Annotated in this window: 41 protein-coding genes (1 of these 41 running past the window's edge); 22 read left to right on the top strand and 19 right to left on the bottom strand. The window is 65.9% G+C overall.

What is annotated here, in order from left to right; all coding sequences use genetic code 11:
* Positions 1-1,870, bottom strand: the 5' portion of a protein-coding gene (locus V7066_RS14310; RefSeq protein WP_334183710.1) for a GH92 family glycosyl hydrolase. Its footprint begins 467 nt before the window's first position; 1,870 of the gene's 2,337 nt are visible here — the first part of the coding sequence; its start codon is at positions 1,868-1,870; its stop codon lies off the left edge, out of view.
* 224 nt (positions 1,871-2,094) lie between these two features.
* A complete protein-coding gene (locus V7066_RS14305) occupies positions 2,095-2,340 on the bottom strand; it encodes a hypothetical protein (RefSeq protein WP_334183709.1) in 246 nt (81 codons plus the stop codon).
* Positions 2,341-2,428: 88 nt separating this feature from the next.
* Between V7066_RS14305 and V7066_RS14300 the strand changes: the two genes are divergently transcribed.
* The 5 genes from V7066_RS14300 (at position 2,429) to nagE (ending at position 9,933) form a co-directional block, all read left to right on the top strand.
* Positions 2,429-3,175 carry a copper homeostasis protein CutC gene (locus tag V7066_RS14300; protein WP_334183708.1) on the top strand — a complete coding sequence of 249 codons (747 nt, stop codon included), beginning with the start codon at positions 2,429-2,431 and terminating at the stop codon, positions 3,173-3,175.
* Positions 3,176-3,382: 207 nt separating this feature from the next.
* Entirely contained in the window at positions 3,383-4,429 is a 1,047-nt protein-coding gene (locus V7066_RS14295) for an SIS domain-containing protein (RefSeq protein WP_334183707.1), read from the top strand.
* A complete protein-coding gene (gene nagA, locus V7066_RS14290; RefSeq protein WP_442947334.1) occupies positions 4,426-5,571 on the top strand; it encodes an N-acetylglucosamine-6-phosphate deacetylase in 1,146 nt (381 codons plus the stop codon). The genes V7066_RS14295 and nagA overlap by 4 nt, the downstream gene beginning before the upstream one ends.
* 28 nt (positions 5,572-5,599) lie before the next feature.
* Complete coding sequence (gene ptsP, locus V7066_RS14285) at positions 5,600-8,197, top strand: phosphoenolpyruvate--protein phosphotransferase (protein ID WP_334183705.1); 2,598 nt, start codon at positions 5,600-5,602, stop codon at positions 8,195-8,197.
* A complete protein-coding gene (gene nagE, locus V7066_RS14280) occupies positions 8,194-9,933 on the top strand; it encodes an N-acetylglucosamine-specific PTS transporter subunit IIBC (protein ID WP_334183704.1) in 1,740 nt (579 codons plus the stop codon). The genes ptsP and nagE overlap by 4 nt, the downstream gene beginning before the upstream one ends.
* 230 nt (positions 9,934-10,163) lie before the next feature.
* Here the strand turns inward: nagE and galA are convergent, their stop codons facing one another.
* Entirely contained in the window at positions 10,164-13,079 is a 2,916-nt protein-coding gene (galA, locus tag V7066_RS14275; protein WP_334183703.1) for a beta-galactosidase GalA, read from the bottom strand.
* Positions 13,076-13,816, bottom strand: coding sequence for a GntR family transcriptional regulator (locus V7066_RS14270; RefSeq protein WP_334183702.1), 741 nt, complete (start codon positions 13,814-13,816; stop codon positions 13,076-13,078). The genes galA and V7066_RS14270 overlap by 4 nt, the downstream gene beginning before the upstream one ends.
* Before the next feature lie 178 nt (positions 13,817-13,994).
* On the opposite strand from V7066_RS14270, the gene V7066_RS14265 reads away from it, so the two are divergent.
* Genes V7066_RS14265 through V7066_RS14245 form a run of 5 tightly spaced genes read left to right on the top strand, consistent with a single transcriptional unit; the run spans position 13,995 to position 24,995 of the window.
* A complete protein-coding gene (locus tag V7066_RS14265; RefSeq protein ID WP_334183701.1) occupies positions 13,995-16,394 on the top strand; it encodes a beta-N-acetylhexosaminidase in 2,400 nt (799 codons plus the stop codon).
* Between the two features lie 53 nt (positions 16,395-16,447).
* Positions 16,448-18,991 carry a beta-mannosidase gene (locus V7066_RS14260; RefSeq protein ID WP_442947333.1) on the top strand — a complete coding sequence of 848 codons (2,544 nt, stop codon included), beginning with the start codon at positions 16,448-16,450 and terminating at the stop codon, positions 18,989-18,991.
* Positions 18,991-21,585: a glycoside hydrolase family 3 C-terminal domain-containing protein gene (locus V7066_RS14255; protein WP_334183699.1), complete on the top strand. Its 2,595-nt coding sequence runs from the start codon at positions 18,991-18,993 to the stop codon at positions 21,583-21,585. The genes V7066_RS14260 and V7066_RS14255 overlap by 1 nt, the downstream gene beginning before the upstream one ends.
* Positions 21,585-23,039 (top strand): glycoside hydrolase family 125 protein, encoded by a 1,455-nt coding sequence (locus V7066_RS14250; RefSeq protein ID WP_334183698.1) that lies wholly within the window; start codon positions 21,585-21,587, stop codon positions 23,037-23,039. Before V7066_RS14255 ends, V7066_RS14250 begins: the two co-directional genes overlap by 1 nt.
* Positions 23,040-23,063: 24 nt before the next feature.
* Positions 23,064-24,995 (top strand): alpha-L-fucosidase, encoded by a 1,932-nt coding sequence (locus V7066_RS14245; protein ID WP_334183697.1) that lies wholly within the window; start codon positions 23,064-23,066, stop codon positions 24,993-24,995.
* A gap of 26 nt (positions 24,996-25,021) precedes the next feature.
* Here the strand turns inward: V7066_RS14245 and V7066_RS14240 are convergent, their stop codons facing one another.
* From V7066_RS14240 to V7066_RS14230, 3 genes are all read right to left on the bottom strand, one after another.
* Positions 25,022-25,765 carry a class I SAM-dependent methyltransferase gene (locus tag V7066_RS14240; protein ID WP_334183696.1) on the bottom strand — a complete coding sequence of 248 codons (744 nt, stop codon included), beginning with the start codon at positions 25,763-25,765 and terminating at the stop codon, positions 25,022-25,024.
* Positions 25,765-26,598, bottom strand: coding sequence for a hypothetical protein (locus V7066_RS14235; RefSeq protein WP_334183695.1), 834 nt, complete (start codon positions 26,596-26,598; stop codon positions 25,765-25,767). The genes V7066_RS14240 and V7066_RS14235 overlap by 1 nt, the downstream gene beginning before the upstream one ends.
* Positions 26,599-26,717: 119 nt before the next feature.
* Positions 26,718-27,644: a LysR family transcriptional regulator gene (locus V7066_RS14230; RefSeq protein WP_334183694.1), complete on the bottom strand. Its 927-nt coding sequence runs from the start codon at positions 27,642-27,644 to the stop codon at positions 26,718-26,720.
* A gap of 145 nt (positions 27,645-27,789) precedes the next feature.
* Here V7066_RS14230 and bdcA point away from each other — a divergent pair, with 145 nt between their 5' ends.
* The 4 genes from bdcA to V7066_RS14210 all read left to right on the top strand — a co-directional run bounded on the left by bdcA (position 27,790) and on the right by V7066_RS14210 (position 33,083).
* Entirely contained in the window at positions 27,790-28,503 is a 714-nt protein-coding gene (gene bdcA / locus V7066_RS14225; RefSeq protein WP_334183693.1) for an SDR family oxidoreductase, read from the top strand.
* A gap of 147 nt (positions 28,504-28,650) precedes the next feature.
* Positions 28,651-30,684, top strand: a complete 2,034-nt coding sequence (locus V7066_RS14220) for a TonB-dependent receptor (RefSeq protein WP_334183692.1) — start codon at positions 28,651-28,653, stop codon at positions 30,682-30,684.
* A gap of 191 nt (positions 30,685-30,875) precedes the next feature.
* On the top strand, positions 30,876-31,679 hold the full coding sequence (locus tag V7066_RS14215; protein WP_442947332.1) for a DUF1134 domain-containing protein: 804 nt from the start codon (positions 30,876-30,878) through the stop codon (positions 31,677-31,679).
* Between the two features lie 225 nt (positions 31,680-31,904).
* Positions 31,905-33,083 (top strand): amino acid aminotransferase, encoded by a 1,179-nt coding sequence (locus V7066_RS14210; protein WP_334183691.1) that lies wholly within the window; start codon positions 31,905-31,907, stop codon positions 33,081-33,083.
* A gap of 211 nt (positions 33,084-33,294) precedes the next feature.
* On the opposite strand, the gene V7066_RS14205 is transcribed toward V7066_RS14210, so the two are convergent.
* From V7066_RS14205 to V7066_RS14180, 6 genes are all read right to left on the bottom strand, one after another.
* Positions 33,295-33,912, bottom strand: a complete 618-nt coding sequence (locus V7066_RS14205) for a riboflavin synthase (RefSeq protein WP_334183690.1) — start codon at positions 33,910-33,912, stop codon at positions 33,295-33,297.
* A gap of 2 nt (positions 33,913-33,914) precedes the next feature.
* The gene (gene ribD, locus V7066_RS14200) at positions 33,915-34,901 is read right to left on the bottom strand and encodes a bifunctional diaminohydroxyphosphoribosylaminopyrimidine deaminase/5-amino-6-(5-phosphoribosylamino)uracil reductase RibD (protein ID WP_334183746.1); all 987 of its coding nucleotides are present in this window, start codon (positions 34,899-34,901) and stop codon (positions 33,915-33,917) included.
* An 11-nt stretch (positions 34,902-34,912) separates the two neighbouring features.
* Positions 34,913-35,425 (bottom strand): hypothetical protein, encoded by a 513-nt coding sequence (locus tag V7066_RS14195; protein ID WP_334183689.1) that lies wholly within the window; start codon positions 35,423-35,425, stop codon positions 34,913-34,915.
* Positions 35,426-35,524: 99 nt separating this feature from the next.
* A complete protein-coding gene (locus V7066_RS14190) occupies positions 35,525-36,250 on the bottom strand; it encodes a M48 family metallopeptidase (RefSeq protein WP_334183688.1) in 726 nt (241 codons plus the stop codon).
* Between the two features lie 3 nt (positions 36,251-36,253).
* Entirely contained in the window at positions 36,254-36,787 is a 534-nt protein-coding gene (locus V7066_RS14185; protein WP_334183687.1) for a YcgN family cysteine cluster protein, read from the bottom strand.
* Complete coding sequence (locus tag V7066_RS14180; protein ID WP_334183686.1) at positions 36,784-37,398, bottom strand: SCO family protein; 615 nt, start codon at positions 37,396-37,398, stop codon at positions 36,784-36,786. Before V7066_RS14180 ends, V7066_RS14185 begins: the two co-directional genes overlap by 4 nt.
* Positions 37,399-37,486: 88 nt before the next feature.
* Here V7066_RS14180 and V7066_RS14175 point away from each other — a divergent pair, with 88 nt between their 5' ends.
* The 5 genes from V7066_RS14175 to ssb all read left to right on the top strand — a co-directional run bounded on the left by V7066_RS14175 (position 37,487) and on the right by ssb (position 41,640).
* Positions 37,487-38,131 carry an ankyrin repeat domain-containing protein gene (locus tag V7066_RS14175; RefSeq protein ID WP_334183685.1) on the top strand — a complete coding sequence of 215 codons (645 nt, stop codon included), beginning with the start codon at positions 37,487-37,489 and terminating at the stop codon, positions 38,129-38,131.
* Positions 38,132-38,139: 8 nt separating this feature from the next.
* Positions 38,140-38,793, top strand: coding sequence for a COQ9 family protein (locus tag V7066_RS14170; protein ID WP_442947331.1), 654 nt, complete (start codon positions 38,140-38,142; stop codon positions 38,791-38,793).
* An 84-nt stretch (positions 38,794-38,877) separates the two neighbouring features.
* Positions 38,878-39,117 carry a FeoA family protein gene (locus V7066_RS14165; RefSeq protein ID WP_334183683.1) on the top strand — a complete coding sequence of 80 codons (240 nt, stop codon included), beginning with the start codon at positions 38,878-38,880 and terminating at the stop codon, positions 39,115-39,117.
* The gene (feoB, locus tag V7066_RS14160; protein ID WP_334183682.1) at positions 39,114-40,958 is read left to right on the top strand and encodes a ferrous iron transporter B; all 1,845 of its coding nucleotides are present in this window, start codon (positions 39,114-39,116) and stop codon (positions 40,956-40,958) included. Before V7066_RS14165 ends, feoB begins: the two co-directional genes overlap by 4 nt.
* An 82-nt stretch (positions 40,959-41,040) precedes the next feature.
* Positions 41,041-41,640, top strand: a complete 600-nt coding sequence (ssb, locus tag V7066_RS14155) for a single-stranded DNA-binding protein (RefSeq protein WP_334183681.1) — start codon at positions 41,041-41,043, stop codon at positions 41,638-41,640.
* Between the two features lie 421 nt (positions 41,641-42,061).
* On the opposite strand, the gene V7066_RS14150 is transcribed toward ssb, so the two are convergent.
* The gene (locus V7066_RS14150; RefSeq protein WP_334183680.1) at positions 42,062-44,122 is read right to left on the bottom strand and encodes a phosphocholine-specific phospholipase C; all 2,061 of its coding nucleotides are present in this window, start codon (positions 44,120-44,122) and stop codon (positions 42,062-42,064) included.
* Positions 44,123-44,203: 81 nt separating this feature from the next.
* Positions 44,204-46,579 carry a TonB-dependent receptor domain-containing protein gene (locus tag V7066_RS14145; RefSeq protein WP_334183679.1) on the bottom strand — a complete coding sequence of 792 codons (2,376 nt, stop codon included), beginning with the start codon at positions 46,577-46,579 and terminating at the stop codon, positions 44,204-44,206.
* Between the two features lie 217 nt (positions 46,580-46,796).
* On the opposite strand from V7066_RS14145, the gene V7066_RS14140 reads away from it, so the two are divergent.
* On the top strand, positions 46,797-47,567 hold the full coding sequence (locus tag V7066_RS14140; protein WP_334183678.1) for a DeoR/GlpR family DNA-binding transcription regulator: 771 nt from the start codon (positions 46,797-46,799) through the stop codon (positions 47,565-47,567).
* On the opposite strand, the gene V7066_RS14135 is transcribed toward V7066_RS14140, so the two are convergent.
* Positions 47,482-48,726 (bottom strand): DUF5690 family protein, encoded by a 1,245-nt coding sequence (locus V7066_RS14135; RefSeq protein WP_334183745.1) that lies wholly within the window; start codon positions 48,724-48,726, stop codon positions 47,482-47,484. The genes V7066_RS14140 and V7066_RS14135 overlap by 86 nt on opposite strands.
* Before the next feature lie 501 nt (positions 48,727-49,227).
* On the opposite strand from V7066_RS14135, the gene rsgA reads away from it, so the two are divergent.
* Positions 49,228-50,274 carry a ribosome small subunit-dependent GTPase A gene (gene rsgA / locus V7066_RS14130; protein WP_334183677.1) on the top strand — a complete coding sequence of 349 codons (1,047 nt, stop codon included), beginning with the start codon at positions 49,228-49,230 and terminating at the stop codon, positions 50,272-50,274.
* Positions 50,267-50,422, top strand: coding sequence for a hypothetical protein (locus tag V7066_RS14125; protein WP_334183676.1), 156 nt, complete (start codon positions 50,267-50,269; stop codon positions 50,420-50,422). The genes rsgA and V7066_RS14125 overlap by 8 nt, the downstream gene beginning before the upstream one ends.
* Before the next feature lie 623 nt (positions 50,423-51,045).
* Here V7066_RS14125 and V7066_RS14120 read toward each other — a convergent pair.
* The 3 genes from V7066_RS14120 to V7066_RS14110 all read right to left on the bottom strand — a co-directional run.
* Positions 51,046-52,611, bottom strand: coding sequence for a sulfatase family protein (locus V7066_RS14120; protein ID WP_334183675.1), 1,566 nt, complete (start codon positions 52,609-52,611; stop codon positions 51,046-51,048).
* A 59-nt stretch (positions 52,612-52,670) separates the two neighbouring features.
* Positions 52,671-55,406, bottom strand: coding sequence for a TonB-dependent receptor (locus V7066_RS14115; RefSeq protein ID WP_334183674.1), 2,736 nt, complete (start codon positions 55,404-55,406; stop codon positions 52,671-52,673).
* A 488-nt stretch (positions 55,407-55,894) separates the two neighbouring features.
* Positions 55,895-57,671: TonB-dependent receptor (locus V7066_RS14110; protein WP_334183673.1), on the bottom strand; the 1,777-nt coding region annotated here is incomplete at its 5' end.

Here is a 57,671-nt window from a genome sequence, read left to right as displayed (position 1 = left end):
GGGCATATTGCCCGACCATGCCGCTGATGTCCGGCGGGGCGTTCTTGGGCAGGGTCGAGGGCGCGTTGAAGAAAGCGTCGAGCTTGGCTTCCAGGCCCGCCGGGCCGCCCATCGCCTCGGCCAGACCGTGGACGTCGTGCTGGTTGAGGAACGTCGCCTGCCAGCCGTTGCTTTCGGTAAAGTCGCGCCACTTGTCCCAATGGCCGAGTTCGACCGGATCGTAAGGTTCGGTCCAGGACCCGTCATCCAGGCGCGGGCGGGCGAAGCCGGTTTGCGTGTCGAACACGTTCTTCCAGTTGCCCGAGCGTGCCTTCAGTCGCGCCGCGTCGTCCGCAGCACCGGCTGCCTTGGCGATATGCGAGGCGGCATAGTCGTCATAGGCATATTCAAGCGTGCGGCTGACGCTTTCGAACACCTTGTCGGCGGGAACATAGCCCTTGGCGTCATATTCCGGGATGCCGCGGGAATTGTCGAGCACGGGCATCGTGAAGTCGAACGAGCGACGGCGGATATTGGGCCAGGCGGCGGCATAGTCGCCGGGAATGCCCTTGGCCATGGCCTCTGCCAGCACCGGCACCGAGTGCCAGCCCATCATGCAGCCGGTCTCCACGCCCTGGAGTGGCCAGACCGGCGGGCCATAGGGGCTTTGCTGGGTCTGGCGGATGAGATCGGCGACGAATTCCCCGACCCGCGCGGTCCTGATCAGCGTCTGCAAGGGGTGGAAGGCGCGGTAGGTGTCCCAGAGCGAATAGGCGCTGTAGGCTTTCTCTCCGGGGGCGAGCTGGTGCACCTTGCGGTCGAGACCCATGGTGCGCCCGTCCACGTCCGAGAACAGCGTCGGCCCGATGGCGGCGTGATAGAGCGAAGTCGCCATGATCGTGCGCTGCTCGGCACTGCCGCCGGTCACCGCGATATGGGAGAGTTCTTCGCTCCAGGCATCGGCGGCGGCCTGGCGATAGGCGGCGAAGTCGAAGTGCCTCGCCTCTGCCGCCAGGTTTGCGCGGGCGCCGGCCACGTCCACGGCCGAGACGGCGGTGCGCACGACGATCGGCGCACTCGCGGCATCGTCGAAGTGGACGGCGGCCTTCAGGCGGCGGCCCTTGACCTGCTTGCTGCCCTGCGGTTGCGGGACGTCCTTGTCGCCGAAGAATTCCACCCGGCTCGGCGGGCGTGAGAACTGCATCGCGAAATAGATGTGGCGGCCCTTGGCCCAGCGGAACACCCGCCGCTGGCCGCTGAGCGTGCCGTCGGCGTCCAGCGCCATTTCCGCGTCGTCGATCAGCGGATATTTGTCGGAAGAGTCCTGGACGAGGTGCGAGAGATCGATCAGCAGGTGGGCCGAACTGTCGGCTCCGCCCGCCGGGAAGGCGTGCCGCTGGATGCCGGTGCGCAGCGTTGCGGTGAGTTCGCTGGTGACGCCGTTTTCAAGCTGAACCCGGTAATAGCCCGGTTCCGCCTCCTCGTCGCTGTAGCGCAGGCGATAGCCTTCGTCCGGGCGATCGAGCGGTCCGGGCTGGAGGCGCACTTCGCCCCGGCAGGGCACGACGAGCACGTCCAGCATGTCGCCGATGCCGGTGCCAGACAAATGCGTGTGGGAGAACCCCAGCAACGAGGCGTCGCCGTGGTGATAGCCCGAGCAGGTGTCCCAGCGCGCGGTGTCGGTATCGGGGCTGAGCTGCACCATGCCGAAGGGCAGGGTAGCGCCGGGGAAAGTATGGCCATCGCCGCCGGTGCCGATGAAGGGATCGACTCTTGCGGAAGGTGCGGCTTCTGCGGCAATCGCCCGTGTTGCTCCGGCAGGCACGGTGGCGGCCAGCAGGGCGAGGCGGCAGGAGCCTGACATCAGGCGGCGGCGGCTCAAGGCGGTCATTTCGGGCATCCCAGTTTAAATCGGGCCTGTTTTACAAGGCCCTGTTTTATAAAAGGACGGCGCCTGTCCGCCGGGTCAAGAACCCTGGGACAGGCGCCGGCCCGTGTGCATGCAGATCTTAGTGAGGAGGAGAGGGACCTGCACGCCTTTGCACGGGACTTAGAAGCTGAATTGGGTCGCTGCGGCCAAAGGCAACGCGCGTGCGGACTTCATCGTCGTTCTCCTCATGCTCCGAAACCCGTGCGCTTCAGCAATGCATCCTGCGCATGTATGCTGCTTTGTCCTGTTGCAAGGCCAATATCATACCAATAACACAACTTAATGTCACCAAAATAGGTTTTCTTGTCCAATGGAATTTTTTTCCGGTAGCTGAAAGCGGCGTTCTGGTGCTTGGAACTCCGGAAGGGCGTTGCGGCCGGCTCGCGCTGGGCTATCGACCGGAAACGGCGTGGGGTGGTGTAGCAGGCCAAAATATGTCCAATTCGCGTTCTCGCGAATCGCTCCGGCACGAACCGGACAACTGAGCCGGACAAGGCGAAATCATAGGAGATCGGCGAAGTGCTTGAAGTCTGTGTCGAGGATTCGGCAGGCATTGCCGCAGCGGTTGCTGGCGGCGGCGATCGCATCGAGCTTTGCAGCGCACTGGCGCTGGGCGGTCTGACCCCGCCGCGGTCGCTGGTTCGCCTCGCTGCGGCGGCCCCGATTCCGGTGCATATGCTCTGCCGTCCGCGCGAAGGCGACTTCGTCTATGATGCCCACGAAGTCGCGCAGGTGCGGGACGATATCGATCTCGCTGCTGAGGCCGGTCTTGCGGGAATCGTGATCGGCGCGGGATCGTCGCATGGGTTGGACCTTGGAATTCTGGGTGAATGGCTGGACCATGCCCAAAGTGCCGGGGTCGCACGGGGCGCGCGTCTGTCGCTGACCCTGCACCGCGTGTTCGATTTGCTGGACGATATGGAAAACGGCCTGGAGCAGGCGGTCGCGATGGGTTTCGATCGCATCCTGACGTCCGGCGGGGCGGTGCGGGCGCCAGAGGGTGCGCGCATGTTGGCGCACCTTCACGAGTTGGCGGCGGGCAGAATCGTGATTCTTGCAGGCGCCGGCGTCTCTGCTGAGGCGGTTCCCGTACTTCGCGAGGCCGGGATCGTCGAATTCCATGGCTCCTGCCGGAAAGTGGGCGGCGTGGCCGAAAATGCCGCTGCGATGGCGCGACTGGAAGAGCTGGGTTTCCAGAAAGGCGCGAGGGCGGTCGCGGATTCGGCGGAAGTGGCCCGTCTCAAGGCTGCAATCGAACGGCTGTGAGGCTGGGGCGAGCGCAGTCTTCTTTCCAGCGAATTCCTCGGAAGGTGCGGGGCGGGCAAGAAAATCGCCGAACCTGCGCGAAACCAATTGCGCATCGCGTGGAGTTCGGGAATACCAATATAGAACTTATCCGAGATTGGTAAGCAGTCGTTCCGGTTTGGCGCACCCTTCGCCGACCGGCCGCGACGTGCAGGAGAGTCCCAAGACATGCAGTCCGACGCCGCAAATCCTTCGCTTTCCCTGATGGCCCGCGAGGCCGCCGAGGCTCCGCAGGCCGTGCGCAGCTTCCTGCAGAACAACCGCACCGTTCTGATGAAGCTGGCCCAGGAACTGCGCGACGATCCGCCCTCGGTGGTGGTGACCTGCGCCCGCGGCTCTTCCGACAATGCGGCGACTTATGCCAAATACCTGATCGAGACCCTGGCAGGCGTGCCGGTCTCCTCGTCGGCGCTCAGCGTGTCCTCGGTGTTCGGCGCCGAGATGCAGCCCGGCCGGGTGCTGGTGATCGCGATCTCGCAGAGCGGCCGCAGCCCGGACCTGCTCGCCGCCGTCGAAGCGCATCGCCGGGCGGGTGCCCGCGTCGTCGCGCTCGTCAACGACGAGACCGCGCCGCTCGCCGATCTGGCGCACTGGGTGCTGCCGCTCCATGCCGGTCCCGAAAAGTCGGTGGCGGCGACCAAGTCCTACATCGCCTCGCTCGCCGGGGTGGCCGCGCTGGTGGCGCACTGGACCGGCGATGCCCCGCTCGGTCTAGCGCTGGAGCGCCTGCCGGAAGGTCTGGAAGTGGCCGCCAACACCGCGCCTTTCGATCTCGTCGGCGAGTTGTCGCAGGCGAACAATCTCTTCGTGATCGCGCGCGGATACGGTTTCGGTATCGCCCAGGAAGGCGCGCTCAAGCTCAAGGAGACCTGCGCGCTCCATGCCGAGGCCTATAGCGCAGCCGAAGTGCGCCACGGCCCGATGACGATCATCAACGAAGGCTTCCCCATCGTCGCCTTCGCCACGTCCGACGCCAGCGGCGAGAGCGTGCGCGGGGCGGCGGCGGAATTCGCCGGTCGCGGCGCGCAAGTCGCGCTGATCGATGCCGAGCAGCCGTTCGGGGGCAGCACGCTGGCCGCGCTTGCGGGCCATGCCGCGCTGGAGCCGTTGCTGATGATCCAGACCTTCTATCCGCAAGTGAATGCGCTTTCGCTTGCACGCGGGCTCGACCCGGACAATCCCGCCCACTTGCGCAAGGTAACCGAGACTCTCTGATGAAAATCGCCTTCGTCAACGGCAACGTCTATCTGGATCGCGCCTGGGCGCGAGACGCCGTGGTGAGCGTGGAGCAGGGCCGCATCGTTTCGGCGCAGCGTGGGCCCGAGGCCGACCATGAGGCCGATGAGGTCGTCGACCTCGACGGCGGCTGGCTGGTGCCGGGCTTCATCGACGTGCAGGTCAACGGCGGCGGGGGCGTGTTGCTCAACGATGCGCCGACGCGCGAAGGAATCGCCACCATTGCCGCCGCGCATGCGCGCTTCGGCACGACCGCGCTGCTGCCCACGCTCATCAGCGCGACGCCGGATGTGATCGCGCGCGGTCTCGACGCCACCGACGAGGCGATCGCGGCGGGCGTGCCCGGCTGCATCGGCATCCACGTCGAAGGCCCGGTGCTCAACGTCAAGCGGCGCGGCATCCACTCCGAGGGCAACCTGCGCAAGCTGGACGACGAGATGGTCGACCTGCTGACGCGGCCCCGCGCCGGTAAAGTGCTGTTCACGATCGCGCCCGAGTACCTCCATGCCGATCAGGCCCGGGCTTTGATCGAGGCCGGGGTCGTGCTGGCGATGGGCCACTCCGACGCCGACTACGAGACCGCCCGCGCCGCCTTCGACATGGGCGTGACCGGCGTGACGCACTTGTTCAACGCGATGTCGGCGCTGCATCACCGCAACCCCGGCATGGTCGGCGCGGCGCTGGAGAACCGCTCGGCCTGGTGCGGACTGATCGCCGACGGCTACCACGTCCATCCCGCCGCCATGCGCGTGGCGCTGGCCAGCCGCCCGCTAGACCGTTTCGTGCTGGTGACGGATGCGATGTCCTGCGTCGGCTCCGACCTCACCAGCTTCGAACTGGACGGCCGCGAGATCACCGTCGCGGAAGGGCGCTGCGTCGGTGCCGACGGCACGCTGGCGGGCGCTTCGCTGGACATGGCGGCCGCCGTGCGCAATGCCGTGGACATGGCGGGGCTTTCAGTGGGGCAGGCGGTCGATATGGCCAGCGTGCAACCCGCCGAATTCCTCGGTCTCGCTTCGGAACGAGGCGTGATCGCTGCCGGTCGCACTGCCGATTTCGTCCAACTCGACCGCGCCATGGCGCCGCAGGCGACGTGGATCGCCGGCGAACGGGCATTCTGACATTGAATTCTGGAGACAAGCCACAATCATGACTGCCTCCGTTTCTTCTACCATGACTGCCGACCGGACCATGACTCCCGCCGGGCACACCATCGTCGTCAAGGCTCCGCTGGAGGGCTGGCTGGCGCCGCTGACCGAAATTCCCGACCCGGTCTTTGCCGGAGGGATGCTCGGTGACGGCGTCGCCATCGATCCTACCGGCTCGGTGCTGTACGCGCCTTGCGCCGGCACCGTGGCCTCGCTCGCCGCGACCGGCCATGCCGTGACCCTGCGTCTCGAAGGCGGCGCGGAACTGCTGGTCCATCTCGGCGTCGATACCGTGGCGATGGGTGGACGCGGTTTCACGCCGCTCGTTCGGCAGGACCAGAGCGTGGCGGCGGGCGATCCGCTGGTGCGCTTCGATATCGATGCCGTGGTGACGGGCGCGGCCAGCGCGATGACGCCGGTGCTCCTGCTCGCAAGCGAGGAATGGACGCTGGATTCGAAGCGCGAGCCCGGTCCGGTCAAGGTCGGCGACGCGGTGATGACGCTGCGCCGGGTGGCGGCGGAAGGTGCTGCTCCGGCGGATGCTTCCGCATCGGCGGACGAGGAACTGGTGCGCGAACTGTCGGTGCCGCTGCGCCACGGTATTCACGCCCGTCCGGCCGCGCGTTTGCGGCAGGTCGCGACCTCGTTCGATGCCGTCGTGCGCATGGAGATCGCGGGCAAGTCCGCCAGCTTGCGCAGCCCGGTCGGCGTATTGGCGCTGGGGATCAAGCTGGGCGACACTATCTCGCTCCACGCGCGGGGAACGCAGGCCGGTGAAGTGCTCGATGCGCTGGAGGCCCTGATCGCCAGCGGCATGGGCGAACTCGCTCGCGACGACGAACAGCCCGCACCGCAGCCGGTGCGCGCTGCCGTTCCCGCACCCGTCCAGCGCCGCGCCACGGCAATTGCGGCGGACGGTACGCTGGCAGGCGTCGTCGCCGCGCCGGGCGTGGCCGTAGGGCAGGCGGTTCATTATAAACTCGGTGAAATCGAGATTGCCGAAGGTTCGGGCAATCCCGCGACCGAGCGCGCTCTGCTTGGCGCCACGCTGGCGGAACTGCGCGCGAAGATTGCGCAGGAGAGCGAAGGCGCGCCGGATCATGCGGCCTCGATCCTGGCGGCCCATGCGGTCATGCTGGAGGACGAAGACCTCATCGCCGTTGCACATGAAGCCATGGCGAAAGGCGAAAGCGCCGGAGCGGCCTGGCGGTTGGCGATCGGCTCGCAGGTCGATCTCCTGCTGCGTTCGGGCGACGCCCGTCTGGCCGAGCGCGTGAACGACATGCGCGATCTCGAGCGGCAGGTGCTCTCTGCGCTGGTCGGCGGCGATGCCATGGGCTTCGCGCTTCCCGAGAATGCCGTGGTGATTGCCGAAGACCTGCTGCCTTCGCAGCTCATGGCGCTCGATCCCGAGCGGCTGGCGGCGATCTGTCTCGTCAACGGCGGGCCGACTTCGCACGTCGCCATTCTCGCCGCCGGACTCGGCGTGCCGATGCTGGTGGCTATGGGGACCGCGCTTGACGGAATTGCCGAGGGAACGGTTCTGGTCGTCGATGCCGCCGCCGCGCGGCTCGAAACCGGTGCTTCGTCGGAGCGGATCGACGGCGTTCGCGAGCAGCTTGCCACGCAGGCCGCCCGACGTGCCGCCGCGCTCGAAGCCAGGGGGCCGTGCCATACGGCGGACGGCAGCCGGATCGAGGTCTTCGCCAATCTCGGCTCGCTGGCCGATGCCCGTCAGGCCATGGCCAACGGCGCGGAAGGCAGCGGGCTATTGCGCAGCGAGTTCCTCTTCGTGGAGCGCGCCCAGGCGCCGAGCGCGGCGCAGCAGCTGGAGACCTATCAGGCGATCGCCGATGTGCTGGAGGGTCGACCGCTGATCGTGCGCCTGCTCGACATCGGCGGCGACAAGCCCGCGCCGTTCCTGCCGATGGCGCCCGAGGAAAACCCGGCGCTGGGCCTGCGCGGCATTCGCGTCGGCCTCGCCTATCCTGAACTTCTGGAAGCGCAGGTCGAGGCGATCCTCAGCGTGCGGCCTGCCGGGCAGTGCCGGATCATGGTGCCGATGGTTGCCAGCCTGTCCGAACTGCGCGCGGTGCGGGCGGTGGTGGACAGTGTGGCGGCGCGGCTGGGTCTGGCCGAGCCGGTGTCGCTGGGCATCATGGTCGAGACGCCCGCTGCCGCCGCGACTGCCGATATCCTTGCGCGCGAGGCCGATTTCCTTTCGGTGGGGACCAACGATCTCACCCAGTATGCGCTGGCCATGGACCGGGGCAATTCGGCGGTGGCCTCGGCCATCGACGGGCTCCATCCGGCGGTCCTGCGCCTAATCGCGTTGACCTGCGAGGGCGGGGCGCGGCATGGACGCTGGACCGGCGTCTGCGGTTCGCTGGCATCCGATCCGCTGGCGGTGCCCTTGCTGCTGGGCCTCGGCGTGGCGGAGCTTTCCGCGACGCCTGCCCAGGTGCCGGACATCAAGGCGCTGGTGACGGGCCTCGACCTTGAACGCTGCCGAGCGGTGGCCGCGCGGGCGCTGGAATGCGGTTCCGCAGGCGAAGTGCGCGAACTTGTACGGGAAATTCTGAAGGAGCAGGGGGCATGAGGCGCGTTCTCGAAACACTGCAGCCGTTGGGCCGTGCGCTCATGCTGCCGATCGCGGTGCTGCCGGTGGCGGGGCTGCTGTTGCGCCTCGGCCAGCCGGACCTGCTCGACATCGCGCTGCTGAGCGCGGCGGGCGATGCGCTGTTCTCGCACCTCGGCCTGCTGTTCTCGATCGGCGTCGCCACCGGCTATGCGCGTGACGGCAACGGCGCCGCCTGCCTTGCGGGCATCGTCTGCTTCCTCGTCGCCACCGAAGGCGCCAAAGTGATCATGCCGGTGCCGCCGGGCATCGATCCGGCGCTCGCGAAAGACGCTTTCGCAGCGGCGGTGGCCGCAGCCAAGAGCCAGGCCATCGGACGGCTCGACGTACCGATCGGGATCATCTCGGGACTTGTCGGCGGGCTGTTCTACAACCGCTTCTCGGCCATGAAGCTGCCGGAATACCTGGCCTTCTTCGGCGGGCGCCGGTTCGTGCCGATCGTATCGGGTGTAGCCGGTCTGGTCATTGCCAGCGTGGTCGGCTTCGGGTTCCAGCCGATCGTCGTCGGCATCGACGGGGTCAGCCACGGCATCACCGGGCTGGGCGGCTTCGGCCTGTTCCTGTTCGGCCTCATCAACCGGCTGCTGCTGGTGACCGGCCTGCACCACGTCTTCAACAACCTGTTCTGGTTCGTCTTCGGCGATTACAACGGCGCCCACGGGGACATCCGCCGCTTCTTCGCCGGCGATCCTACCGCCGGACCGTTCATGACCGGCTTCTTCCCGGTCATGATGTTCGGCCTGCCCGCCGCCTGCCTCGCCATGTACCGCGCGGCCCGGCCGGAGCGGCGCAAGGCGGTCGGCGGCATGTTCTTCAGCCTCGCGCTGACCTCGCTGCTGACCGGCGTGACCGAGCCGATCGAGTTCAGCTTCATGTTCCTCGCCCCGGTGCTCTACGCGATCCACGCGGTACTGACCGGCGCGGCGATGTGGCTGACCGATGCCTTGGGCATGCACCTCGGCTTCGGGTTCTCGGCAGGCCTGTTCGACTACGTGCTGAATTTCGGCAAGGCGACGCGCCCGCTGCTGCTCGTGCCGGTCGGCCTCGTCTACTTCGCGGTCTACTACGGCGTGTTCTCCTTCGCGATCCGCAAGCTCGACCTCAAGACCCCCGGCCGCGAGGACGAGGATCTTGCAGCACCGGCGGAGGCCGAGGCATCGGCGGAAGCCACGCGCGGTCAGGCCTATCTCGCGGCACTGGGCGGCAGGGACAATCTCGTGGAGGTTTCTGCCTGCACCACGCGCCTGCGCCTTATCATCGCCGATCACGGCGCGGTGGACGAGGCACGGCTGAAGGCGCTAGGCGCGCGCGGCATCGTGCGTCCTTCGGACAAGGCGCTTCAGGTGATCCTCGGCCCGGTGGCGGACATCGTCTCGGTCGAAATCCGCGAGGCCATCGCGGCAGGACCTGCGGCGAGCACGCCAGTCGCGAATCTGGGTGCGGCTCCGGTATCGGCCGCTGCCGAAAGCCCGGCGCCGACGCAGCTTCCGGCGAACCTCGTGCAGGCGCTCGGCGGTGAAGGCAACGTGCGCGGCGCGGCACGCTACGGCAATCGCCTGCGGGTCGAACTGGCAGATGCCTCGGTGATTGGGGAAGCGGCGCTCACCGCCGCCGGGGTGCGGGCCATCGGTGCGACTGAAGGCGGGGCGGTACATCTGCTGTTCGCCGCCGCCGACCTCGACCGCATCGCCGCCTGATCGAGCACTGACTTAGCCAGTCAAACACTCGTCATTGCGAGCATAGCGAAGCAATCCAGAGTCGGTCTCATGCCGCTCTGGATTGCTTCGCTATGCTCGCAATGACGAAGGTTGTTGTGCGGCCCGAAAGCGTGAGCGCGGGCGAGATAGGGCCGGACGGCCAGTGATCGGATGCGAAGGCCGGTAGCCGCCCGCGCTTCGTCATTTGCACGAAGCGCGGGCGGCTTGAATCAGGCCGAAACGTAGACCCTGCCGGTCAGCCCGCTGGAGCTGCCGTCCGCCGCCTGGATCAGGACGACGAGGGTTCGCGCGCCATTGCCTGCGGGGATGGCCGCCGTCAGGTCTCCCGGAGCTGCACTGGCCTTGCGTGCGACGAGCTTGCCGTCGAGCCAGATTTCCGCCGCGCCGGTGACTTCGCCGAAGTGCAGCGTACCGCCTTGGGCACCCACCTTCCTCCACGGCGTGAACCGGGTGCGATAGCTGCGCCATCCGGCATTTCCGGCAGGCGCGGCTGCGCCGGATCGCACGAAGTCCCACGAATTGTTGTCGCCGTCCACGGGGGCCAGAGCCGGATCGGGCTTCTGCGCGAACAGGGCGGAACGGCGCCAGTCGGTGATCGGCATTTCCGCCGGGACGACCGGGACTTGCGCTCGCGGCTGCCGGGGCGCGCGGGCGAGGCTAAGACGCGCTGAACGCAGGCCGCTCGTGCTTGCCTCCAGCGTCAGCCGCTGGCCGCTGGCATCGCCTTCGACGATGACTTGCGCGAGGCCGTTGAACAGCGCGCGTTTGCTGCCCTTCTCGCTCGCGTGGTCGTTCGGATTGCCGTTGCCGAGGCCGATGATCCGCCCCCCGGAGATCCGGAATTCGACCGGTAGGTTCGCCGTCGGTACATGGCGTCCGCGCGCATCCACGCAGTCCACGGTGATCGCCTGCACGTCCTCGCCGTCGCTGGCGAGGGCCTGCCGCGCAGGCGTCAGGCGCAGCGCGACCGGCGCGCCCACGGTCTCATGCACCGCGCTGGCGACGACCTTGCCGTCCCGCAGCGCGAGGGCTTCGATCCGGCCGGGGCGATAGGGCACCTGGAAGGTGTGGCCCATGATCCGGTCGGCGGCGGGTACGCGCTCGATCACTTCGCCGTTGAGGCGCAGTTCGATGGCCTCGGCATTGGTGATCGCGAAGATTTCCAGCGTCTGGCCCTCTCGTCCGGGCCAGGTCCAGTGGGGCGCCAGCCAGATCACCGGGGCATCCTCGCGCCAGTGGGCGGAATGGATGCCGAAAGCGGTCTTGGGGAAGCCGCAGAGGTCCATCACGCCGAAGAAGCTGCTGGTCGAGGGCCAGGCATAGGGCGTCGGTTCGCCGTGGTAGTCGAAGCCGGTCCAGACGAAGCCACCCGCCACGAAAGGCCGCTCGGCGATCATCTTCCAGGTCTCGCGGTGGGTCGCGCCCCAGGAGGCGGCTTCCTTGTCGAACGAGGTGATCACCTGCTGCCCCGGGATGGACTCAAAAGCCCCCCGCGTTTCGTAGGCGCTGGTGTCCTCCGAACTGGTGATCGGCTTGTCTGGGTGCAGGGCGTGGAACTTGTCGTAGTCGGCCTGGTAGTAGTTGAAGCCCATGACATCGACGACGGTGGAGACATTCTCCGGGTTATAGAACGATCCGTTCATCGCCGCCGTCACCGGGCGCTGGGTGTCGAGTTCGCGGACGGCCTTGCGCATTCGGCGGACCATCTCGACGCCCGCATGGGTGCCTTGCATCGGCTCCTCGTTGAACACCGACCAGAGCACGATCGAGGGGTGGTTGCGGTCTCGTCGGACCATCCATTCGAGCTGCGCCAGATAGTCCGGCGCGGGGTTGAACAGGCGGTTCTCGCCCATGACCACGAAGCCCAGTCGGTCGCACCAGTCCAGCACTTCCTTGGCGGGGGCATTGTGCGACATGCGGATGGCGTTGCAGCCCGTCGCCTTCAGGCGTTGCAGCCGCCAGAGCGCCAGCGCGTCGGGGATCGCGGTGCCGACGCCGGTGTGGTCCTGGTGGATGCACACGCCCTTGAGCTTGGTCTCGACCCCGTTGAGGATCATGCCGCGCGCCGGATCGAAGCGAACGGTGCGGAAGCCGATGAACTGGCGCCGCGTATCGACGACTTTGCCTTCGTGCAGCAGGTCGACCTCGACGCTGTAGAGCACCGGGCTGTCGGGCGACCAGAGCTTGACCGCGCCGGGGTTCAATTCGGCGGAGACCTTCGCCTGTTCGAGCGGGGCGATCGATGTGCTGCCCGTCGTGCGGTGGATTTCACGGCCGTCGGGATCGAGCAGGCGTGCGGCAATCTCGGCCTGTCCCGCGTCTTCGCCGACGTTCGACAGGCCGACTTCCACCGGCACGCGCCAGCTGCCGTCTCCCTGATGGACCGGATCGCAGTAGACCCCGTCCGTCTCGATCGACAGGGCAGGGCGGCTGACCAGCCAGACGTGGCGATAGAGCCCGGCACCTTCGTACCACCAGCCCTCGCGCGCGGTGGCGTCGACGCGCACGGCGATCCAGTTCACCTCGTCGCCGAAGCGGGCGAAGGGGGTAAGATCGACGATGACGCTGCTGTAGCCCGACCACGAATGGGCCACTTCGCTGCCGTTCACCCAGATCGTGGCGAGCGTGGCGATACCGTCGAAATGCAGTTCGAGGCGGCGGCCCTTCTGGCTCTCGTCCAGTCGCAACAGGCGGCGATACCAGCCGATCCCGCGCGGGCGGTAGCCCTGCGAGACATTGGCGCTTTCGCTCACATCCTGCGCGATGGCCCAGTCATGCGGGAGATCGACGGCTTGCCAGTCGGAATCGTCGAAGGCGAGCGCCGCCGCACCGCGCGCGTTGCCCGCCTTGACCGAGAGGTAGGTGGCATTGTGGTCGGCCGGTTCGGCAACCGTGACATCGCCTTCGTGGAAGCGCCAGCCGCGTTCGAGCAGGGCGCGCGAAGGGTCGGTTTCGGGCAGGCGCGGCGAGGGGCCGGCAAGCGGAGCGGGCATCGGCAGCCCGTCCGGCATGCCCGGTCCGAATTGCGGGGCAGGGGCCGCGAGGGTGGAAGTCGAAAGGGCAGGCAGCAGGGTGGCGACGGCGCCGGTAGAGGCGCCGCGCAGCAGCAATTCGCGTCTTTTCATGAACCCTCGATCAGCTCGGCAACGAAGTCGTAGGAGTCGCCGCGGTAGTAGGAGCGGGTGAATTCGACGATGCGCCCGTCTCGCAGGAAGCCGTGGCGCTCGATCAACAGTCCGGCATGACCGGACTCGACGCCCAGCATCTTGGCATGCTCGGTGCCGAAGGGCACGGCGCGTAGCCGCTGGAGCGCGCGAACCGGACGATTGCCGCTCTTTTCCAGCGCGCTGTAAAGCGAATCTCCAACCACATCGAGGCTGGCGAGACAGTACCCGGCGATCGTCGAGATTTCGAGCGCGAGCGGTTCGTCGTCGGCATAGCGGATGCGGGTGAAGCGCAGCACGGTGCTGCCGGGCGCGAGGCCCAGCGCCATCGATTCCTCGGGATTGACCGCGCCGGTCATGCGCGAGACCCAGGCGCTGGAAGCCCGCTTGCCGCGCGCGGCCATGTCCTCACTGAACGAGGTCAGCTTGGAGAAGCTCTTTTCCACGCGGGAGGCAACGAAAGTGCCCGCGCCGCGCCGCCGCGTCAGCAGGCCTTCCTCCACCAGTCCCGCGATCGCCTTGCGCACGGTGATGCGCGAGACGTCGTATTCGATGGCAAGGTTGCGCTCCGGCGGAATCGCCTCATTCTGGTCGAGCACGCCTTCGGATATCGCATCGCGGATCAGCTGCTGGAGCTGGATGTAAAGCGGCGCAGCATTGTCTTCGCGCAGACGACCAATCCGGTCGGAAAATGACATTCGATCCCCCTTCGGCCCATTCTCTGGGAATGGCTTTACATTGGTCCTGTCAGGCTGACAATCGCAGCAAATGGTCGCAATTCAACCTCAATTTGCAGGAAAGGAATAAGACCTATTGCGGGAAAGGATATATTTTGGTTACCTATCTGCTCAAGGTACAAGACAATGAGGGGCAGCGATGGGCACCAGAACCAAGGGACAGCAGGCGTTTCGGGCGAGCGCCATGGCGACCGCGTCGATCCTTGCGGCGCTGGCTTTGTCGGCGCCTGCGCAGGCGCAGTCCTCTTCCCTTCCGCTGACGCCCTGGCCCGCTTCGGTGGAGCAGGGTAGCGGCAAACTGGTCGTCGCTTCGGGATCGGCGGTCGCGGTTCCCCCCGGCGACGCGGATGCGGCCGAGGCGGCAAAGCTCCTTGTCGATCATGCCAGGCGCGCGAACGGCCTTGTGCTCACGGCCGGTTCCATGGCGGCGGCGCCGATCCGCTTCGAGCGCGATCCCGCAATCTCCGGCGCCGAGGCCTACCAGCTGACGGTTACGCCGAGCGGCGCGGTCATTGCCGCTTCGGGCAAGTCCGGCTTCGTCTACGGCGCGATGACGCTGATGCAGTTGCTGACGGCCGATGCGGGTGCAGCGGGCAAGAGCGCCGCGATTCCCGTGCTCACCATCCAGGATTCGCCGCGCTTCGCCTGGCGCGGGGTGATGGTCGATCCCTGCCGCAACTTCCAGCCGATCGAATCCGTCTATGCCATCGTCGACCGCATGGTCGAGGTGAAGCTCAACACCCTGCACTTCCACCTTTCCGACGATCAGGGCTGGCGCTTCGAGGTCAAGCGCTACCCCGAACTCACCCGCACCGGCGCCTGGCGCAATGGGCCCGACACCGGCCACGGTCCCGGCGCGCGGAGTGGCGGGTTCTACACGCAGGAGCAGCTCAAGGCGCTTGTCGCCTATGCTGCCGCGCGCGGCATTACCGTCGTGCCCGAGATCGACCTTCCCGGACATGCGCAGGCGCTCGTGGCGGCTTATCCTGAACTCGGTGTGCCGGGTTCCCGGCCCGAAGTGTCGAACGGCTGGGGCATCTTCCCCTGGCTGTTCAACCCGAACGATGCGGGCATGACGTTCGTGCGCAATGTGCTGGACGAGCTGATGGAGGTGTTCCCCTCGGAGTACATCCACCTCGGCGGCGACGAGGCGGTCAAGGACCAGTGGGAACGCTCCCCCGAAGTCCAGTCGCAGATGCGCAAGCTCGGCATCAAGAGCGAGAACGCGATGCAGAGCTGGATGATCGACCAGTTCGGCGCCTATCTCGCGCAGCACGGCCGCCGCCTGATCGGCTGGGACGAGATTCTCGAAGGCGGCCTCCCCGCTTCCGCTTCGGTGATGAGCTGGCGCGGCGAGAAGGGCGCGGTCGATGCCGCCAATGCCGGGCATGACGTGGTGCTCTCGCCCGCGCCGACGCTCTATCTGGACAATCTGGAATCCACCCTGCCGGACGAGGCGCCGGGGCGCATCTCGATCCAGTCGATGGAAACCGTCTATCGTTACGATCCGATGCCCAAGGGGATCGATGCGGCCAAGGCGAAGCACGTCATGGGCGTGCAGGGCAATGCCTGGAGCGAGTACATCGTCACGCCGTGGCAGTTGCAGCACAAGCTGTTCCCGCGCGTGGGCGCCATCGCCGAAACCGCGTGGTCGCCGCCGGTCACGGGCGCGAAGGACTATGCGGGCTTCCTCGCGCGCCTGACGCCGCAGATCCGGCGCTGGAAGCAGGAAGGCTTCGAAGTGTCCGACAGCGCCTTCGGCGTGGCCTTCACGCCGACGCAGGCGCGCGGCGCGGCACTCGATGCCAAGAGCATCGGCGTGGCGCTGGCGACGCAGGCGCCTTACGGCACGATCCGCTACACGCTGGACGGCAAGGCGCCCGGCGCGAAGTCTCCCGCTTACGCCAAGGCGCTTGCCGTGAAGCCGGGCACGGTCGTCACTGCGGCCAGCTTCGCGCCGGACGGCTCGCCGCTCTCCGCGCCGCGCCGCTACGATACCGCGCGCGAGACGCTGCTGACCTCGACCTCCTCGTCGCTCACCGCCTGCCCGCGCGGCTCGCAGGGACTGCGCATTCCGCTGAACGCCGATGCGACGAGCAACGGCCCGGCCTATAACGTCAATATCTTCGACACCTGCCAGGCCGACGATCATGCGCCGCTGGCCCATGCGAAGTCGATCACGGTCTCGGTCGCGCGCCCGCCGCGCAACTGGGGGCTGGTGCACGAGGAATCGGCAGTGATCCGGCACTATGCCGTGACCACGCACGGCGAACTCGTCATCAGCGCAAATTGCCGTGCGGCGGAAAAGAAGGCCGACAGCAAGCAGAAGGAGCATGCGCCGATGCCGGGCGCGACGGTGCTCGCCACGTTCCCGCTGCCGGACCCGAAGACCGCGCCGCAGCAGTTCACCTTTACCGCAGCACTGCCCGATCGTCCCGAACTTGGGGACGAGACGGACGTCTGCTTCCAATTCACATCGCCGCTGTCCGATCCATTCTACGCGGTTGAAAAAGTCGTTTACGGGGAGAAGGCGAAGTGAAGTTCGCAAGTAAGGCATTGGCGCTCTGGCTCGCAGGCGTTTCGGGCGCGGTCATGGCGGAGCCGCCGGCGGTTACCTCGCTGGATGGCGACTGGCAGGTCCGCGTCGCGCCGAGCGATGCCGATGCCGTGAAGGCCCATCCCAAGGCGGCGCGCTGGTTCCGCGCGCAAGTGCCCGGCACCGTCCAGCAGGACCTGATCGCCACGCGCCAGGTGCCGGATCCTTTCCTTGGCACCAACGAGGCGGCGATTCAGTGGGCGGGCCTGACCGATTGGGAACTGCGCCGCACGCTGGACGTGAGCGCCGAGGCCATGGGCCGCGACAATCTCGACCTCGTGTTCGACGGGCTGGATACCTTCGCCACCGTGTTCATCAACGGCAAGCAGGTGCTCAAGGCCGACAACGGACACCGGCAGTGGCGCGTCGCCGCCAAGGCGTTCCTGAAGCAGGGCCGCAACGAGATCCTCGTGCGCTTCGCCTCGCCGATCCGCACCTTGCAGCCGATGGTCCTGGCCGAAGCGCACCCGCTGCCGGGCGAATACGATTCCGCCTTCGGGGATGAGCCGAAGGGCAAGCAGACTTCCGCCTATATCCGCAAGGCCAAGTACCATTACGGGTGGGACTGGGGCCCGCGCATCGTCAACCAGGGCATTTCCGGGCCGGTGCGTCTGGAAGCCTGGGACGAAGCGCGGCTCGGCGCCTTCGAGGTCGTGCAGGAAGCGCTCGGCAAGGACGAGGCGCGACTGGTCGCGAAGTTCCGTGTCGTCGCCGACAGGCCGGGCAAGGCGCGCTTCTCCGCGCGCGTGACCGGACCGGACGGGCAGGCGCTCGCGCCGGTCGAGCGCGAAGCCTCGTTCGGCGCAGGCGAAAGCTTTGTCACCGTGCCGCTCACCGTTGCTGCGCCGAAGCGCTGGTGGCCGGTCGGCTATGGCGATCAGCCGCTCTACAAGGTTGCGGGCGAGATCGTCTCGGGCGCGGGCGCAGGAGCCAAGGCCGCGCGCAGCGTGGGTCTGCGTGAGGTCGAACTCGTGCGCGGGGACGGCGCTTTCGGCTTCCGCGTCAACGGCGTGACGGTCTTCGCCAAGGGCGCGAACCTCATTCCCTTCGACATGTTCCCCTCGCGCGTCACCGACGCGAAGATGCAGTCGCTGCTGGAGGATTCTCGCGCGGCGAACATGAACATGATCCGCGTCTGGGGCGGCGGCTACTATCTGCCGGACAGCTTCTACGACATGGCGGACCGCATGGGCCTGATGGTCTGGCAGGACTTCATGTTCGGCGGTGCGGTGCCTCCCGCCGACGTGGCCTACCGCGAGAACGTGCGGATCGAGGCGGAGCAGCAGGTCGAGCGGCTCGGCTCGCACCCCTCCATCGTGATCTGGGCGGGCGGTAACGAAGTGCTCTCCGGCTGGGAGACCTGGAGCGACCGCAAGGCGTGGAAGAAGGCTGTCGGCCCCGACGAACACGAGCGCATGGCCACATCCATGACGGTGCTGTTCGACCGCGTGCTGCGCAAGGCGGTGACCGACCATTCGCCGACGACGCCTTACTGGCCCGGCTCGCCTTCGACCGACTACGAAGGCCCGGTCGATACCGATGCGGCGGGCGACCGCCATTTCTGGGATGTCTGGTCCGGCTCCAAGCCGGTCGAGAACTACACGCTGTCGTGCCCCCGTTTCATGTCGGAATACGGCTTCCAGGCGATGCCGGTCATGGCGACGATCCGCGGCTTCGCCGGTGATGCGGCGCAGGCACCGGACAGCCCGGTGATGAAGGCGCACCAGAAGTTCCTCGCAGGCGAGGGCAACGAGCGCCTGAAGTTCTATCTCGACGCAAGGCTGCGTCCGGCGAAGGATCTGGCGGACTTCGTCTACCTGACGCAGGTCAATCAGGCGCAGGCGATCGACATGGCTGCCCGCCATCACCGCGCCTGTGCGCCGGTGACGCTGGGTTCGCTCTACTGGCAGCTCAACGATGTCTGGCCCTCGATCTCGTGGGCGAGCGTGGACTATGACGGCCGCTGGAAGCTGCTGCACTACGCCGCGCGGCGCTTCTTCGCACCGCAGGCGGTGGTGGCCGAGCACAAGAGCGGCGCGACCAAGGTAAGCTTCGCGTCGGACGCGACCAGCCCGGTCGCGGCGGAGTGGCGCCTGACCGGCTATGCCATGGACGGCACGAAGCTGGGCGAAGCGGGCGGGGCGGTGACGCTGGCGCCGACGACCGCCACGTCCGTTCCCGATGTGCCGGACGCGCAAGTCTTCGCGAGCGCTCCGGCAGAGGCGAGCTATGCGGTGGCGGAACTGGTGATCGGCGGGAAGACCGTCTCACGCCAGATCGTCGAGCGCGCCTTGCCCAAGGCCATGGCCTATCCCGCGCCGGGCCTCTCCATGAACTGGGATGGCAAGGCGGTGACGATCACCGCGAAGGCGCTGGCCCGCGCGGTCATGCTCGATTTCGGCGCTGTGGACGCACAAGCCTCTGACAACGGTTTCGACCTGCTGCCGGGTGAGAGCGTGCGGATCGAGATCACCTCCAAGGCCGATGCGGCGGCCCTGCGCAAGGCGCTGGTGCTGCGTACCCTGGCGGGAGACAAGTGATGAAGCCGCTGTTCCCGATCACCCTCGCCATGGTTCTGGCCGCGCCCTCGGTGGCCGCTCAGGACCTGTCGGGCGAAGCCGATCCCGCCGTATTGGCCGCCATCGCCAAGGCCGATCTGGCCGAGAAGGCCGACCAGCTCCAGAGCACCGCCCCCGCCGCCAAGGCCATGGGGCTTCCCGCCTACGACTGGTGGAACGAGGGGCTGCACGGTCTTGCCCGCAACGGCGTCGCCACGGTGTTCCCGCAGGCGGTCGGCCTTGCCGCGACGTTCGATCCGGCGCTGATGGAGAAAGTCGGCACCGTCGTCTCGACCGAGGCGCGCGCCAAGTTCAACGCCAAGCCCGTGGGCGCCGACCGGCGCATCTACGAAGGCCTGACGATCTGGTCGCCGAACATCAATATCTTCCGCGACCCGCGCTGGGGGCGGGGGCAGGAGACTTACGGCGAGGACCCGTTCCTCACCGGGTCGCTGGCGGTCGGCTTCATCAAGGGCCTGCAAGGCCCCGATCCGTTGCACCCCCGCGTGATCGCGACGCCCAAGCACCTCGCCGTCCATTCCGGTCCGGAGGCCGGGCGTGACAGTTTCGATGTGGACGTCAGCCCGCAGGACCGCGAGGCGACGTATCTGCCCGCCTTCCGCAAGGCCGTGACCGAGGCGAAGCCGCTCTCGCTGATGTGCGCCTACAACTCGACGCATGGCGTGCCGGTCTGCGCCGATAGCGCGCTGCTGAACGATACGTTGCGCGGCGACTGGGGCTTCAAGGGCTTCGTCGTGTCGGACTGCGATGCGGTGGCGAACATCTGGATGTTCCACAATTACCGCTACGATGCCGCCGAGGCTTCGGCTGCGGCGATCAAGGCGGGGACCGACTTCGACTGCGGCACGACCTATGCCGCGCTTACCCAGTCGGTCGCGCGCGGCCTGCTGACCGAAGCCGAAGTCGACCGCGCGCTCGCCCGCTCGCTGGAAGCCCGCTACAAGCTGGGCATCGCGTTCGGGGCAAGCAATCCGTGGGCGAAGATCAAGCCCTCCGAGGTCAACACCCCCGCGCACCGCGCTCTCGCGCTTGAAGCCGCGCGCAAGTCGGTGGTCCTGCTCCAGAACGAGAACGGCCGCCTGCCGCTGAAGGCCGGAACCCGCCTCGCCGTGATCGGCACCAATGCCGATGACCTGTCGGTGATCGAGGCCAACTACCACGGCACCGCAGCCGATCCGGTGACGCCGCTGGAAGGCATCCGCCGCCAGTTCGGCGCGGCGAACGTCGCTTATGCGCAAGGCTCCGTGCTGGCCGAGGGCGCGCCGGTCGTGGTGCCGGAAACCGCGTTTTCGGCGGACGGCAAGCCCGGTCTGCGCGCCGAATATCTCGACATGTCGGGCAAGCGCGTGTTCGTGCGGCAGGATCGCCGCGTGGACTTCAACCTGACCCGCACCGCGCCCAAGGGGCTGGATGCAAAGGGCTTCAAGGTCCGCTGGAGCGGCTCGCTGGTGCCGCCGGGAGCGGGCACCTATCGCCTCGCGCTCGACATTCCGGCCTGCTGGAAGGACTGCACGCGTCATGACGACGTGCGCCTGAGCGTGGGCGGCAAGCAGCTCCACGCCGGCGTGCTCGGCAAGCAGCGGGTCGAATTCGACGTCACCCTCGATGGCACGTCGCAGCCGATCAGCCTCGAACTCGACCACTACGGCGAGGACGAGGGGCTGCGCCTCATGTGGCTTCCTCCCGCAGAGGTTCAGCAGGCGGAGGCCGTGAAGGCGGCTTCGCAGGCGGACGTGGTGGTCGCCGTGCTCGGCCTCTCGCCCGATCTCGAAGGCGAGGCGCTTCAGGTACAGGTGCCGGGCTTCGTCGGCGGCGACCGCAGCGACATTGCCTTGCCCGAGCCGCAGGCGGAACTGCTGGCGGCTCTCCATGCCACCGGCAAGCCGGTTATCGTCGTGCTCACCAACGGCAGCGCGGTCTCGGTCGATCCGGCCATGGCCGATGCCGTGATGACCGCGTGGTATCCGGGCGAGGCGGGCGGCACTGCCATTGCCGAAACGCTCGCCGGGACCAACAATCCCTCGGGCCGCCTGCCGGTGACGTTCTACAAGTCCACCAGCGACCTGCCTGCCTTCGTCGACTATTCGATGAAGGAGCGCACGTATCGCTACTTCACCGGCAAGCCGCTCTGGGGCTTCGGCCATGGCCTGAGCTATACGACTTACGGCTACGAAGGCGCCAAGGTCTCCGCACCCGCACTCGGCCAGCCCGTCACGGTCACGGCTACCCTGCGCAACCTCGGGACCATGGCGGGCGAAGAAGTGGTGCAGGCCTATGTCGTACCGCCGGTGATCGAGCCGCGCCCGATCATGACGCAGGGCGTATTGCAGCGCCAGCTTGCCGCTTTCACGCGCGTTCCGCTGGCGGCGGGCAAGTCGCGGGAAGTCTCGCTGACGATCGATCCGCGCAGCCTCTCGGTCGTGGACCGCCGGGGCACGCGCAAGGTCGTGCCGGGCGACTACAAGGTGTGGATCGGCGGCGGCCAGCCGGGTGACGGCGCGGGCGCATGGGTCTCGTTCACCCTGACCGGACAGGCACAGGAGCTGCCGAAGTGATGACTAAGACGAACCTCGACCGCCGCAGTACGCTGGCCGGTGCCATGACGGGCGCTGCCGCGCTTGCCCTTCCGGCCACCGCCCGCGCGGCGACCATTCCCATGCCGCAGGGCGGGGGGCGTCCGCCGGTCTCGGAGCGCCGCTACGTCAGCCGCGCGGTGGAGGCCGAGATCGACCGCGTATCGCGCAAGATCGCCGATCCCAAGCTGCGCGCGATGTTCGTGGGCTGCTATCCGAACACGCTCGACACCACGGTCTACATGGACACGGTCGACGGCCGTCCGGATGCGTTCGTCATCACCGGCGACATTCCCTGCCTCTGGCTGCGGGACAGCACCGCGCAAGTGCTGCCCTACCTTCATCTGGTGAACAAGGACCCGGCGCTGACTGCGCTGTTCCGGGGCCTGATCGCCCGCCAATCGCGCTCGATCCTGATCGACCCTTACGCCAACGCCTTCATGCGCGATCCTTCGGCCAAGACCGACCTGTCGTGGGCGCTGAAGGACCAGACCGAGATGAAGCCCGGCGTCGCCGAACGCAAATGGGAGATCGACTCGCTCTGCTATGCGATGCGGCTCGGCTTCCGCTACTGGCGCCAGACGCGGGACAAGCTGCCCTTCGACCAGACCTGGGCCGAGGCTTCGCGCGCCTGCGTCCGCACCTTGCGCGAACAGCAGCGCAAGGGCTCGCCCGGACCCTATCGCTTCCTGCGCACCAGCAACCGGCCGACCGAGACCATGCAGCTCGACGGCTGGGGCGCGCCGAGCCGTTCAGTCGGGCTGATCCACTGCGGTTTCCGGCCTTCGGACGATTCCTGCACCTATCCGTTCCTGATCCCGGCCAACCTCTTCGCGGTGACATCGCTGCGCGAGATGGCCACCGTTGCCGAGCAGGCGCGCGGCGACACGGCGCTCGCCGCCGACGCCCGCGCCCTGGCGGACGAGGTGGAAGCGGCGCTGCGCCAGTGGGGCACGATGCTGCTGCCGGACGGCCGCCGGGTCTGGGCCTATGAGGTCGACGGCTTCGGCAACGCGATGTTCATGGATGACGCCAACGTCCCCTCGCTGCTGGGTCTCGCCTTCCTCGAATGTGTGCCGGAAACCGATCCGCTCTGGAAAGCCACGGCGGATGCCTGCTGGTCGGATGCGAATCCCTACTTCTTCCGGGGATCGAAGATCGAGGGCATCGGCGGGCCGCATGTCGGGCTTGGGCAAGTCTGGCCGATGAGCCTGATCGTGCGCGCACTGTCGAGCAGCGACCCGCAGGTGATCCGCGCGATGCTGCGCATGCTGCGCGATACCGACGGCGGCACCGGCTTCATCCACGAGGCGGTGGACAGCAACGACCCGTCTAAATTCACGCGTGACTGGTTCGCCTGGGCCAACGGCCTCTTCGGCGAACTTCTGGTCAAGCTGGCCGATACCCGGCCCGATCTGCTTTCCGCGCCGCTCTGACGCGCGCGTTTAAAGGACTTAACGATGGACTTCTCCCGCCGCCGTTTCCTCGCCGCTTCCGCCGTTGCCTCGGCTGCGCTGGGCGCCGATGCCGCGCAGGCCGCGCGCCGCGCCGCCGGTGAAGTGGCCGCGCCGCAGCCTTCCGGCGCCGTCCCCTCGGCTCGGCAGTGGAACTGGCATGCCCACGAGATGTACGCTTTCGTGCATTTCGCCATGAACACCTTCACCGACAAGGAATGGGGCTACGGCGACGAGGACCCCAAGTGGTTCAACCCGACCGACTTCAACGCCGACCAGATCGTCGCGGCGGCCAAAGTGGCAGGGATGCGCGGCGTCATCCTGACCGCCAAGCACCATGATGGCTTCTGCCTCTGGCAGACCCAGCTTACTGAGCATTCGATCCGCAACAGCCCCTACAAGCAGGGCAAGGGCGATATCGTCGCGGAAATGTCGGAAGCCTGCCGAAAGGCGGACATGCTGTTTGGCCTCTACCTCTCGCCCTGGGATCGCAACCACGCGGAGTACGGCCGCCCGGCCTATATCGACTACTATCGCAAGCAGCTCACCGAACTCTGCACCCGCTATGGCAAGCTGTTCGAAGTCTGGTTCGACGGGGCCAACGGCGGCGACGGCTACTACGGCGGCGCGCGCGAGGCGCGCAAGATCGACGCGCCGAAGTATTACAACTGGCCCTCGATCGTGAAGCTGGTCCACGAACTCCAGCCCGACGCCTGCACGTTCGACCCGCTCGGCGCCGATGTGCGCTGGGTCGGCAACGAGGACGGTGTGGCGGGCGATCCCTGCTGGCCGACGATGCCGAACGTGCCTTACGAACAGGACGTGGGCAATTCGGGCCTGCGCGGCGGTGAGATCTGGTGGCCGGCGGAAACCGACGTCTCGATCCGTCCCGGCTGGTTCTACCACGCGGACGAGGACTCCAAGGTCAAGAGCCCGGCGCGGCTGATCCGTCTCTACGACGAATCCGTGGGGCGCGGCACCAATCTCAACCTGAACCTGCCGCCCGACCGCCGGGGCCGGATCGCCGATCAGGACGTGAAGATCCTGAAGTCGTTCGGCGATGCGATCCGCGCGACGTTCGCGAAGGACCTCGCGCAGGGTAGCGTGGCGCATGCCAGCGCCTCGCGCGGCAGCCGGTTTGCGCCCGCCAATGTCACGGACGGTCAGCGCGAGACTTATTGGTCCACGCCGGATGCCGTGCTCACCCCCACGCTGACGCTGGACCTTGCGCCGGGCACGCGCTTCGATGTGGTGCGTCTGCGCGAATTCCTGCCGCTCGGCGTTCGCGTCACCCGCTTCGCAGTCGAGGCGGAGATCGACGGGCAGTGGCAGCGCCTTGCCGAGAAGGAATGCATCGGTGCCCAGCGCATCATCCGCCTGCCGCAGCCGATCGCGCCGCGCCGGGTGCGGCTGGTCGTTCTCGAAGGCAGTGCGGCTCCGGCGATCTCGGAATTCGCGCTGTTCGCCAGCGTCGCGCCGGTGGACGTCCCGGCGATTGTCTCGACCGATCCGACCGTGCTCGACACCACGAAATGGACGATCGTCGCGGCCAGCGCGCCGGGCGCCGAACGCCTGCTCGACAACGACGCGGCGACGATCTGGAAGCAGCCCGCGCCCCAATCCGGCAAGCCTGCAAGCGTGACCGTCGATCTTGGCACGCGCACCCCGCTGGCCGGTTTTACGCTCACGCCGTCGCGGCAGGTCATGGCCGATTCCGCGCCGCCCAAGGGCTACGTTGCGGAGACCAGCCTCGACGGCAAGACCTGGAAGCGCGCCGTCGCGGGCGAGTTCGGCAATATCGCCTATGCCCTCGCCACCCAGCGGATCGCTTTTTCCAAGCCGGTGGAATCGCGTTACCTGCGCCTTACGTTCGCCGAAACCGCGCTTCCGGCCGGGAATCTCGCCGTGGCGGGGATCGGCGGCTTCGTGGCGCGATGAGGCAAAGGGACATGTCCTGACGACAGTCAGGGCATGTCCTTGATCAGCCGATAGAAGTAGTAGTCCGTCCCGTCGCGCCCGTGTTCGACGAGGATCCTGACATCGATGCGAAGTCCGAGCTTTCGGAAGATGCGCAGAACGACATCCCGGTCGTGCTGGATGGTATGGGGCGCAGGCGCCTGTTGCAGCAATCGCCTTGCCGTTCGCCGGAAGCCGAGCAGGTATCGCGTCGCGAAACGGCGCAGGCCGTTCGGTCCCTTTAACAGCAGGTCCGACGTGGGGACCTTGTGGCGGATACCCACGATAAGGTAGCGGTTTGAGACCCGGCGCAGTTCCCCGAGTACGTCCTCGAGCCCGCGCGCATCCACCCAGTTGAGGAAGCGGCTGCTGAGCGCGCAGTCATAGGTATCGTCGCCGTCCGGGATGGCGCGGATGTCGCCGGGTTGCAGGGAACAGTCGGTCCAGCCCGTTGCACCGTTTCCGCGCAGTTCTTCCAGTTCGTCGACTTCGTCCAGCTTCTCGCGCGCGGCTTTCAGCATGTCGGGCGAAATGTCGCGGCCCACGACCTTGATGCCGCGCTTGTGATAGAACTTGAGAAACCGCCCGGTTCCCACCGGCATGTCCAGCACGGTGGCGCCGGGAGGAATGACCCGCAGGAGTTCGCCCACGGCGCTGTCTTCGCCCAGCCATTTCGTGGTGGGTGCGCGCCGGGCATCGTAACCTGTCGCGGCCGCGCCGGTATAGGCGGTGCTCAAAGCCTGGAAATCCATCAATTGCCCTCCTGCTGAAGAACCCTGTTCCGCAAAAACTCCGCAACTTGCTCGGCCGCTTCCGGCAGATCGGCTTCGCCATCGACTTCAAGCACGGGCACTCCGCGGGCGCGCAGCAGTTCGGCGCCAAGCTGGAAGGCTTCGGCGGCGCTTGTCGTGGCGGCATGAAGTTCGCTCGGCGAAAGATCGGTGTGGGCATTGATCCTGCGCTCCCGACCGCGCAGTCGCTCCACGACCACTTCGGGGCGCGCCGTCACCACGACGACGGCGCCGGGCTTTGGAACGGAAGAGAAATAGGCTTCCCGCAACTGGCGCGCACAAGTCCATCCTTTCTGGACGAGAGCGTCCTGCTGGAGAATCTGCACGGCGCCGGGAAGGCGGTTCCAGAGGTGCAGGTCGCGCAAGTGTTCCAGCATGATCGGCAGGCGCGCGAACCGGGCGAATGCATCGCCGACGCCCGTTCGCGCCAGTTCGATGCAGCATTCCAGAAAGTCTGCCTGGCTGCGCAGGGTATGGCGGAACGAGTCTTCCATGGAGGTCACGGCCAGTCGCCGGGCATAGACTTCACCGATCCGCGGCAACCGGAAGGCCGAGCGATAGGAGATCCGGCGCAGCGGACTTACCCGGTCCAGGTTCGCCATGGCCGCGAGCAGCCTGCCCTCCTGTACGGTGCGATAGCTGTGCCGGCGTTCCAGCCGCGTCTGGACGGCGTGGTAGATGGCGGATTTCCCGACGCCGGGAGGCCCCACGAATTCGATCTGCCGCTCGGATCCGGGAAATGCCGGAGCCTTCGCCGGTGGCGTTTCCGCACGGGGAATGGACGAGTGTTTCACTCTCGCATCCTTGAATCTGGAGGGATGCCCATGGCTTCGCCGGGGCATCGGGACAGGCGCGCTTCCGCAAGCACCGCCTTTTCAACCAAAAAGGTAGAGAATAAAAAATCGCGGTCAATCTACCCGGAAGGGGTAGAGCGGCGCGTGCTTTCGCGCTCCCAGTAAGGCGGATCTCCGAAGCTTCTGCGCAGGCTTTCGGCCAGGGCGCGGATCTTGGCAGCGGCGCCGTGATCCCGCGGATAGGCCAGGAAAAGTTCGGCCCCTTCCGCCTGCAGCCCGATGTCGATTTCGACCAGCGATCCCTCGGCGAGGGCTTCGTGGACGAAGAAGCTGGGCAGCAGGGCGATACCCAGGCCCGCCGCCGCGGCATCGCGCATCACCAGGCCGTTGTTGACCCTGAGTCCCGCCTGGGGACGAATCACCGACCAGCCGGTCGACGTGGCGAAGCGCCAGTCGCCGGTGCGGTTGGAGTAGAGGATGCCCTTGTGTCCTTCCAACTGCGCGAGCGAAGCAGGCGTGCCAGCGCGAGCCAGATAGCCCGGCGCGGCAACGAGGACCCGGCGGCTCGTGGCAAGGCGTCGCGCGATCAGGCGGCCGTCGCCGACCGCCCCGTGGCGCAGCACGGCGTCGAATCCTCCGGTTGCGGCATCGACGAAGCTGTCGTCCAGTTCGAGCGAGACCTCGATCTCCGGATAGTCTTGCAGGAACGTCGCCAGGGCAGGGCCGAAGTGCAGGATGCCGAACCCGACCGGGGCGGAAAGGCGCAGCGGCCCCGCCAGTTTGCCGCTCCGCGCCGCGAGTTCGGCTGCGGCTTCTTCCGTCTCGCGCAGGATGCGCTGCGCGCGCGGCAGGAACGTCTGCCCGCTGTTCGTCAGCGACAGCTTGCGGGTCGAGCGCTGGATCAGGGTGGCGCCCAGGGTGCGCTCGAGTTCGGCCAACCGCTCGCTCACCACCGATTTGGCCAGGCCGAGCCGACGCGAGGCCGCACTGATCGATCCGGCTTCCGTAGTCGCGAGAAAGGCGGCGACACCGTCGAGTTTGATCATCGTTCGGATATCCCGTCATCAAGGTTCAGAATAAGACGGCTAGTCCGAACGATGCCTGCACGGCATCTTCAAGTCCAGAGGGTGCGGCGGCCTGCCGCGCCGAAAAGCCGGTCGAGACCATCGCGCCGGAACGTGGAGACAGATCATGAGCGATTTCTCTGACAAGAACGTCCTGGTGCTTGGCGGCAGCCGCGGCATCGGCGCGGCCCTGGTGCGCCGCTTCACCAGCGGCGGCGGCAATGTTGCTTTCACTTATGCCGGATCGCGCGAGACGGCGGAGGCCCTGGCGCAGGCGAGCGGGGCCGATGCGATCCAGACCGACAGCGCCGACCGTGACGCCCTGACCGCGACCGTCGCCGGCCGGGGAAAGCTTGACGTCCTCGTCATCAATGCCGGGACACTGGTCCTCGGCGATCCCCTGGCTCTGGATGCGGATGCGGTCGATCGCATGATCGACGTCAATGTCCGGGCGCCTTATCACGCCGCGGTCGAGGCTGCGCGGCAGATGAACGACAACGGCCGGATCGTCGTGATCGGCTCGGTCAACGGCGACCGTATGCCCTTCGCGGGCGGCGCGGCTTATGCCCTTACCAAGGCGGCCATGCAGGGCATGGTTCGCGGGCTGGCCCGTGACTTCGGGGACCGGGGCATCACCGTCAACAGCATCCAGCCGGGACCGACCGACAGCGACATGAACCCTGCGGAAGGCCCGATGGCCGCCACCATGCACGGGTTCATGGCGATCAAGCGCCACGCAAGGCCGGAAGAGATTGCCGAATATGCGGCCTATATCGCCGGGCCGCACGGCGCGATGATCACCGGGTCGATGCAGACCATCGACGGCGGCTTCGGAGCATAAGAACAACCTGAGCTTCTATGACAGGCGCGAACCGCAGGCCGCAAGGCGTTGCGGTTCGTCGCCCGAAATCGCGCGTCTTCAGCCTCAAGTCATTGACAATGCGCGAACAATGGGAGCAGCTGGATCCACTGCCGATGTGGAGATGACATGCCCGTTGCCGACCTGCCGAGTGCTGCCGCGGCCGTGTCTGCCGAAGATACGACCGATGTGATCGAGGTCGTCGGAACGCGGACGGACGAGACGCTGAAGATCGATCGGCGGACCTATCAGGTACGGGAAACGCCGCATTCGGCGCAGAAGAGCGCGGTTCAGTTGCTGCGGGGGCTTCCGGCGGTAACCGTCGCGCCCGACGACCGTATCCTCGTGCTGGGAGCCGGAGTGACCCGGATATATGTGGATGGCCGCCCTTACCTCGGCGATGCGGTCCAGTATCTGCGCACCCTTCACGGCAGCGATATCGAGCGGATCGAGGTGATCTCCAACCCTTCCGCACAGTTTTCCTCGGAAGGGGCGGGCGGGGTCATCAATCTGGTGCTGCGCAGGACCCGTGTCGAAGGGCTGACCGGCAATGCGAGCCTTCAGGAATCCAGCTATGGGCACGGTCTTGTCGATACGACCCTGAATTACCAGCGGGGCGACTGGACCTATCAGCTCAAGGCGGGGGGCAATATCGGCACGATGGTGCGTCGAACCTATCGTAAGCGGCGCGGTGTCGAAGGCCGTGTGGGGCCTGTCGTCAACCGTGAAACCGGCCTCAACACGTACGACGGCACGGACGGGCGCCTGAGCGGCAAGGCGACATACAAGCTGGACTCCAAAACCAGTATCTCCATGCAATTGGGCGGTGGCGGCGGCCGGGACATCGTGACCGACAAGGTCGATTATCGGGCGGTTACGGCGAATTTCACGTCTTTTTCCGAGCATCGCCGTCTGAACAGTCTTGCCGGGGCCGTCACCGGCGAGCTAAACCTCGACCACACTGGCGCGCGAGAGGGCGAAGCACTCACTGCCGGCATCCAGTTCTACACGAACCCCGATGTGCACGATGTCACCGATGCCCGTCTCAGCGACGGTCGCAGTTATCGGATCGACTTGCGCAAACCATCCACGTCGATCGACACGCAGGTGGACTGGAAGCATCCCATGGCTGCGGGGCAGATCCTTTCGCTCGGCAGTGCCTGGCATCTCGACCGCACCTCGCAGCGCTATCGTTTCACGAGCAATGACAGTGCCGGTTCGTTTGGTCCCGATACGAACGATGCTTACGAGGCGAGCAGCAGCACCCTGTCGGCCTATGCCTCGTTCCAGCAGGCGCTGGGAGCCTTGACGCTGGCTCCGGGGCTGCGCGGCGAAGCCAACCGGCGGCGGATTTCAAGCCTTGGCGCCGAAGAGGTTCGCATCGACCGGGCCAACCTTTTTCCCAGCTTTCACGCCGGGTACAAGCTCGCGAAGACGCTTCAGCTCGGGGCCAGCTACAGCCGGCGGATAGACAGGGTTCCGCTGGAAAACCTGCGGCCTTACGGAACGGTGGAGGATGCCTATACCGTCTTCGAAGGGAACCCGCGGCTGAAGGACCAGAGTACCGACGCCTACGAGGCAAGCGTCCAGTTTCGCCCCGGCAAGTTCGAGGCGGGCGCCACGATCTACGCACGCGAAACCCGCAGGCTGTGGAGCAAGAGCTATTCGGTCAACGCTGCAGGCACCAGCGTCTACAGCTTTGTGAATGCGGGAAACAGCTGGAACAGCGGCGCTCAGTTCGACTTGGGCTTTCCCGTGCTTCCGCGGCTCAAGGCCCATGCAAGCGCGAACCTGTTCGACGAACGGACCCCCGTCGACGGCTCCGGAGGGCGCGGTACGCAGCGCACCTTTCGCTATTCGACGAACGGCACGCTCGAATGGACCGGCAGGGACCGGGCAGGCGAAGACGAAAGCGTGCCGGGCGACGTCGCGCAAGTGCAATGGTCCTACAACGGTCCCTCGCGCACCTATCAGATCCGCGAGGCGTCCTGGTTCGATCTCAGCTTGTTGTATACGCACAGTCTCGATCGGACGCTTTCGCTGTCAGGGACGTTCCGTTATTCCGGCCGCACGCGCCAGCGCCTGATCGCGCCGTCCGTCGAGGAAACGTCCTGGCGGCGGAGAACGCCGGAATTTCAGCTGAAGTTGCAGAAGACCCTGTGATGGGTGCGGCAGACTGCCTGTTTGCGTCGGGCACGGTTTGCGGGCGATTCAATCTGCCGCAAAACGGAGTCGATCTGCCGCCCGTTCATTGCGGGGACATGCGCTATGGATTCTCTAGTGACATGCGGTACTGCGCGTGACGAAGCGCGCCTGCCGCGCGAATTACGGGATCGCCATTGGAGGGCCACCAAATGTCATTCACCACGCAAATCGCCGCCAGGGGAGCGACGGTTAGCTTGTACCGGAGAATTGGCGGGGCCGTCGCAGCCATGCTGGTTCTCGCCGCGCCGCTCGCGCCTGCCATGGCGCAAGTGACGACCGTAGACCCGGATGCCGCGATCGACAGCGACCTGGGCAACAACGGTGCGGGCACGACCTATTCGCCTCCGGCCGAATCGCAACCGCCCGTCGATTCGCCGTCGCCTTATCCGGGCAACGGAACGCCGGTCGATTCATCCGGAGCCGGGGCGACTTATGCGCCTCCCGCCAGGCAGGCCCCGGCGGACAATTCGGAAACCTATCATCAGGACGATCTCATCGGCGCAGCCGAAGGCGTATTCGGCAAGGGTGCCAAGGGGCTGGCAGGCGTGATCGAGGACCTGCTCAAGAAGCAGGGTGAGCCGAACGGCTACATCATCGGCCGCGAAGGCGGCGGTGCGATCGCCGTCGGTCTGCGCTACGGTTCGGGCACACTCTACCACAAGGTGGAAGGTGAGCAGCCGGTCTACTGGACCGGACCGTCGATCGGTTTCGATGCCGGTGCCAATGCAGGCAACGCCTTCGTACTGGTCTACAATCTCTACGACACCGAGGATCTCTATCACCGCTTCGGCGCTGGCGAGGGGCAGGCCTATCTCGTTGGCGGCTTCACCGTCAGCTACCTGCGGCGCGGCAATATCGTGCTGATTCCGGTGCGGGCGGGTGCGGGGCTGCGTCTCGGCGCCAATATCGGCTACATGAAGTTCACGCACAAGCAGAGCTGGATGCCGTTCTGAGGCGGTAAACTGCCCCCTGCGGCGCTATGCGGCATCTGCTTCGGCCGGTGCCGCATCGCCGTGTTCAAGGCGATAGCGGTGTTTGCAATCTTTCACGGGTTCCAAACAAAATTTCCTCGTTCCTGATATCCACGGTTGCCCCGCGCGATAAATTTGCGGTTCTCGGCAATTCCCGGTCGATCCGGCATTGCGCGGTCCGGCGGCTCGGTCTAAGGCCCGCCCGCCATGCTTACGAACCTCCAGCAACAGCCCGCCGACGCGCTTCTTGCGCTGATCAAGCTCCACAACGACGATCCGCGCGCGGACAAGATCGACCTTGGTGTCGGCGTGTACCGCACCGGTGAGGGCGACACTCCGGTGTTCCGCTCGATCAAGGCCGCAGAGGCCAAACTCGTCGCCGAGCAGGATTCGAAAGCCTACCTCGGCCCGGAAGGCGACATGGGCTTCGTCGAAGCGCTGATGCCTTACGTCTTCGGCAAGGCGGACCCCTCGATGGGCGGCCGCATCGAAGGCATGCAGACCCCCGGCGGCACTGGCTCGCTGCGCCTCGCGCTCGCCATGGTGAAGCGCGCGGGTTACAACCGCATAATCGTCGGCGTCCCCAGCTGGCCCAACCACGCCCAGATCTGTGCCGACCTCGGCCTTGAAGTCGTTGAATTCAACCACGCGCTCGCTTCGGGCACCACCGACATGGACGCGCTGCGCGGCGCCATCGCCAACGCTCAGGAAGGCGACGCCATCCTGCTGCACGGCTGCTGCCACAACCCCACCGGCATCGATTACAGCAACGAGCAGTGGGACGAGATCGCCGGCCTGATCGCCGCATCGAAGATCCTCCCCATCCTCGACCTCGCCTACCAGGGCCTGGGCAAGGGCATGGAAGAAGACGCCTACGGCCTGCGCCGCGTCCTCGCCGCCGTGCCGGAAGCGCTGATCTGCTATTCGTGCGACAAGAACTTCGGTCTCTACCGTGACCGCGTCGGCGCGCTCTACGCGATGGTTGCCGATCCGGCCGACCTCACCAAGGTCATGTCGAACGGCCACAACCTGGCCCGCGCCAACTGGTCGCAGCCGCCAGACCATGGCGGCGCCGCTGTCCGCCTCGTTCTCGAAGACGAGAAGCTGACCGCCGACTGGCTCGCCGAGCTGGACGAGATGCGCGACCGCATGCGCGAAGTCCGCGCCAAGCTGGCCGAGGCCGGTACTGCCGGTTCGGCGGACCTGACGCCGATGGGCAGCCAGAACGGCCTGTTCTCGATCGTGCCGCTGAACAAGGACCAGGTCCTTGCCATGCGCACCAAGCACGGCGTCTACATGGCCGGCTCGGGCCGCATCAACGTGGCGGGTCTGACGATGGGCAACATCGACAAGTTCATCGCCGCCGTTGCGGACGTGACGGCCTGACGATTTGAAGAACAAGGGTAGGGCAGGGGGTCAACACCCCCTGCGCCCCCGATACCGTCTGCGTCGCGCGCGCAGATTCGGTGTGCGCTCCTTGCGGCGCAGCCAATAAGTCCTCCGACGCCACCATGAGCGCACGACGTTGTCGGCCCGCGTGACCTCGACAGTCCTGGGGGTGCAGGGGGGCTATGCTCCCCTGCCTTATTCCTTCACTTCACCCGCGAAGCGACTGCATCCGCTGCAAATACCGCGCGAGCACGTCGATTTCGAGGTTCACCCCGTCACCCGCCTTGAGCGCGCCGATGGTCGTCACTTCGGCGGTGTGCGGGATGATGTTGAGCATGAAGTGGCAGGTGCCGTCGCTCTGGTCCGCCACGTCGTTCACGGTCAGCGAGACGCCGTCCACCGTGATCGAGCCCTTGGGCGCGAGGTAGGGGGCGAGTTCCGCCGGGGCAGCGATCACGAAGCGCAGCGAATCGCCCTCGGGGGTTACGCTGACCACGGTGCCCACGCCGTCGACATGGCCGGTAACGATGTGACCGCCGAGTTCGTCGCCCAGTTTGAGCGCCTGTTCGAGATTGAGCGGGGTGCCCTCGGCCCAGCGGCCGGTGACGGTGCGGGAGACGGATTCGGCGGAGATGTCCACCGCGAACCAGGCGTCGCCTGCCGCGCCGCCCTTGTCCACCACGGTCAGGCACACGCCCGAGCAGGCGATCGAGGCGCCCATGGCGATCCCGGCGGGGTCGAAGGGGCAAGTGATGACGGCGCGCAAGTCGCCGGTCTGGCGGGCTTCGCGGATCTGGCCGACGGCGGTGACGATTCCGGTGAACATGGCTACCTTTCGAGCGGCTGCTCTGATGAATGGGCGGTCTCGTAGACTTCCAGCGTGTCGCTGCCAAGCTGCCGCCGTTCGGCAAGGCGCCATTGGCCGTGGGCATCGCGAAGACCGGCAAGGCCGAAGTCGGCGAGGGCGGGGCGCCCGCCGATGAGGATGGGCGCGCGGTAGATCAGCAGACGATCGACGAGACCGGCGCGCAGGAAGGCCGAGGCAGCCCCGGCGCCGCCTTCGACGAAGAGGTAATGGACGCCTTCCATCTCCGTGATCGCTTCGGGCGCGGGGAGGCGGTTCCAATCCGGCGGCACTTCGCCTCGCGTCAGGACCCAGCGCTGGGGGCTGCGGGCTTCGAGTCCCGGAAGTCGCACATCGAGGCGCGGGTTGTCGGCGCGCAGGGTGCCGCCGCCGACGAGGATGGCATCGGCTTTCGCGCGCATGGCGTGGGTATGGGCGCGGGCCTGCGCACCGGTGATCCACTGGCTTTCGCCGCTGGCCAGAGCGATGCAGCCGTCGAGCGAGAGGGCGAGCTTCAGCGTCACTTCCGGGCGCCCGAAGCGCTTGGAGACGAGATAGCCGGACAGGCTGCGCTCACAGGCGGGCGAGGGCAGGTATTCCGCCGCGATTCCCGCCCCGCGGATACGGGCGAGGCCCGCGCCGGAGGTGCGCGGATCGGGATCCATGCAGCCGATCACGACGCGCGCGACGCCGGAAGCGCAGACGAGGTCGGCGCAGGCGGGGCCGCGCGCGGACTTGTGGGCGCAGGGTTCCAGCGTGACGTAAAGCGTGGCGCCGCGCGCTTCGTTACCGGCGGCGGCCAGCGCCACGGCTTCGGCATGAGGGCGGCCGCCGGGCTGGGTCCAGCCCCGCGCGACGACTTTTCCGTGCTTTACGAGAAGAGCGCCGACGCCGGGATTGGGACGGCTCGCGGGCCGGGCGCGCGCGGCAAGAGCCACCGCGGCGGCAAGCCAGCGGGCGTCGTCCGTCACTGGATTGTTTGTCACTGGGCTGCCGGGTCCTGGACACCTTGGCTGGGAACCTGATCGACTTGCGGCAGGGTGCGGCCTTCGGGCAGGCGCGGCTTGCCGATGCGCTCGGCCTCGGCCTTCTTGCGCGCGGCTTCCTCGGCTTCGGCGTCGCGGGCGATCTTGTCCACGTCCATCCCCGAATAGCGGCCGATGGTCTTGTAGATCTCGCGCACTTCCTTGTCGCGCTTGGCCTGTTCGGCCGCCCAGGCTTCCTTGCGCTTCTGGTTCTCGATGTTCGAGGCCAGGATCTCGGCATCCGTGCGGTGCGCGGGCAGGACCGAAATATAGGTGATTTTCGGCGGCGGGTGCGGTCCGCGCCCCTCCTGGGTGGACATGAGATAGAAGACCGAGAACGTGCAGGCGGCCGAGATCGCGGCGATGCGCCAGCGGTTACCGCCTGCCTGCTTCCACACGGCGCGGAAATCCGCGACCATGCCCACGGGGTTTACGTCTTTCCAGTATCCTGAACGCTTGAACAGAGCCATGACGCGCTATGTAGTGGCTTATTGGTCGTTTGGAAATGCGCGGAGCGCATTTTGCGGCACCGGCCCACACCGCTTCCGACCATGAGGTCGGATGAGGTGCTATCCGAACGGTACATAGAGCGACCGGCCGTTTTCCTTCAGCCAGCGATTGGCGGACGGAATGCTGCCTTCGAAGATCTGTCCCAGAAAATCATGGAACGCGGGCGAGTGGTCGAAGTGAACGAGGTGCGCGACTTCGTGTGCCACCACCGAGCGGCGGACCGGATCGGGCGCCATGATAAGCCGCCAGTTGATGCGAATCGATCCGTCGGCGGCACAGCTTCCCCAGCGCCGATTGGCGCTCGACAAGGAGAGCGACGGCGTTTCCTGCCCGGCGCGTTCGCAATATTCGGCGAGGTCGGTAGCCAGCACTTCACGGGCCTCCCCCTCCAGCCAGCGCTTGAGCCGCGCGGATAGCGAGCTTTCCGGTCCGCCCACCAGCAGGAAGCCGTCGTCGGGCACCGGGCGGCGGGGCAGGGCGCTGTCGTGGCGGATCGTGAAGCGGTGGCCCCGGAAATCGAGCGCGGCGCCGTCGGCAAGCGGTTGCGCCTCCGGCAGGGCTTCGATCTGGATGGCCAGCCAGGATCGCTTGGAGCGGGCGAATTCCAGTGCATCCTCGGTGCGGGTCCAGCGCGGGACCGAGATGCGCACTTCGCTGCCGTCCGGCGCGAGGCGCATGGTCATGCGGCGCGCCTGGGGCAGCCTGCGGATCACCACCGGAACCTGCCGCCCGGCAAGTTCGATCATCGGCTCTTCGGATGGGTCTCGGCGCAGCCAGTCGAGCACGGGTCAGTCGGTCTCCCGATCCGTTTCATCCCGTTCGATTTCCCAGGGTGCCGGGCCTTCGGCTTCAAGATATTCGTCTTCATCCTCACCGTAAGGCCAGACGATATGGTTTTCGAGTGGACCCGCCACCGTCTCGCTGATCGCCTTGCCCGCTACCGACATGCCCGCCTTGTGCACCGCCTCGCGGTCGCCGCAGACGAGGTAGTGCCACTCCGGAAGCGGATCGCCGTCGGCGCGCAGTCGATAGGCGCAGCTCGGTGGCAGCCAGGCGAGGTTGCCCGCCGACTTGGGGGTGAGTTTCAGGCAGTCCGGTACGAACTTGTGGCGGTGGGGATAGTCGCTGCACTGCGCGGTCTTGAGGTTGAGCAGCTTGCAGGCGACGTTGGTGTGGTAGATTTCGCCGGTATCGGCATCTTCCACCTTGTGCAGGCAGCACTGGCCGCAGCCGTCGCAGAGCGCTTCCCACTCTTCGCGGTTCAGCGTCTCGATCGGGCGTTCCCAGAAAGGCTTCGCCCCGGAAGGCTTTACTGCGTTCACTTGACCCACTTCGCCAGTTCGGCCGAAACCGCTTCCGGTCCCTTGTCGACCGGCAGCATCGCGATCGGCTTGCCGTCCGGGTCCATCAGATAGGCGATGCGGCTGTGGTCCATCAGGTAGCCGCCCGGAGTCGACTCGCCTTTCTTGTAATACACGGCAAAGGCGCCTGCCGCCTGCTTGATCTGCGCAGGCGTGCCGGTGAGGCCGTAGAGGCGGGGACCGAAGGCGCCGGTCCATTCGCCGACGACTTCGCGGGTGTCGCGCTCGGGATCGATGGTGATGAAGATCGGCTGGACTTTCGCGGCCTGGGCGGCGTGGGTCTTCTCGTACAGCGAGAAGCCGCGCATCATCGCCTGGACGTCCATCGGGCAAGCGTCCGGGCAGAAGGTGTAGCCGAAGTAGACGATCCGCCACTTGCCCTTGAAAGTCTCCCAGGTGACGGTCTTGCCGTCCTTGTCGCTCAGGGTGAAAGGTCCGCCGATCTGCGCGCCTTCCAGCGGCGGCGCTTCGGTGGCGCTCTGCTGGCAGGCGGCTAGGGTTACGCTCAGCGAGAGAGCGAGTGCGATCGGTGCAATGCGGCGCAGCAGGTATGTCATGGCGCCGCGCTTCATGCTCTGCTAGAGCCTGCGGTGCAAGGGTGCGATGCCGGAAGGGAAGGCCGGTTTTCACGGCCGCCCTGTCTGTCTGGAGGTAATGAAGGTGTCGAAGACCATGTCGCAGCGCTCGCGCGGAATTCTGAAAGCGGGTCCTGTCAGGGCCGTGCTGGCCGCATTCGCGGCAGGTGTACTGTTCGCTTCCCCCGCGCACGCCGATTTCTCCGACGGCTACAAGTTCCTCGAATCGGTGAAGAAAAAGGAAGGCGAGAAAGTCGAGCAGGCGCTCAGCGAGAACGGCCAGATCGTCAACGCCAAGGACGTGACGACCGGCGAGACCGCGCTGCTGATCGTCACCAACCGCCGCGACGCCACCTGGCTCGGCTTCCTCATCGGCAAGGGTGCCAACGTCAATGCCGCCGACGATCGCGGCCGCACGCCGCTCGCCGTCGCGGTCAGCCTGGGCTGGCGCGAAGGCGTGACGGTGCTGTTGGAGCACAAGGCCAACCCCGATACCTCGAACGATGCGGGCGAAACCCCGCTGATCTTCGCGGTCCACCGCAAGGACGCGGACATGGTGAAGGCGCTTCTGGAAGCCGGCGCCAATCCCAACCGCGCCGACAACTCCGGTCGCAACGCCCGCGACTACGCGGCGCAGGAAGCGCGCGGCAGCACGCTCGCCAACCTCGTCGAGGAATATGCGAAGAAGAACGCGGGCAAGGCCAAGGCGATCTACGGCCCGACGTTCTGAGAACTATGATGGAACAACCGGAAACTCTTGAGGCGCTGCGCCGCCAGCTCGCGCCTGCCATTGCCGATGCCGCCGTGTTCGACGGCTGGACGATGGATGCGGTGCGCCAGGCGGCCGGGATGGCCGGAGTCGATGCCGCACTTGCCGAATTCGCGTTCCGCGACGGGCAGATGGCGATGATCGCCGCCTGGGTCAGCCATGTCGACGAGCAGATGGAGCGCACCACCCCGGCGTCCTCGCTGGCGGGGGTGTCCATCCGCGAGCGTATCCGCCGCCTGGTGATGGCGCGGCTCGATGCCGTGGCGGGGCGCGAGGAAGCGCTGAACCGGGCGCTGACGATCATGGCGATGCCGCAGAACCTGCGCACTTCGCTGCGTCTGGGCTGGCACAGCGCCGATGCCATGTGGCGGCTCGCGGGGGATACCGCGACCGACTACAACCACTATACCAAGCGCACGATCCTGGGCGGCATCTACGCCGCCACGCTGCGGGTCTTCGCTTCCGACAAGAGCGAGGACAAGGCCGAGACCCGCGCCTTCCTCGACCGCCGGATCGAGGGGATCATCCGCTTCGAGAAGACCAAGGCGCAGTTCCTCCGCGCCCCGGAGGAGCGGATCAGCCTGGTGCGCCTGCTGGGGCGGCTGCGTTACCCGGCGCGTTGATCTGAGGTCGGGCCGATCGAGGTCAGGTTTGTTAGTTATTGCGAACAAGTTGCAATCGCTGCGCCGATCTGGCAGCGGAGCCGCATGACTCTCGATCTGCTCCCCATCGACCAGCGCGCTCGAATCGTCGCAGTGGACTGGAATGCCCTCGTTCCCGAAGAAGCCAAGCGCCTTCGCGCCCTCGGACTCGAAGAAGGGGCCACCGTTTCCGTGGCGCATCGCGGAGTCGCGGGGGGCAGGGATCCGATCGCCATCGCCGTGGGCCGCATGACCATCGCCGTGCGCCGGGCTCATGCCCATGCCATGGAGGTCTCGCCGCTATGAGCCGCCAGCGCAAGATCGCCCTCGTCGGCAACCCCAATGCGGGCAAGAGCGCGCTGTTCAACGCGCTTACCGGCGCGCGCCAGAAGATCGCCAACTATCCGGGCGTCACCGTGGAGCGCAAGTCGGGCCGCATGGTGCTGCCGACCGGCGAGCCGGTGGAAATGACCGACCTTCCCGGCGCCTACGGCCTCGATGCCACCAGCCCGGACGAGGAAGTAACCTCCAAGGTCATCGCCGGCAGGTTCGCCGGAGAAGCCGAGCCGGACGTTCTCGTCATCGTGCTCGATGCCTCCAACCTCGAACAGCACCTCGTCTTCGCGCAGGAACTGCTGGCGCTGGGCAAGCCTTCGGTAGTGGCGCTCAACATGGTCGACCTCGCCGAGCGCGACGGGCTGGTGCTCGATGCCGCCGTGCTGGAAGAGGAACTCGGTGTGAAGGTCGTGCCGACCGTCGCCGTGCGCCGCCGCGGCCTTGCCGAACTCGGTGAGGCGATCGCGTCGGCCGAAAGCCGCCATGCCGGGCCGGGCCTTACCGACCTTGGGCCGACCGAGCGCCGCGTCGCCGCCCATGCCATGGCCAATGCCGCGATCCTCTCGGAATCGAAGCAGCATCGCCTGCACGCGCGGCTCGACCAGGTCCTGCTCAACCCCTGGCTGGGGCCGATCATCCTCTTCGCCTTCCTCTTCGTGGTGTTCCAGGCGGTCTTCGCCTGGGCGGCGCCGCTGATGGACGGGCTGGATGCGGGCGCGGGCTGGCTGCACGATACCGTCAAGGCCGCGATGCCGCCGGGCCTCGTGCGCGACCTGCTGACCGACGGCGTGATCTCGGGCGTTGGCTCGGTCGTGGTGTTCCTGCCGCAGATCATCATCCTCTTCGCCTTCATCCTGGCGATGGAAGCCTCGGGCTACATGGCCCGCGCGGCGTTCCTGATGGATCGACTGATGGCCTATGTCGGGCTTTCCGGCCGTAGCTTCATTCCGCTGCTCTCCAGCTTCGCCTGCGCCATTCCCGGCATCATGGCGACCCGTTCGATCACCGATCCCAAGGACCGGCTGACCACGATCCTGATCGCCCCGTTGATGACCTGCTCGGCGCGCCTGCCGGTCTATGCGGTCATCATCGGCGCCTTCATTCCGAACACCAATCTCGGCTGGGGCATCGGGCTTCAGGGCGTCGTGCTGTTCGGGCTCTATGTGGCGGGCATCGTCGGGGCCATGGTGGTGGCGCTACTGCTGCGCAGTTCGATCACCAAGGGCGCCGCTTCGGGCTTCATCATGGAGATGCCGAAGTACCAGCTGCCCCGGCTCAAGGACATGGCCATTGGCCTGTGGCAGCGCGCGTGGATCTTCCTGCGCCGCGCCGGCACGATCATCTTCACCGTCACCGTGGTGCTTTGGGTACTGCTCAACTTCCCGCAGGCTAAGCCGGGCGAGAGCCAGGTCGATGCCTCGATCGCGGGCAAGCTGGCGAACGGCCTTGCCGTCGTGGTCGAGCCGATCGGCTTCAACCGAGACATGGCGCTGGCGCTGATCCCGGCGATGGCCGCGCGCGAAGTGGCGGTTTCCTCGCTGGCGACGACGTATGCGGTCGATGCCGGCGACGACGAGGACCAGCAGGCGGTGGAACTGGGCGACCGATTGAAGGGCCGCTGGACCCTGCCGATGGCGCTGGCGTTCCTGGCGTGGTTCGTCTTCGCGCCGCAGTGCATGTCCACCATCGCCGTCACCCGCCGCGAAACCAACGGCTGGAAGTGGCCGATCTTCATGCTCGCCTATCTGTTCGGCCTGGCCTATGCGGCGGCGGGCGTGACGTACTGGATCGCGGTCGGGGCTGGGTTGTAGACAACCCCCTTCGACAGACTCGCGCGGGGGCGCTCCATTCGCTAACCCGTTTGCCGAATTTATACAGGAAAGCGATTCCCTCATGGCAGGCAGCGTCAACAAGGTCATTCTGATCGGCAACCTCGGAGCCGATCCCGAAGTGAAGTCGTTCCAGAACGGCGGGCGTATCGCCAATCTGCGCATCGCCACCTCGGAAAACTGGAAGGACCGCGCCACCGGCGAGCGCAAGGAGCGCACCGAATGGCACTCCGTCGTGATCCAGAGCGAAGGCCTGGTCGGCGTAGTCGAGCGTTTCCTGCGCAAGGGTTCGAAGATCTACATCGAAGGCCAGCTACGCACCCGCAAGTGGCAGGACCAGAACGGTAACGATCGCTACACCACCGAAGTCTCGGTCGGCGGCATCGGCGGCGTGCTGACCATGCTCGACGGCGCCCAGGGTGGCGGCGGCGGTGGCGGTGCGCGCGGTGGTTCCGGCGGCGGCTGGAATGAAGGCGGCGCGTCGGGCAGCGGCTATGGCGGCGGCCGCTCGGGCGGTTCGTCGGCCGGTTCCTCCGGCGGCGACGACTGGGGCCGTAGCGGCGGTTCGTCTTCGGGCGGTTCGTCGGGCGGCAGCGAGTGGGGTCGTACCGGCGGCAGCAGCGGCGGTTTCGGCGACGATCTGGACGACGATATCCCGTTCTGAGGCGCACTTTGCAGCGTATCTGTGGTTTGAAGGCCCGTTTCCGAGAGGACGCGGGCCTTCTTCCTTATCAACGCTTTCCTTCTGTGATTTCGGAGAGGTAAGAGTCCCTACGCTGTTCGATGGGCCAAGTTTGCCAATGGGGAGAGGATGTCCTTCCTTTTGCCGATTTCCACCGGGTTACCCTGAGTAGCCCCTGGACCGTTTGTTCGTGCGGTGAAGTTGGCCCGCCCTCGGAGTAAGCAGGAAGCGGGGGGTACGCCGGGAGTATGCGGCGTTTGGCGCTCGGTAAAACCGACCCTCACCCGATTCAGCTGTCGATTTGTGCTCCTCTTGATCGTGCGGCTTTCCCTATGGCTTGAAGCGTCTGCTGCCCGCCGGGAACGCTCTCGCCACCTTCACGGCAGGAAATTGTTGAGGGGCATCAGACGGACAGCTGGAATGGATCGCTCGTCGTTTCCCGACCCTCCAGGTCAACGCGGCCTGCAAGACGGCGCTGCCACCCGCCGGAACCGGCGAGTTCGACCAGGATATCGTACCATCCCAGCGTATCGCGCAGGGAGATCGAGACTTCTCCCGTGACTATCCTCTCCTGATGAAATGGGGGTGAAGCGAGCATTGTGCGGACGCGCAGCTCGGGCAAGCGTTTCTCCGAAGAAATGGCTTTCAGGTCGAGGTTGAAAGGCGTCGCACGGCCGGTCAGAACGATTGGAGTGCTGTCCCGGTCGCCCACGAAGTGTCGGTGGAAGCCGTTCGGCCCCAGGACCCACAAATCGTAGCCTTCCCGATCGCTCCAGGCCCAGTGCCCTTCGATGTTCTGGCCGGCGCCCACGGTATAGCGGCGTGGCGGCAGGTTCAGGGCGTTACGGTCGTAGACATGGAAAACGGCGGCTGCGCCTTCGGCGGCAAAATGCAGGACGATGCCGTCGCTTTCCATCCGATCCTGAACGTCCAGTCGGTAGGGCAGCGGGCGGGATCGACGCAGGCCCGGCTCCTGCCAGATCGCCGTGCGCTGGGTGGGCGGCGTGGGACTGGGCTGATGCTCTATCTGCCCCGCCCGCAGGGCATCGCCGCGCGGATCGGGCAATGGGCCGAACGGTGCGCGATCGGGTGCGGAGAAATCGAAAGCGGAAGTCAGATCTCCGCAGACCGCCCGCCGCCAGGGCGAGATGTTGGCCTCATGGAAGCCGAAGCGCGTTTCGAGGAAGCGGATCACCGAGGTGTGATCGAAGACCTGCGAGTTGACCCAGCCGCCCCGGCTCCACGGCGAGACGACATACATGGGAACGCGCGGTCCGAGCCCGTAAGGTCGGCCGCGCAGGGCCGGTTCGTCGATCTTCTCCTCGTCGGGGGCGGGGATGCGGTGGTACTCGCCGGCGGTATCCACCGTCGATCCGCCCAGCGGATGGCCGTCGGCAGCGATCGACGGCGGCGCGGGCGGCGGCATGTGGTCGAAAAAGCCGTCGTTCTCGTCGAACATCACCAGCAGCACGGTGCGTGCCCAGATGCGCGGATTGGCCGTCAGCGCGTCCAGCACTTGCGAGGTGTAGAGCGCGCCCTGGGCAGGGCTGGACGGGCCGGGGTGTTCGCTGCCTTTCGCGTCGGCGACGATCCAGCTGACTTGGGGCAGGGCGCCCGCCAATACGTCCTTGCGCAGGCGGTCGAGCGCGCCCGTTGTCAGGGCACGGTCCTTCAGGTCTGCGCCGCCTTTACCGCGATTGGCATCCCGATAGGCGCGAAAGCCGACCAGCGGATTGTCGGTGAAGTTGTCCGCCATGTCCTGGTAGATGCGCCAGTCGATACCCTTGGCCTGCAAGCGCTCCGGCACCGTGCCCCACATGTAGTCGGACGCGGCTCCGCCCTGTTCGGGGAAGTTGTCGTGCGAATTGCCGATCGCCGGGCCGCCCTGCTTGCCGTGCGGGTCGTTGGTGCCGGTCCAGAGGAACAGACGGTTGGTGTTGGTGCCGGTCTGGATCGCGCAGTGATAGGCGTCGCAGATGGTGAAGGCTTCGGCCAGCGCGAACTGGAACGGAATGTCCTCGCGCCGGTAGTGCCCCATGGCGCGCTGGGTCTTGATTGCGGGCCAGTGGCCCATCCGGCCTTCGTCCCAGGCCTTTTGCGCATCGGGCCAGGTATGCGGCGTGCCCGCCACGCGCATGACGTCGAACGTGGCGCGGGTGTCGAGGTGGAACGGCGCGATGGTCGGCGCTTCCGGGCTGTCGAGCTGCTCCCATACCGAACGCGGCTTTCCGGCGATCGGCGGCAGGGGAATCGGCAAGCGGTCGGCAAACCCGCGCACGCCGCGCAGCGTGCCGAAATAGTGGTCGAAGCTGCGGTTCTCCTGCATCAGGATCACGACATGCTCGACATCCTCGATCGTACCGCTGCGCACGTCGGGCGCGATGGCGGCGGCGCGCGCGATGGAGGCGGGTAGACCGGCCAGCGCGGCGACGCCAAGCAGGGAGCGGCGGGTAAGGTCGACCATGATGTGTCCTTGAAAAACGACGGATGCGCCGCCCCAACGGGAGCAGCGCATCCGCCTTGCATTATTGCCGTGGTATGACGATCAGAAGTCGAAGGTCAGCGCTGCCGTGACGGTACGCGGCGTGCCGAGGAACGCCGTGCCGCCCGCGCCGCCGCCGAGATAGCGCTTGTCCGCCAGGTTGGTGGCCTGGATCGTCAGCGATGCGCCGCTCAGCTGGTCGGAGATGCGGTCCAGATCCATGCCGATATAGCCGTTGATGACGGTATAGCCCGGTGCCACGTCGCCGCCGTTGTCGTCGACGAAGCGGTCGCCCACGAACTTGGCCGAGACCCCGGCCTTGAACGCCGAGCGGCGATAGTCGGCCGACATCACCCACATGTGACGCGGAGAGCCGCTGACTTGTACGCCGGGGGTGATGCCCACGTCCTCGTCCTGCTCGGCATTGCCGGTGCCGATGTAGACGGCATGGTTGTAGCTGTAGCTGCCCGAGAGCGTCAGCCCCATCGGGAAGCGATAGGCCAGCGCCGCCTCGACGCCCTTGGAGCGGATGCCGCCGACGTTGAGATAGACGCTTTCCTGTTCCTCCAGATAGTCGATCCCGGTCACCAGGTTCGACGAAATCGAGACGATGTGGTTGTTGAACTTGATGTCGTAGGCGGTAAGTGAGGCCTGGAGGCGAGGCGAACTGTAGCGAGCGCCGATCTCGATGCTGTCGGCGGTCTCCGGCTTGACGCGGTCGATCACTTCCTGCGCTTCACCCAGCAGCCCATTGCCGATCGACGAGAAGTTCTGCGCATAGCCCGCGAACAGCTCCAGCCCGTCCACCGGAGTGGCCCAGGTCAGGCCGGCCGAGATCAACGGATCGGAGTGCGAGTTGCTGCGGGTGCGCGGCTCCACGACCAGCCGTTCCTGGCGCTTCTGGTCGATGAAATACTGCTTCATGCCGAAGGCGGCGGTAAGCTTGCCGTACTGGATCGAGTCCTGCGCGTAATAGACCAGTTCGTTGGTGTTGTAGTCGACGCTGAACTGCACCCAGTAGGGATTGCTGTCATAGGCGGTGCCGAGCAGCGGGTTCTTGATCTTGTGCCAGTCGCGCACCTGGTTTGCCGTGATGTTCTCATACCACAAGCCGGCGCGCAGCGTGTTGGTGACGGGGCCGAAGTCGTGCGTCCAGTCGGCATCGGCGGTGAAGCCGAAGCGGTCGTTCTTGTAGTGGGTATGGCGATAGGACATCACCGCCGTCGCATCGTCGGCATAGCAGGTGGGCGAATAGGCCGCCGGGACGCCCGCCGTGCCGGTGCATCCGGCGATCATGGTCGCCGCCGCGCCGGTGGGGGTGACGTAGTAGATCTGGCCGAGCTGCGACCCGCCGATCACCGTCGATCCGCCGGTATATTCGCTCTCGGGGTTGCCTGCACCGTCTGCGGTCACGTTGACGAGATAGGGAGGCATCCAGTCGCCGCGCCCGCGCATGCGGTGATAGTAGCCGGTGAGAGAGAGCTTCACTTCGCCCAGGTCCGCTTTCCCGCGCAAGTAGCCGAACAGGTTCTTGCGCAGCGCGCGCGAGCCGGAGCGGTAATTCTGGTCGATGTAGGGCAGGCCGGTCCAGGTGTCGGTATAGACGTCGTGGTCGGGATCCGCCTTGAACATGTCGACCGAGACCGAGCCGAATTCGGACTCGTCGGCATCGTCGTAGGAGAGGAAGCCGGTCAGATCGATGTTGGAGATCTTGCTGTTGATCTTGGCGCTGAGGTGGTCGCGGGTGGTCTTGCCGGCGCCGCCGATCCAGTCATGCGCCTTGGAATGCGAGGCGGAGATGTAGGCGCGGGTATCGGGCGCGATCTCGCCGGTATCGACACGGGCATAATACTTCTGCGCGCCATAGTCGCCCGCCGCACCGGAAAGGCGTACGCGGAATTCGTCCTGGGGATCGGACGTGACGTAGTTGAGCGTGCCGCCCAGCGCTTCGTTCGAGCGCGAGGAAATGTCGGCGGTGCCTTGCGAGACTTCCACCGTCTTGAGGTCCAGCACATCGATGTAGCGGTTGGCCTTGGAGCCGCCGCCGTAGCCCGAGCCGCCGTTGGGCAGGCCGTCGATGGTCGTACCGATCTGGGTGAAGCCGCGGATCGAGATCTGGGTGGCCCAGTCGGACGAACCGAAAGCATCGCCTTCGGACACGAAAACGCCCGGCAGTTCGTTGATCACGTCATTGACGCTGGTGAGCGCGGACTGGCGCTCGATCATTTCCGGGGTCACGCGGGTATTGGCGAAGTGCGTGGCGGTACCGGTGACGACGATATCCTCGCTGCCGACATTTTCGCTTGCTTCGGTGCCCGCAGCTGTGTCGGCAGATTCCGGGGCTGCGGCATCGGCGGTCACATCGGCCTCTGCGGCGTGGGCATGCGTGGTCCCGGCCGCGATCGCGAGGATCGCGGTTCCGATCATCCAAGTCTTCATCGATATTCCCCTGTGGCGCTGCCGCCGTTTCACCGGCCCTTCGTGGCCGTCAGCGGCGAGCTATGCCCTGAGGGTTACGTTTATGTGACATTATGTGGATTCAGGTGACGATTGTTTTTGAATGTGTGGTGTTCATGCGAGAATGTCACTTGAAACCACACCGTCAGCCGGGCATCGTGAGGACAGGCAATGGCTCGCCTGCAAGGGGGACTACAGGTTGATACAGGCAGACCGCATCGCGGCGATTCTTTCCTCGCTGGAGGAGCGGGGTTCCTCGTCCATCGCCGATCTGGCTGCGGGATTCGGCGTTTCGGAGGAAACCATCCGCCGTGACGTGCGCCAGCTTGAGGGCAGTGGCCGGGTGATCAAGGTTCACGGCGGCGTGACTCTGCCGGCGACCAGACTGGAAGCGCCCTACCGGCGGCGCCTGCGGGAACAGCTGGAAGCCAAGCGCGCGATCGCCCGGCTCGCGGCCGGGTTCATCGAGGACGGGGCGACGGTCTTCATCGATTCGGGCACGACCTCCTACTGGGTGGCGCAGGAACTCGGCCATCTGCGTGGTCTCACGCTGGTCAGCAACAGTCTGGAAGTGGTCGCGGAGGGGCTAGGCCGGGCGGACCACCGGGTGTTCTTCGCGGGCGGTGCGATGAATGTGGATTATCGTTCGGCCTTCGATGCCGATGCGATCGCCTACGTCCGCCGCTTCGTTCCCGACGTGGCCGTGCTCTCGATGGGAGCGATCGAGGCGTCGCGCGGCTTCCTCGATTTCGATCCGGACGAGGCGGCCTTCAAGCGCGCGGTGCTCGATCGCGCCCGCAGGCTGGTGGTCGTGGCGGATCATGGCAAGTTCTCACGGCAGGGCACCGCCCATGTTGCGGACTTCGATCAGGTCCACGACCTCGTCACCGAACGGGATCCGCCTCCCGCGATCCGCGAGGCCGCAGCCGCCAGCGGAACGACCGTCCACGTGGCGTCTCCTGCAGGCTGAAGAAGCATTGCAGGGAGGCCGCAGCGGCGCAGACCAGCACCACGCTGGCGATCAGGCAGCCCTCGACATAGAAGGACAGCGCGCCGGGGCCACCTCCGTTTCGGACACTGAAGGCGATCATCAGGGCAAGGCTGCCGCAGTAGCCGAAGGCATCGGCCATGTAGATCAGGAAGCCTGCGTTGCCGGGATAGCGGGTGAAAGCCATGATCCGCTCGAACAGGATCACGCTGAACGGAGCATAGGCGAGGTATAGGCCCGTGCCGCTCAGCGTCACCCAGGCGATCGGCCCGATCATGCCCAGCCGCCAGGCGATGGTCGACAGTCCCAACACTGCGGCGCCCACGACGATCAAGGCATGGACAGCGATCATGGCGGCCCGGTTGCGGCGGATCAACCCGATCACGGCAAGACCGAACAGGACCACGATGGTCACCGGAATCTCCGTCTCGATGAACAGGGCCGGCGAGCGTCCCTGGCCGAGTTGCAGCCACATCTCGGCGGCGAAATTGTCGCGGTAATCGCGCAGGGCCACCAGCAAGCCGTAACCGGCAAGCAGGAGCGTCAGCGGCAGCCAGTAGAGACGGACGAAACGGCGACGCGATGCCGCATCCATCGCCACGCGCTCGCCGCGATCGGCCTTGTCGGCTTCGTCCGGCGCGGGAATGCGGGACAGGATGAGCAAGGCGCCGACCAGCAGCGGTGCAAACAGCAGCCCGGTGGCGGCGGGCATCCAGAACGGCGACACGCCCTCGATCAGCAACATGCTACCCACTGATTTGACCAGCCCGGAAGAGACGATGAAGCTGGCGGCCAGGATCATCGTCAGTACTTCCGTCAGCCGCCGCCCTTCGAGGTAGCTGACGACCAGCCCCCAGATCATGCCGAGGGGCAAGCCGTTGAGGACCATGCACAGGGGCGCCATCCACGCCGGAAGCAGCGCGACCCCTACCAAGGCGATCCACGATATGCCGATCAGGCCCAGGATCAGGGCCTTGCGCTCGGCACCCCGGTGGATCGAAACGACGCGAATGCCGATGATCTTGGAACAAGCATAGCCCAAGGCCTGCGCCAGGATCAGTGCGGTCTTGAAATCCACCCCCCACAGCGGCGCCTGGTCTGAGAACGTCGCGACGGCTATGGGTTTACGAAAGGCATACATTGCCAGGTAGACGCAGAATGCCGCAAACCCTGCCGCGATCAGCCTCGGCAAAGTCCTCAATTGAAGGTTTTTTCGGTCGCCATGACGGGCGTTGGGCGGCATCCCGACGCGCTAGAGATCTGCTATGGCATTCGTGTGACCAACGCCTTTGTCCTGCATTCTGTTCGGAAACAGGAATGTCTTCATGGTTTGCCGCCAGGCGCAGCAAATCTCGGCCAGATTGCGCCATTCGCAATGTTCGGACCGAACGGCTGAACGTCGGCTTACGCCGGCACCAGGCTTCGCAGGTCTGTTATCGAAGCCGGGCGCGGCAATAGGCCACGGCTGCCCTTCCCACGTTTTCCGGGTTATTTCCGTGCGGCATGGCGCGCCAGCAAATATGAGAGTAGGGGGTGGCGAACGGCGACCCCAGATATTGCGGGGCTTCTCCGTCCGGAGTCTCTGTCTGCTCGCGCAGAGTTGCTCGGGTTTCACCAAGCGAAGAGAGACTGCACCCTAACGATGGAATCGACCGGGATAACCTTGATTGACCTTGGTTGGAGGACAGCCTTCAGCAGCCAGTTGACCGCGGAAGAGCGGGACGGCGAACTGTGCCCGGTGCGGGTCATGGCCGTTCATCGCGGTTGGGTCGAGATCGCGGGGAGCGGGTTGAGCGGCATGATCCCCTCGGCATTGCCATCGGCGGAAGGAGCGGAAGACCGCCCCACGGTCGGCGACTGGATGATTGTCGATCGGGCCGAATTGACGGCGGTACGCATCCTGGATCGGATCAATTTGTTCAAGCGGCAAGCGCCTATGGACAAGCGCCGTCTGCAGTTGATCGCGGCAAACGTCGACACCTTGTTCATCGTCACCTCGTGCAACCATGACTTCAATGTGGCGCGGCTCGAACGTTACCTTGTCATGGCTCGTGAGGTCGGCGTGACGCCTGTGGTGGTTCTTACCAAGATCGACCTTGCGGTCGAACCGGGAAAGTTCCTGAACATTGCCCGTGGGTTGCAGCCAGGCTTGCAGGTCGAACTGATCAACGGGCTCGATACAGGCAGCGTTGCGCGGTTGGCCCGGTACTGCGGCAAGGGGAGCACCGTGGCTTTGCTCGGGTCTTCGGGTGTCGGCAAGTCGACAATGATCAACAGCTTGCGCGGTTCGGACGACATCGCAACCCAGCCCATCCGCGAAAACGACGGCAAAGGACGGCATACGACAACCGTTCGGCAACTGCACCGCCTCAATGGCCCAATCGAAGGGGGGTGGCTGGTCGATACGCCCGGCATGCGAGAGTTCAACCTGCCGGAAGCCGCCGATGGGATCGCGGAAGTGTTCGACGATATCACCGCGTTGACGCTGAAATGCCGCTTCACGAACTGCGCCCATGGTTCGGAGCCTGGTTGCATGGTGCAGGCTGCGGTCCGCAGCGGAGCGCTTGAACCGGAACGGCTACAGCGTTGGCGCAAGCTGGTTCTCGAAGATGCCGGAAACACACAGAACACAGCCGGGCGGCGACCAGCCCCGGCCACTACTCGCAGAAGGAACAAACCAAATGGCTGACCTCTATCTCAAAGCCCTCGAGTCCGAACGCAGGAGTTTGTGGGCTGCATGCCGCCTTAAGGGGCTCGCGAAAGACACGCCTGAACGGCTTCGGATCGCCGAACTCGATAAGCTGCTGGCCGAGCATAAAGCGAAGAAGGCAGGCTGAGCGATCACGCATGGCCGGTGCGTTCAGTCGGAAGCTGGGGGCAGTGATGGGACAGGCTCGTTATCGCCTCATGCTTTCATTTTTTTGACACGGTGAAAATATAGGGGCCGGCTCATGTTTGAGCCCATTTGCTCGCCTCATCATACTATCAGCCCCAGATCATCTGCCGCCATCGCTCGGTGCTGGTCTTCTTCCTGGGTCTTGCCATGGCAGCGGCTCGGCCAGACGCTGGAAGATCTTGTCAATGTCCGTCGCTGGCTGGAAGAGATTTCGCAGCGCCCCGCTGTGACGAGGGCGTACGATCTGGTGGCCGAGATCAATGCCGATCCAGAGCCGTGGCTTTCTGATCGATCTTCGAATTCGCTAGGAGGGCGCCAGCTTCGGTAGTGATCGTGAAAAGGGAGCGAAGGTTCGTGCCAGGAATTTCGAGCCATGACGTAAGTGTGCCATGCAGCCAGCGAGAGGCAGGGCGGCTCGGTTATCTGGTCCCCGGGGGCGGGTCTATCCTAGCCGCATTGGGAAGAGGAAGCCTGCCATCCATTTGCGGAGGTTGGCCCTCGCGGCAACGGCTTGAGGGTCTCTGCTCGAAGATGGCAGGCAGGGCCTATCGCTTCGGACTTTCCTCAAGTCCCCCGCTTCGTTTGCGGCATAAAGAACGATGGCGGGAACGGTGCCTGCCCGGCGCCTGACGGACTGCGCAGTTCGTTTCGCCCTCCCGCATCGACGCTGAGCGGAATCTGCATGCCGCCGGTTTCTTCCAGAAGCGTGAACAGCTTGTGGCTCAGCCGCTGGGCCAGCGCCTCGTGGCCCGGCTGGGCGAGGAGGTTGTTGTTCTCGGTGGGATCGTCGGCGAGATCGTAAAGTTCATCCAGATCCCAGATGCCGTGGAAGCGGACGTATTTGTAGCGCTCTTCGCGAATGGCGTGGACAGTCGGCGTCTGCGGGAAGTTTCGCTCCCAATAGTATTCGTAGAGCAGTTCCTCGCGCCAGGGCGCGTTCGCGTCGCGCGCCAGCGGCAGCATGCTGGAACCCGCCATGTAGGAGGGGGACTCCAGGCCCGCCGCCGCCAGGATCGTCGGAGCGATATCGATGTTCGCCACGACGTTCTCGACCGTGCTGCCGGCGTTGAACAGGGACGGGCACCGTGCGAGCAAGGGAACCCGCATCGATTCCTCGTAAGCGGTGCGCTTGTCGATCAGGCCGTGCTCGCCGAACATGAAGCCGTTGTCGCCCATGTAGATGATCAGCGTATCGTCCAGTTCGCCGCGCCGTTCGAGCAGGTCCATGATGCGGGCCAGCCCTTCGTCCACCGCCAGCAGCGTTTCCATGTAGCGCTTGTAGTAGTCGGCGATGTCGAGATTGCCATGATAGGCATAGTCGACCCCATGCCAGCTGTTGCGCTGGTTTTCGACCCACATCGGTCGTCCCGGCACTCCGGCTTTCATGTTCTCCGGATAGCGGAAAACTTCCTTGTCGTAGCGCCCCTTGTGCCGTTCGGCGGGCAGGAACTCGGCGTGGACGGCCTTGTGCGCGAGGTGCATCATCCAGGGCTTGCCGGGATCGCGCTTGTCGATCCAGTCGATCGCGTAGTCGGTCAGTTCGTCGGTGATGTAGCCCTTCTGCGGCACCTTGCGGCCGTCGACGTTCAGGCCGTTTGCGCTGGGCAGATAGGTTCCCTGACCCTTGAAGCTCACCCAGTGATCGAAGCCCGGCTGCGGATCGTCGCCCTCGGTGCCCATGTGCCACTTGCCGATGAAGGCCGTATCGTAGCCGGCCTTCTGCAGGAACTGCGGGTAGAAGATCAGGTCCGGCGGGATCGGGTGGTTGTTGTCGACGACCTTGTGCTGGTGGGCATAGAGCCCGGTCAGTATCGAGGCGCGCGAGGGCGAGCAAAGCGCCGTCGTGACGAAGGCATTGCGGAAATGCGTACCTTCCCGCGCCAGCCGGTCGAGTGTCGGCGTATCGCCGAAGTCCTGGGCCTTCATGAAGCCCATCGCATCGTAGCGGTGATCGTCGGTGAGGACGAACAGGATGTTCTTCGGCTTTACGCCGGGGCGGCGTTGCAGGCGAAGGTCCTGCGTTGCTGGGCGCGCGCTCGGCGTCCCGGCGCCGGCAGCCCAGGAGTAGAGCCCGAACGCCCCTCCGGTGCCTCCCAGCAATATGCCGCGGCGATCGAAGCTGTCAGCCATGTCGTGTCTCCGTTGATGTGGGCGCTGTCCTGCGCTCCGACGTTTCGTTTTGCATCGTTTTAGAAGGTCACGCGCACGCCGCCGAACAGGCGCCGCCCGGAATCGAGATAGTTTGCGGGCAGGCCCGTGGTGTATTCGACGATTTCGTCGCGATCGAGCAGGTTGACGGCTTCGAGCACGATCGAAGCCTGCGGAGTCACCCGGAAGCTGACGCTTGCATCGAGCGTGCCGAAGGCCCGGTTGATCCGCCCCATGACCGGCGCCACTGTCGCAGAGGCAAGATAGCTGCTGCGCCAGGAATAGGACAGGCGGGCGGCCACCGGCCCCTTCTCGTAATAGCCGGTCAGGTTGTAGTTGTGCTTGGAGGCGGCCGTAAGCTGGGTGGGATCGCTGTTGTCGATATAGGTGTAGTTGGCGATTACCCCGAGGCCGTCGAGCGGACGGGGCAGCCAGGTGAAGGCCTGCTGGAAATAGAGTTCCAGCCCCTTGAGATCCACACCCGATCCATTGACCAGCTGGCTGACCGTGAAATCGGTCTGGATCGTCGTCGTACCCGTCGTGCGGATGTAGGAGACGGGCAGGGACTGGATGCTGATTTCACGGCGGATCAGGCTTTCCAGATTCTTGTAGAACAGCGAGGCGCCGACCAGGGAATCCTGTCCGAAGTAGTACTCCACGGTGGCATCGACATTGTTCGCCCGGAAAGGATCGAGATAGGGATTGTTCCGCGTGACAGTCAGGCCGTTGCCATTGGCCGTTGTGGTGGGCGAAATGTCGGCGAGGTTGGGGCGCGTGATCGTGCGCGAGGCGGAGAAGCGCAGTTGCAGCTTGTCCGTCACCTCGTACTTCAGGTTCAGGCTGGGCAGGAAATCCCAATAGGAACGCTTGACGACCAGTGGGGACGCGGCCGGAACACGCGTGGTCATGCCCGTTTCGACTTCCACGGTGATGCCGTTGAGGTCGGGACTGACCCCGCACGTGGTCTGGCTGGTCCGGACCGCGCGCAGGCCGATGTTGCCGGTCAGCTTGCCGAAAGCCAGGTCTGCCCGCCCGTAGAGGGCAAGGGTCTTTTCCTTGACGTCGAGAATGCCGGTCGCGTCGTTGGTGTAATTGCCAGCCGCGATCAGCTGTTCCTTGCTGAAATTCTTGACGAAGCTCCTGGCATCGGAGCCCAGCCAGTATTGCGGAAACGAGGCGTCGCCGTCGTAGCTTCCCAGGAACGAGCCCGAACCGGCGCGGATCGGGATCATGAAGGGCGCGGCGCTGAACGAGCCTGCAAGCGGCCCTGCGGGAAGACCGCCATAGAGCTGGGACACGCCGGCAGCGCCAATCGTCAACGTCTTGTTGTCGGCATAGACGGCCCGGTCGCTGTATTTGACGCCGGCCCGCAGCGCCGTCACGCCGCGGTCGCCAAGGTCGCGGCGAACGTCCAGCTTCACGTCGCGCAGCCGATCGCTGGTTACGCGGTCGAGCTCGCCGTTCAGGCTGAGCAGTCGGAAGTTGTTGGCGTCGAGCTTACGGGTATCGAACCCGTCGAGGTAGGTGATGCTGGGGATCGAGTCTCCGGGCTTGGCGACGACGCGTACATTGCCGGTGATGCTGTCGGCGATGTTGAGCGTGTTGCGAACCTGACGGGAGCGTTGTTCCGATCCGTCGAGAACGATGGTCCAGCCGTCGCTCTCGAACTTGCCGCCGACCACGAAGGAACGGATAAAGCCGTTGCGGTCCTGGTAACGTCCGCCGTCACGCAGATCGATATTGCTGACGGTGAAGTCGGTCGCCGTTTCCACACCGTCCAGCACTTGCGTCTTCGAGGCGATCACACCGCTCGATCCCGCGAAATTCTGCCAGTTTTCCTGACGCACTGCCTCGACCTTGACCCGGGTGTAGAAGGCGTCGGCATAGAGTTCGAGCTGGTCGCTGGGCCGGAACTGCACCGAGGCAATGCCGCTGAGACGGCGGTTACGCTCGGTGAACATGTCGTGGATGATGAGGCCCGGTATGCGGACCAGGCGATCGGGATCGATGCGGCCATCGCCGTTGAGATCGTCGCCGCCGCCGCCCAGCGGCACCCCCTGTGCCTCGGTCACGGTGTTCCAGCCGGTCTCGACCTGATGGGTCTGGGGGCGGCGCTCGGTGTAAGATCCTCCGAGCGTGATCCCCAGCCTGCCGTCCAGGAAGCTGTCGGCAAACAAGCCGGAGATGCGCGGCGATACCTTGCCGGAATTGCTTTCGTGTTCCGCCTGTGCCGAAAGCGTGAGCACTCGGCGGCCGATGTCGAGCGCGCGGGGCGTGCGGACATTGACGGTGCCGGAAAGCCCCCCGTCTTCGAGGTCGGCGGTCGGAGACTTGTAGACTTCCAGCGTGCGCACGAATTCGGGCGGTAGGGCCGAGAAATCGAAAGAGCGCGAGAAGCCCGCGAAAAGGTCGTTGAGCGCGTTGGGCACGCTGCGTCCGTTGAGGGTGACCAACGTAAACGTGTCGGGAAGACCGCGGATGTTCACGCTGCGCCCTTCGCCGCGCGTGCGGTTGATCTGCACGCCGCTGATGCGCTGAACCGATTCCGCAACGTTCACGTCCGGATAGCGACCGATGTCCTCGGAACTGATGACGTCGACGATGCTGGCGGCATTGCGCTTGATCCGGACGGCCTGTTCGATTCCGCTGCGGATACCGGTGACGACGATGTCCTGTCCCGGTGCTTCTTCGGCATCTGGCGCCGGTTCCACCGCTTCTTCCGGGGCTGCACCCCGCTCGCCGATGGAATCCGCGCTTGCCTCTGAGGGCGCGAACATCAGTGCCGATACTGCCGCTCCTATCAGCCAGGCCGACTGGCGAGTTGGATTTCCTGCGGCCCCGCCTAACGGAGAGTCCATTCGGAATTTCTCGGACAACGGCCGGCGGTTGGCGGGCAGCGACGAGCGCCCGGCGCGGCGAGCCGCGACGACGGAAAGAGACATGGCTATCCTTTGCACGCACCATGACTCCGTTTCGGAGTCTGCTGCCTGGTTGAGCGGAAGGGAGGGATGTCTGACGCTGTCGTCTCGACGGCTGACACAGATATCTCAGGAGAATTTCAACTCACCACAGGAATTCTTGTCTCACGGGAAGCGCTTCTTGCAACTGTGCATCGTCGCATTCCCGGTGCGAATGTGGGGGCGCCTTTCGAAGTCAGGTCAGAGCGCCAGCAACGGCAGCTTCGCCCCCATTCAATGTCAAAAGATCAAACGCACGGTTCAGCGAGCCGAATTAGACTTGGGAATGGCGGAATCCCACGGCCGTGTCAGAATGATCGGGCAAACCCCAGCGATATCACGGCACCCGACTGCTGATCGCGCTGTTCGCTGCCGCTGAACAGGCTGGCCCGGCTAGGCGAATAGAACTGGCGTGTGCGAGAATTATCCTGTCCGTTGAAAGCCGTGGCGCGCAGGGTCGTCTTGAAACCGGCCAGCGCGGTCGTCTCGACGTAAGCACCCCACAGAGCGCGATCACGCCAGCGCAGGATCTCGCCGGTATAGAAGACCTTGGCTTCTTCGGGCGCGGTCCAGGTCAGGCCCCAGGACGATTTCAGAGCGGGAATATCGTGGCGGAATTCGGCCTTGAGGCTCTGCGCGGCGATATCGTCCATCGGGCGGTTCCTGCCCGTGATCGGATCGCGGAGGCGCGATCCACGCCAGGTGCCGTCGATCGTCAGGCGCGCGCCTTTCACGATACCGTCGAGCGGCAGCGAGCCTTGTGCCGAGATACCCCACTGCCGACCATCCCCGATGGTGCCGATCGCCTCGTCGCCGCTGGGCAGGATGAGGTAGCCGAGCATGCCGCCATGCCACTGGTGATAGGTTTCCAGCGCGATCGCGCCGCCCTTGCCCCAGCGATGGTCAAGGCGCAGGAGCGTGCGGGTTACGCGGGCGGGGCGCAGGCCCGAGTTGCCACCGAGCGGCCTTCCGTCACCCTGGTTCACCGAAGCCGCGAAGTCGCCGAAGTCCAGCTGGTCGACCGTGCGGCGTGCGCCCAGGCGTAGCTGAGTGCTTCCCGAAGGCGACCAGACGACGGCGAGTGAGGGTTTCAGGTACGACAGGCTCTGCTCCTGCGCGGCCTCTCCGGTGACCCGAATGCGGGAGAATTCGACGGCCATCCCGGATTCGAGGTTGAGGTGCCGGGTCAGCTTGACGGTCAGGTTGGCGAACGCCTCGCCCCGCATTTCGGAAACGCGGGTGCCGGCATTGGCAAGCGAGACCGGGATCAGGCCGCCGCCGGTATCCTCCGCATAGTCCAACTGGCTGGACAGGCGATTGTATGCCACCTCGCCGCCGAATTCGGGGCGGACCGGATGATTGCCTTCGCGGGTGATCGTGGATCGCGCGACGAATTCGCTGGGCTTCTGCAGGCGGGAAGAGAGCCCGCGATAATCGGCTTCAGAGTAATCTTCGTCGGTGGTGTAACGCTCGATCCGGCCAAGGCCGACCAGCTTCGCCGTCCAGCCGGAACCGAGGCGGCGGGTCCAGTCCAGGCCCAGTTCGCCGCTACGCCCCTTTTCGTCATATGCGATATCGCGCCGACCGTCCGGGGTATCGTCCGCCGCGCCCTGATAGATGTCGATCCTTCGGTCGGAAGAATAGCCGTCCTTGTTCAGGCGCAGGTTCAGGGTCAGCGTTCCTCCTGCCAGCGGGCCTGACGTGCTCAGCGCAAGGCCATATTCTGGCGCCTTGCCGGCGATGTGCTCCTGCCGGGTCTGGTAGAGCGAGCCGAGGGCATCGCGGTCGAGGTAGGTGCCGTCGGTTGGGAAGCGCACCATTTCGCCGGACAGTTCGACATTGGTTTGCCACCCGGCGATCCGCCGCGCGTGGCTGATCCGGGCGGATGGCGCAATATGGCCGTCCGCCGTGTGGCTGAAGGTCAGCGAGGCATTGCCCGATCCTGCGACATCGGCCTTCAGTACGAGGTTGGCCACGAGCGTCTGCCCCTGCGCCTCGGCCGCGTCGGTGCCGCGCAGCAGGACCACGCGGTCCACGCGCGAGGCCGCGATACGGCGAAGCACTTCGGTAATGCCGCCGCCCTTC

This window comes from Novosphingobium sp., assembly GCF_036820275.1.
GTDB lineage: Bacteria > Pseudomonadota > Alphaproteobacteria > Sphingomonadales > Sphingomonadaceae > Novosphingobium.
Note: the sequence above shows the minus strand (reverse complement) of the source record. Positions and strands in the feature narration are given on the sequence as shown.

Bases quoted from the DNA above. Each gene is read 5' to 3' on its own strand.
- V7066_RS14165 (WP_334183683.1), top strand. From the start codon at position 38,878: ATGACTCTCGATCTGCTCCCCATCGACCAGCGCGCTCGAATCGTCGCA.
- V7066_RS14265 (WP_334183701.1), top strand. From the start codon at position 13,995: ATGGGCACCAGAACCAAGGGACAGCAGGCGTTTCGGGCGAGCGCCATG.
- bdcA (WP_334183693.1), top strand. From the start codon at position 27,790: ATGAGCGATTTCTCTGACAAGAACGTCCTGGTGCTTGGCGGCAGCCGC.
- V7066_RS14120 (WP_334183675.1), bottom strand. From the start codon at position 52,611: ATGGCTGACAGCTTCGATCGCCGCGGCATATTGCTGGGAGGCACCGGA.
- V7066_RS14215 (WP_442947332.1), top strand. From the start codon at position 30,876: ATGTCATTCACCACGCAAATCGCCGCCAGGGGAGCGACGGTTAGCTTG.
- V7066_RS14230 (WP_334183694.1), bottom strand. From the start codon at position 27,644: ATGATCAAACTCGACGGTGTCGCCGCCTTTCTCGCGACTACGGAAGCC.
- V7066_RS14220 (WP_334183692.1), top strand. From the start codon at position 28,651: ATGCCCGTTGCCGACCTGCCGAGTGCTGCCGCGGCCGTGTCTGCCGAA.
- galA (WP_334183703.1), bottom strand. From the start codon at position 13,079: ATGAAAAGACGCGAATTGCTGCTGCGCGGCGCCTCTACCGGCGCCGTC.
- V7066_RS14150 (WP_334183680.1), bottom strand. From the start codon at position 44,122: ATGGTCGACCTTACCCGCCGCTCCCTGCTTGGCGTCGCCGCGCTGGCC.
- V7066_RS14115 (WP_334183674.1), bottom strand. From the start codon at position 55,406: ATGTTCGCGCCCTCAGAGGCAAGCGCGGATTCCATCGGCGAGCGGGGT.
- V7066_RS14260 (WP_442947333.1), top strand. From the start codon at position 16,448: ATGGCGGAGCCGCCGGCGGTTACCTCGCTGGATGGCGACTGGCAGGTC.
- V7066_RS14270 (WP_334183702.1), bottom strand. From the start codon at position 13,816: ATGTCATTTTCCGACCGGATTGGTCGTCTGCGCGAAGACAATGCTGCG.
- V7066_RS14195 (WP_334183689.1), bottom strand. From the start codon at position 35,425: ATGGCTCTGTTCAAGCGTTCAGGATACTGGAAAGACGTAAACCCCGTG.
- V7066_RS14250 (WP_334183698.1), top strand. From the start codon at position 21,585: ATGACTAAGACGAACCTCGACCGCCGCAGTACGCTGGCCGGTGCCATG.
- feoB (WP_334183682.1), top strand. From the start codon at position 39,114: ATGAGCCGCCAGCGCAAGATCGCCCTCGTCGGCAACCCCAATGCGGGC.
- V7066_RS14170 (WP_442947331.1), top strand. From the start codon at position 38,140: ATGGAACAACCGGAAACTCTTGAGGCGCTGCGCCGCCAGCTCGCGCCT.
- V7066_RS14135 (WP_334183745.1), bottom strand. From the start codon at position 48,726: ATGTATGCCTTTCGTAAACCCATAGCCGTCGCGACGTTCTCAGACCAG.
- V7066_RS14205 (WP_334183690.1), bottom strand. From the start codon at position 33,912: ATGTTCACCGGAATCGTCACCGCCGTCGGCCAGATCCGCGAAGCCCGC.
- ssb (WP_334183681.1), top strand. From the start codon at position 41,041: ATGGCAGGCAGCGTCAACAAGGTCATTCTGATCGGCAACCTCGGAGCC.
- V7066_RS14125 (WP_334183676.1), top strand. From the start codon at position 50,267: ATGGCTGACCTCTATCTCAAAGCCCTCGAGTCCGAACGCAGGAGTTTG.
- nagE (WP_334183704.1), top strand. From the start codon at position 8,194: ATGAGGCGCGTTCTCGAAACACTGCAGCCGTTGGGCCGTGCGCTCATG.
- V7066_RS14255 (WP_334183699.1), top strand. From the start codon at position 18,991: ATGAAGCCGCTGTTCCCGATCACCCTCGCCATGGTTCTGGCCGCGCCC.
- V7066_RS14295 (WP_334183707.1), top strand. From the start codon at position 3,383: ATGCAGTCCGACGCCGCAAATCCTTCGCTTTCCCTGATGGCCCGCGAG.
- V7066_RS14240 (WP_334183696.1), bottom strand. From the start codon at position 25,765: ATGGATTTCCAGGCTTTGAGCACCGCCTATACCGGCGCGGCCGCGACA.
- V7066_RS14180 (WP_334183686.1), bottom strand. From the start codon at position 37,398: ATGAAGCGCGGCGCCATGACATACCTGCTGCGCCGCATTGCACCGATC.
- V7066_RS14210 (WP_334183691.1), top strand. From the start codon at position 31,905: ATGCTTACGAACCTCCAGCAACAGCCCGCCGACGCGCTTCTTGCGCTG.
- rsgA (WP_334183677.1), top strand. From the start codon at position 49,228: ATGGAATCGACCGGGATAACCTTGATTGACCTTGGTTGGAGGACAGCC.
- V7066_RS14245 (WP_334183697.1), top strand. From the start codon at position 23,064: ATGGACTTCTCCCGCCGCCGTTTCCTCGCCGCTTCCGCCGTTGCCTCG.
- ptsP (WP_334183705.1), top strand. From the start codon at position 5,600: ATGACTGCCTCCGTTTCTTCTACCATGACTGCCGACCGGACCATGACT.
- V7066_RS14145 (WP_334183679.1), bottom strand. From the start codon at position 46,579: ATGAAGACTTGGATGATCGGAACCGCGATCCTCGCGATCGCGGCCGGG.